The 57671-nt window shown below is 61.2% G+C and carries 46 protein-coding genes (2 of these 46 cut by a window edge); 31 read left to right on the top strand and 15 right to left on the bottom strand.

Annotated features, from left to right (window positions below; translation table 11 throughout):
- Together ACSSNI_RS01670 and fni are read right to left on the bottom strand one after the other, a co-directional pair.
- Positions 1–35, bottom strand: the 5' portion of a protein-coding gene (locus ACSSNI_RS01670) for a glycosyltransferase (RefSeq protein ID WP_448258904.1). Its footprint begins 1255 nt before the window's first position; the window shows 35 of its 1290 coding nt (coding positions 1–35); it begins with the start codon at positions 33–35; its stop codon lies beyond the left edge, outside the window.
- Positions 36–81: 46 nt separating this feature from the next.
- The gene (gene fni / locus ACSSNI_RS01665; RefSeq protein WP_448258902.1) at positions 82–1131 is read right to left on the bottom strand and encodes a type 2 isopentenyl-diphosphate Delta-isomerase; all 1050 of its coding nucleotides are present in this window, start codon (positions 1129–1131) and stop codon (positions 82–84) included.
- A 118-nt stretch (positions 1132–1249) separates the two neighbouring features.
- Between fni and ACSSNI_RS01660 the strand changes: the two genes are divergently transcribed.
- The 10 genes from ACSSNI_RS01660 to ACSSNI_RS01615 all read left to right on the top strand — a co-directional run bounded on the left by ACSSNI_RS01660 (position 1250) and on the right by ACSSNI_RS01615 (position 19858).
- Positions 1250–2155, top strand: coding sequence for a polyprenyl synthetase family protein (locus ACSSNI_RS01660; protein WP_448258900.1), 906 nt, complete (start codon positions 1250–1252; stop codon positions 2153–2155).
- Between the two features lie 119 nt (positions 2156–2274).
- Entirely contained in the window at positions 2275–4077 is a 1803-nt protein-coding gene (locus ACSSNI_RS01655; protein ID WP_448258898.1) for an acyl-CoA dehydrogenase, read from the top strand.
- 194 nt (positions 4078–4271) lie between these two features.
- A complete protein-coding gene (locus ACSSNI_RS01650) occupies positions 4272–6017 on the top strand; it encodes a potassium/proton antiporter (RefSeq protein ID WP_148925389.1) in 1746 nt (581 codons plus the stop codon).
- Between the two features lie 108 nt (positions 6018–6125).
- Positions 6126–9428 (top strand): mechanosensitive channel MscK, encoded by a 3303-nt coding sequence (mscK, locus tag ACSSNI_RS01645; RefSeq protein ID WP_448258896.1) that lies wholly within the window; start codon positions 6126–6128, stop codon positions 9426–9428.
- A gap of 81 nt (positions 9429–9509) precedes the next feature.
- A complete protein-coding gene (gene selO, locus ACSSNI_RS01640; protein WP_448258894.1) occupies positions 9510–10970 on the top strand; it encodes a protein adenylyltransferase SelO in 1461 nt (486 codons plus the stop codon).
- A gap of 280 nt (positions 10971–11250) precedes the next feature.
- The gene (locus tag ACSSNI_RS01635; RefSeq protein WP_159966966.1) at positions 11251–11769 is read left to right on the top strand and encodes an Hcp family type VI secretion system effector; all 519 of its coding nucleotides are present in this window, start codon (positions 11251–11253) and stop codon (positions 11767–11769) included.
- 256 nt (positions 11770–12025) lie between these two features.
- Positions 12026–14209 (top strand): type VI secretion system Vgr family protein, encoded by a 2184-nt coding sequence (locus ACSSNI_RS01630; RefSeq protein ID WP_448258891.1) that lies wholly within the window; start codon positions 12026–12028, stop codon positions 14207–14209.
- Positions 14210–14212: 3 nt separating this feature from the next.
- Positions 14213–15034: a DUF4123 domain-containing protein gene (locus tag ACSSNI_RS01625; protein WP_448258889.1), complete on the top strand. Its 822-nt coding sequence runs from the start codon at positions 14213–14215 to the stop codon at positions 15032–15034.
- Complete coding sequence (locus ACSSNI_RS01620; protein WP_448258888.1) at positions 15031–18804, top strand: hypothetical protein; 3774 nt, start codon at positions 15031–15033, stop codon at positions 18802–18804. Before ACSSNI_RS01625 ends, ACSSNI_RS01620 begins: the two co-directional genes overlap by 4 nt.
- A 10-nt stretch (positions 18805–18814) precedes the next feature.
- Positions 18815–19858, top strand: a complete 1044-nt coding sequence (locus ACSSNI_RS01615) for a hypothetical protein (RefSeq protein WP_448258886.1) — start codon at positions 18815–18817, stop codon at positions 19856–19858.
- On the opposite strand, the gene ACSSNI_RS01610 is transcribed toward ACSSNI_RS01615, so the two are convergent.
- Positions 19846–20610 (bottom strand): UTRA domain-containing protein, encoded by a 765-nt coding sequence (locus tag ACSSNI_RS01610; protein WP_448258884.1) that lies wholly within the window; start codon positions 20608–20610, stop codon positions 19846–19848. The genes ACSSNI_RS01615 and ACSSNI_RS01610 overlap by 13 nt on opposite strands.
- A gap of 353 nt (positions 20611–20963) precedes the next feature.
- Between ACSSNI_RS01610 and ACSSNI_RS01605 the strand changes: the two genes are divergently transcribed.
- From ACSSNI_RS01605 to ACSSNI_RS01580, 6 genes are all read left to right on the top strand, one after another.
- Entirely contained in the window at positions 20964–22022 is a 1059-nt protein-coding gene (locus tag ACSSNI_RS01605) for an ABC transporter substrate-binding protein (RefSeq protein WP_448258882.1), read from the top strand.
- 70 nt (positions 22023–22092) lie between these two features.
- Positions 22093–22896 (top strand): alkaline phosphatase family protein, encoded by an 804-nt coding sequence (locus tag ACSSNI_RS01600; protein ID WP_448258880.1) that lies wholly within the window; start codon positions 22093–22095, stop codon positions 22894–22896.
- Positions 22893–23804, top strand: coding sequence for an ABC transporter permease (locus ACSSNI_RS01595; protein WP_448258878.1), 912 nt, complete (start codon positions 22893–22895; stop codon positions 23802–23804). Before ACSSNI_RS01600 ends, ACSSNI_RS01595 begins: the two co-directional genes overlap by 4 nt.
- On the top strand, positions 23791–24591 hold the full coding sequence (locus ACSSNI_RS01590) for an ABC transporter permease (protein ID WP_448258876.1): 801 nt from the start codon (positions 23791–23793) through the stop codon (positions 24589–24591). Before ACSSNI_RS01595 ends, ACSSNI_RS01590 begins: the two co-directional genes overlap by 14 nt.
- 186 nt (positions 24592–24777) lie before the next feature.
- Positions 24778–25779: an ABC transporter ATP-binding protein gene (locus tag ACSSNI_RS01585; protein WP_448258874.1), complete on the top strand. Its 1002-nt coding sequence runs from the start codon at positions 24778–24780 to the stop codon at positions 25777–25779.
- Complete coding sequence (locus ACSSNI_RS01580; protein ID WP_448258872.1) at positions 25779–26432, top strand: HAD family hydrolase; 654 nt, start codon at positions 25779–25781, stop codon at positions 26430–26432. Before ACSSNI_RS01585 ends, ACSSNI_RS01580 begins: the two co-directional genes overlap by 1 nt.
- 16 nt (positions 26433–26448) lie before the next feature.
- On the opposite strand, the gene ACSSNI_RS01575 is transcribed toward ACSSNI_RS01580, so the two are convergent.
- The 6 genes from ACSSNI_RS01575 to ACSSNI_RS01550 all read right to left on the bottom strand — a co-directional run bounded on the left by ACSSNI_RS01575 (position 26449) and on the right by ACSSNI_RS01550 (position 33548).
- Positions 26449–27645 (bottom strand): hybrid sensor histidine kinase/response regulator, encoded by a 1197-nt coding sequence (locus ACSSNI_RS01575; RefSeq protein ID WP_448258870.1) that lies wholly within the window; start codon positions 27643–27645, stop codon positions 26449–26451.
- A 3-nt stretch (positions 27646–27648) separates the two neighbouring features.
- On the bottom strand, positions 27649–28248 hold the full coding sequence (locus ACSSNI_RS01570) for a chemotaxis protein CheB (RefSeq protein WP_448258868.1): 600 nt from the start codon (positions 28246–28248) through the stop codon (positions 27649–27651).
- The gene (locus ACSSNI_RS01565; protein ID WP_148925402.1) at positions 28245–29063 is read right to left on the bottom strand and encodes a CheR family methyltransferase; all 819 of its coding nucleotides are present in this window, start codon (positions 29061–29063) and stop codon (positions 28245–28247) included. The genes ACSSNI_RS01570 and ACSSNI_RS01565 overlap by 4 nt, the downstream gene beginning before the upstream one ends.
- 1 nt (position 29064) lies before the next feature.
- Entirely contained in the window at positions 29065–32568 is a 3504-nt protein-coding gene (locus ACSSNI_RS01560; RefSeq protein ID WP_448258866.1) for a response regulator, read from the bottom strand.
- Between the two features lie 217 nt (positions 32569–32785).
- Positions 32786–32944, bottom strand: coding sequence for a YqaE/Pmp3 family membrane protein (locus tag ACSSNI_RS01555; RefSeq protein ID WP_045423855.1), 159 nt, complete (start codon positions 32942–32944; stop codon positions 32786–32788).
- Positions 32945–33332: 388 nt separating this feature from the next.
- Positions 33333–33548, bottom strand: coding sequence for a hypothetical protein (locus tag ACSSNI_RS01550; protein ID WP_448258865.1), 216 nt, complete (start codon positions 33546–33548; stop codon positions 33333–33335).
- Between the two features lie 438 nt (positions 33549–33986).
- On the opposite strand from ACSSNI_RS01550, the gene ACSSNI_RS01545 reads away from it, so the two are divergent.
- The 3 genes from ACSSNI_RS01545 to ACSSNI_RS01535 are packed head-to-tail and all read left to right on the top strand — an operon-like array spanning position 33987 to position 36626.
- Complete coding sequence (locus tag ACSSNI_RS01545; protein WP_448258864.1) at positions 33987–35366, top strand: NfeD family protein; 1380 nt, start codon at positions 33987–33989, stop codon at positions 35364–35366.
- Complete coding sequence (locus ACSSNI_RS01540) at positions 35356–36117, top strand: slipin family protein (protein WP_159966953.1); 762 nt, start codon at positions 35356–35358, stop codon at positions 36115–36117. Before ACSSNI_RS01545 ends, ACSSNI_RS01540 begins: the two co-directional genes overlap by 11 nt.
- Before the next feature lie 8 nt (positions 36118–36125).
- On the top strand, positions 36126–36626 hold the full coding sequence (locus ACSSNI_RS01535; RefSeq protein WP_448258863.1) for an LEA/WHy family protein: 501 nt from the start codon (positions 36126–36128) through the stop codon (positions 36624–36626).
- A gap of 184 nt (positions 36627–36810) precedes the next feature.
- Here ACSSNI_RS01535 and treF read toward each other — a convergent pair whose 3' ends face one another.
- On the bottom strand, positions 36811–38427 hold the full coding sequence (gene treF / locus ACSSNI_RS01530) for an alpha,alpha-trehalase TreF (protein ID WP_448258861.1): 1617 nt from the start codon (positions 38425–38427) through the stop codon (positions 36811–36813).
- Complete coding sequence (locus ACSSNI_RS01525) at positions 38406–39173, bottom strand: SDR family oxidoreductase (RefSeq protein ID WP_448258860.1); 768 nt, start codon at positions 39171–39173, stop codon at positions 38406–38408. The genes treF and ACSSNI_RS01525 overlap by 22 nt, the downstream gene beginning before the upstream one ends.
- Positions 39174–39359: 186 nt before the next feature.
- Between ACSSNI_RS01525 and rarD the strand changes: the two genes are divergently transcribed.
- Positions 39360–40253: an EamA family transporter RarD gene (gene rarD / locus ACSSNI_RS01520; protein ID WP_448258859.1), complete on the top strand. Its 894-nt coding sequence runs from the start codon at positions 39360–39362 to the stop codon at positions 40251–40253.
- Between the two features lie 7 nt (positions 40254–40260).
- Here the strand turns inward: rarD and ACSSNI_RS01515 are convergent, their stop codons facing one another.
- Positions 40261–40779, bottom strand: coding sequence for a glycine cleavage system transcriptional repressor (locus tag ACSSNI_RS01515; RefSeq protein ID WP_102836736.1), 519 nt, complete (start codon positions 40777–40779; stop codon positions 40261–40263).
- Between the two features lie 295 nt (positions 40780–41074).
- Here ACSSNI_RS01515 and ACSSNI_RS01510 point away from each other — a divergent pair, with 295 nt between their 5' ends.
- The 11 genes from ACSSNI_RS01510 (at position 41075) to ACSSNI_RS01460 (ending at position 54990) form a co-directional block, all read left to right on the top strand.
- Entirely contained in the window at positions 41075–43255 is a 2181-nt protein-coding gene (locus ACSSNI_RS01510; RefSeq protein ID WP_448258858.1) for a malate synthase G, read from the top strand.
- Positions 43256–43455: 200 nt separating this feature from the next.
- Complete coding sequence (locus tag ACSSNI_RS01505; RefSeq protein WP_319297122.1) at positions 43456–45078, top strand: methyl-accepting chemotaxis protein; 1623 nt, start codon at positions 43456–43458, stop codon at positions 45076–45078.
- A gap of 20 nt (positions 45079–45098) precedes the next feature.
- On the top strand, positions 45099–46262 hold the full coding sequence (locus ACSSNI_RS01500; RefSeq protein WP_319297123.1) for a hypothetical protein: 1164 nt from the start codon (positions 45099–45101) through the stop codon (positions 46260–46262).
- An 11-nt stretch (positions 46263–46273) separates the two neighbouring features.
- The gene (locus tag ACSSNI_RS01495; RefSeq protein ID WP_319297124.1) at positions 46274–46678 is read left to right on the top strand and encodes a type 2 periplasmic-binding domain-containing protein; all 405 of its coding nucleotides are present in this window, start codon (positions 46274–46276) and stop codon (positions 46676–46678) included.
- Positions 46679–46875: 197 nt separating this feature from the next.
- Positions 46876–48810, top strand: coding sequence for a putative nucleotidyltransferase substrate binding domain-containing protein (locus ACSSNI_RS01490; protein WP_448258857.1), 1935 nt, complete (start codon positions 46876–46878; stop codon positions 48808–48810).
- Positions 48807–49511 (top strand): 3'-5' exonuclease, encoded by a 705-nt coding sequence (locus ACSSNI_RS01485; RefSeq protein WP_319297126.1) that lies wholly within the window; start codon positions 48807–48809, stop codon positions 49509–49511. Before ACSSNI_RS01490 ends, ACSSNI_RS01485 begins: the two co-directional genes overlap by 4 nt.
- Before the next feature lie 121 nt (positions 49512–49632).
- Entirely contained in the window at positions 49633–50148 is a 516-nt protein-coding gene (locus ACSSNI_RS01480) for an RNA polymerase sigma factor (protein WP_319297127.1), read from the top strand.
- Positions 50145–51128, top strand: coding sequence for a FecR domain-containing protein (locus ACSSNI_RS01475; protein WP_448258855.1), 984 nt, complete (start codon positions 50145–50147; stop codon positions 51126–51128). The genes ACSSNI_RS01480 and ACSSNI_RS01475 overlap by 4 nt, the downstream gene beginning before the upstream one ends.
- A gap of 114 nt (positions 51129–51242) precedes the next feature.
- A complete protein-coding gene (locus tag ACSSNI_RS01470; protein WP_319297129.1) occupies positions 51243–53660 on the top strand; it encodes a TonB-dependent receptor in 2418 nt (805 codons plus the stop codon).
- Complete coding sequence (locus ACSSNI_RS01465) at positions 53660–54784, top strand: PepSY-associated TM helix domain-containing protein (RefSeq protein ID WP_319297130.1); 1125 nt, start codon at positions 53660–53662, stop codon at positions 54782–54784. Before ACSSNI_RS01470 ends, ACSSNI_RS01465 begins: the two co-directional genes overlap by 1 nt.
- A complete protein-coding gene (locus ACSSNI_RS01460; protein ID WP_319297131.1) occupies positions 54781–54990 on the top strand; it encodes an NfeD family protein in 210 nt (69 codons plus the stop codon). The genes ACSSNI_RS01465 and ACSSNI_RS01460 overlap by 4 nt, the downstream gene beginning before the upstream one ends.
- A 104-nt stretch (positions 54991–55094) precedes the next feature.
- On the opposite strand, the gene ACSSNI_RS01455 is transcribed toward ACSSNI_RS01460, so the two are convergent.
- From ACSSNI_RS01455 to ACSSNI_RS01445, 3 genes are all read right to left on the bottom strand, one after another.
- On the bottom strand, positions 55095–55616 hold the full coding sequence (locus ACSSNI_RS01455) for a hypothetical protein (RefSeq protein ID WP_319297132.1): 522 nt from the start codon (positions 55614–55616) through the stop codon (positions 55095–55097).
- A 97-nt stretch (positions 55617–55713) separates the two neighbouring features.
- Positions 55714–57483: a sodium:solute symporter family protein gene (locus ACSSNI_RS01450; RefSeq protein WP_159966939.1), complete on the bottom strand. Its 1770-nt coding sequence runs from the start codon at positions 57481–57483 to the stop codon at positions 55714–55716.
- A gap of 5 nt (positions 57484–57488) precedes the next feature.
- Positions 57489–57671, bottom strand: partial view of a DUF4212 domain-containing protein gene (locus ACSSNI_RS01445; protein WP_102836722.1) — the 3' portion only. The gene runs 81 nt beyond the window's last position; only the last 183 of its 264 coding nucleotides appear in the window; its start codon lies beyond the right edge, outside the window; it ends in the stop codon at positions 57489–57491.

The following is a 57671-nucleotide window of genomic DNA, read 5'->3' as shown; positions in this document are numbered from 1 at the left end:
TGAAACGCCGGCCCGATTACGGCGAAATGAGTCATTGAAGCGAACCTCGTCGGTCAGCTGGTTGGCAGTCGTGCCGCTGCATCACAGCTTCGAGGGATCGAAGGGTGCCAGCAGCGGCGCCTTGGCCAGCGCCGCCAGACTGGCCGAACCGGTGCAGAAGCAGGCGATGCGCAGCTGCTCGATCAACACATGGAAATGTGCGACCACAGCGTCCGGACCGATCAGCGCCGCGTCCAGCACACCGGCGGCCTGGCCCACCAGGTTGGCGCCGAGGCGAATTGCCTTGGCGGCGTCAATACCGTTACGAATGCCGCCTGACGCGATGAGCTGCGCGTCCGGGCAGGCGCGGCGAACGTTCGAGATCGCCTGCGCGCTGGGTATGCCCCAGCCGGTAAATGCCTTGGCGATGGCGCGCTGTTGCGGGTCCAGGGTGCGTTCAGCCTCCACCGCTGCCCAGCTGGTGCCCCCGGCACCAGCAACGTCGATCACCGACACACCCGCATCGAGCAGTCGCTGCGCCACGCTCGGCGAGATACCCGCACCGACCTCCTTTGCCACCAACGGCACCGGCAAGCGCGAGGCCAACGCTTCGAGCGCTGCGTACACACCTTGCCAGTTGCGATCGCCGCCGACCTGCACCGCTTCCTGCAGCGGGTTGAGGTGAATGATCAGCGCATCGGCCTCAATCATGTCGACGGCTCGCTGCGCCTCGTCCAACCCGTAACCGGCGACCAGCTGGGCGGCTCCGAGATTGCCGAGCAATGGGATCGAGGGCGCGAGTTCGCGTAGCTGCCGTGTCAGCCCCTGATCCGCATCAGTTTCCAGCGCGATTCGTTGTGAGCCAACCGCCAGCGCAATGCCAAGCACCTGCGCCGCCTCTGCCAGGTTTCGATTGATCTGCGTGGCCCGTGCCGCGCCGCCCGTCATCGAGCTGATCAGCAATGGGGCCGAAAGGGTCCGGCCAAACAACGAGGCGCGAATATCGATGTCATCCAGACGCAACTCCGGAACCGCGCAGTGCTCGAAGGTCAAGGCGGCGTAGCCCGGATCTACCGCGGAACAGGCGCGATGCGGGTCGAGAACGATGTCCAGATGGTCATTCTTACGTTCCGCAATAGTTTCTTTAGTCATGCAGCGCCTCGTTTGATGACCTTATGTGGACGGTAGTGGTCATTAAAAGTGCCAAGACTTATACACTCTGTACAGGTATTGTCACGATATCTAACGAAAAACGATACAGGAGGTCGTCATGGCCATCGCTTTGCCAGACACGCAACACGACTTCGAAGCGACAGTCAGTACGCTGCGTGCACAGGTGGACGAGCGGCTAGGCCAATGGCTACCGCTAGCCCCCCCGCTGGACGCAATCGCCACGGCCATGCGCGAAGGCACCCTCGCGCCGGGCAAACGAGTCCGCCCATTGCTGCTGCTGTTGACCCTCAAGGATCTGCAGCAGGAAACGACGGCGTCCGATGCCGGACTAGACCTGGCTTGCGCCCTGGAAATGGTGCATGCCGCGTCACTGTTTCTTGATGACATGCCGTGCATGGACAACGCCGAGCTGCGCCGCGGCCGGCCGACCATCCACCGCCAGTTCGGCGAGGATGTCGCGGTCCTTGGGTCGGTCGCACTGCTCAGCCAAGCCTTCAGCATAGCGGCCTCGACGGCCGGCATCGACGCGTCGACACGTAATCAACTGGTGCGCCTGCTGTCGCAAGCCACCGGTGCGCAGGGCCTGGTTCGCGGCCAGTTTCACGACCTGCGCGAGGGACAGCGCGCCCGCCCACTGGAAGCCATCGCCCACACCAATCGCCTGAAGACCTGCCCGCTATTCACGGCAGCAGTGGAGTCCGCTGCGTTACTGGCCGGCGCCAGCGCCAGCCAGATGCGCCATCTAACCGGTTTTGCCACCGAGCTTGGGTTGGCCTTCCAGCTGCTGGATGACCTGTCCGACGGGCTCAGCCCGCAACAGATCGGCAAGGACTCCGGCAAAGACGCCGGCAAAAGCACTGTGGTTGCCCTGCTCGGTCCCGAGGCGGCTCGCCAGCATGTCGAAGAGCACCTGGCACGGGCCGAGCAGCACCTGATCGACGCAGACATCGGTAATGGTCACCTCGCCCAGTTACTCGAATATTTCTGCGCAAGGCCACACTGAGCCCGCTGGGGCAAGCCCTAGAAGAGGCTGCTGTGTCGACCCATCACTCGAATGTATGGTGCTAGGCAGCCGTCTCGTCGCCTCCTTAGACTCGATTGCATGTAAACGGAGGATTTTCCATGCCCGAGACTCTGCTCTGCCCGCGTAACCTTGCGTTCGAACTCTACGAAGTACTGGACGCAGAAGGCCTGACCCAGCGCGAACGCTTTGCCGACCACAGCCGCGAAACCTTCGACGCGGCCATCGACACCGCCCGCAGCATCGCCGAGAACCTCTTCGCCCCGCACAACCGCAAGGCCGACGAGAACGAACCGATCTACAAGGACGGCGAAGCCGTACTGATCCCGGAAGTGAAGCCTGCCGTCGATGCGTTCATCGAGGCCGGTTTCCACAACGCCTCGCGCAGCTTCGACGATGGCGGCATGCAGTTGCCGAACCTCCTGTCACGTGCCTGCTTTGCCCACTTCCAGTCGGCCAACATCGGCACCTCTTCCTACCCGATGCTGACCATGGGCGCCTCGCACCTGATCGAAGTGTTCGGCAGTGACGAGCAGAAGCAGCGCTTCCTCCAGCCGATGCTCGAAGGCCGTTTCTTCGGCACAATGGCGCTGACCGAGCCGCACGCCGGCTCTTCCCTGTCCGACCTGCGCACCCGCGCCGAGCCGGCCGGTGACGGCAGCTATCGCTTGAAAGGCAACAAGATCTTCATTTCCGGCGGCGACCATCCGCTGTCAGAAAACATCGTGCATATGGTGCTGGCCAAGCTGCCGGACGCTCCGCCCGGCGTAAAAGGCATCAGCCTGTTCATCGTGCCCAAGTTCCTGGTCAATGACGACGGCAGCCTCGGCAAGCGTAACGACGTGATCCTCGCCGGGCTGTTCCACAAGATGGGCTGGCGCGGCACCACTTCTACCGCGCTGAACTTCGGCGACAACGGCGAGTGCGTCGGCTATCTGGTGGGCGAGCCGCACAAGGGCTTGTCGTACATGTTCCAGATGATGAACGACGCGCGCATCGGCGTCGGCATGGGCGCGATCATGCTCGGCTACGCCGGCTACCTGTACTCGCTCAACTACGCCCGTGAGCGTCCGCAAGGCCGTCTGCCGGATGGCAAGAATCCAGCGTCGGCACAGGTGCCGATCATTCAGCACACTGACATCAAGCGCATGTTGCTGATGCAGAAAGCCTATGTCGAAGGATCCTTTGATCTTGGCCTCTATGCCGCGCGCATCGTCGACGAAGAGCAGACTGCGGCAACCGAGGAAGAGCGCAAGAATGCCCACGAACTGCTGGACCTGCTGACGCCCATCGTCAAATCCTGGCCATCGGAGTTCTGCCTCAAGGCAAACGAGATGGCGATCCAGATTCTCGGCGGCCACGGTTACACCCGTGAATACCCGGTCGAACAGTACTACCGCGACAACCGCCTCAACCCGATTCACGAAGGCACCCACGGCATCCAGTCGCTCGATCTGCTGGCACGCAAGCTGACGCAGAACGGTGGCGCAGGGCTGCGTCAGTTGCTCGGCCTGATCCAAGGCACCTGCAAGCGCGCCGGCGAGTTCAGGTCGCTGGATGCGCTGCGTCAGCCGCTGGAGCAACTCCTGGCGCGCCTGACCGAGGTCACCCAGGCCCTGCTCGGCGACCTGATGGCGGGCAAGATTAACCAGGCGCTGGCCAACTCTGCGCTGTATCTCAAGGTCTTCGGTCACGCCGTGATCGGCTGGCGCTGGCTGGAACAGGCGATCCGCGCCGAACAAGGCCTGGCGAAAGGCAACGAGGCGGACGTCGATTTCTACCGGGGCAAACTCCAGGCAGCTCGTTATTTCCTGACCTGGGAAGTGCCCAGCTGCCATCACGACCTGGATCTGCTGGCCAATCGTGACGACACCTGCCTGACCATGCAGGAAGACTGGTTCTAACCGGGCACCCGGCACGCGCTGCGGTGGCGCGTGCCGGCCTCTCACCACTCGCCTGCCGCCTAGCAGCGGCACTGCGCCCTCTTCGAAACGCCCGTCGCTCTGCCGGGCTTTTTTGACAGCACGTCAAAACCGCGGGTTAGAATCGCTGGCATGCAGCCTGCATGCTTGCCAGCACTGACCTTCGGAGAGCGCGTTTGGATATCGGCCATATCAACCAACTGTTCTTTGTCGGTGCCCTGTTGGTTGCGGCGAGCATCCTGATGAGCTCTCTGTCGACGCGACTTGGCGTGCCCATCCTTGTCATCTTTCTCGCGGTCGGCATGCTCGCAGGCGTCGACGGTATCGGCGGCATCGTCTTCGACGACTACTCACTGGCCTTTCTGATCAGCAATCTGGCGCTCGCGATCATCCTGCTCGACGGCGGTATGCGCACCCGCGCCGCCACCTTCCGCGTCGCGCTCTGGCCAGCCTTTTCGCTGGCGACTGCAGGTGTCGTGGTGACTTCCGGCCTGACCGGCCTGGCCGCGGCCTGGCTGTTCGATCTGCCGCTGATGCAGGGGCTGTTGATCGGTGCCATCGTGGGCTCCACCGACGCTGCTGTGGTGTTCAACCTGCTCAACGGCCGGGGGCTCAACGAACGGGTCGGTTCGACACTGGAAATCGAGTCGGGCAGCAACGATCCGATGGCCATGTTTCTGACCGTCGCGCTGATCGACATGCTCGCATCCGGTCAGACCGGGTTCGGCTGGGGCTTCTTCCTCAGCCTCTTGCAACAATTCGGCATCGGCACCCTCCTCGGGCTGTCCGGCGGCTGGCTGTTGCTGCACCTGATCAACCGTCTCTCGGTGGCGGACGGTCTTTATCCGCTGCTGGCGGTGGCCGGCGGCATCATGATCTACGCGCTGTCCGGCGCCATCGGCGGCAGCGGCATTCTCGCCGTCTATGTCTGCGGCCTGCTGTTGGGCAACCGGCCGATCCGCAACCGCCACGGCATTCTGCACATGTTCGACGGCCTCGCCTGGCTCAGCCAGATCGGCATGTTCCTTGTGCTCGGCCTGCTACTCACACCCAGCGAGCTGCTGCCCATCGCCCTGCCGGCACTGGGCTTGTCGCTGTGGATGATCCTGTTTGCCCGCCCATTGGCCGTGTTCATCGGCCTGGCACCGTTTCGCAGCTTCCACTTGCGCGAGCGCCTGTTCATTTCATGGATCGGCCTGCGCGGCGCAGTGCCGGTGATCCTCGCGGTCTTTCCGCTGATGGCCGGGTTGGAAAACGCTCAACTGTTCTTCAACGTGGCGTTCTTCATCGTGCTGGTTTCGCTGCTGCTTCAAGGCACCACGCTGACCTGGGCGGCGAAGAAGGCCAAGGTCGAGGTGCCGCCCTCGCCACTGCCGATCTCCCGCGCCGGGTTGCAGATTCACACCACCAGCCAGTGGGAAATGTTCATCTATCGCCTGACCGCCAAGAAGTGGTGCATCGGCGCCGCACTGCGTGAGTTGAAGATGCCCACCGGTACACGCATCGCCGCGCTGTTCCGCGGCAAGGCCCTGCTGCACCCCTCCGGCAGCACCCGCTTGCAGGTGGACGACATTCTCTGTGTCATCGGCCACGAAGAAGACCTGCCGGCGCTCGGCAAACTGTTCAGCGAGGCGCCACAGCGCGGGCGAGACATGCGCTTCTTTGGTGACTTCATCCTCGAAAGCGAGGCCGAAATGAGCGCCCTTGCGGCGCTGTACGGTTTGAAACTCGGGGATGTCGCCGGCGACCAGACGATCGGGGAATTCATGGCCGAGCGCGTCGGTGGCAAGCCGGTCACCGGCGATCAGATCGAATGGAATGGCCTGACCTGGACCATCGCGACCATGGAGCACGGCCGGGTGCGCAAGGTCGGCTTGAAGTTTCCCGAGGGCAACAAACCAGGTCCCTCGCTGCATTTCTGATCGCTGAACGAGCGCAAAGCCCCGCGCCAGAGCGTTCCGATCTATGGGCTCGCCTCGGCCTCCTGCAGCCCTTAGACTCCGCACTCTTTTCTTCACTCGATAACGTTCATGGCACCCTTGCGTACCCTGTTGCTCGCGACCTTGCTCGCCTTCGCTCCCGCTTCGACCTTCGCCCAGTCCATCCCCGGGCTGACCGGCAGCAAGCCGGCTGCCGAGGAGGCGAAACCCGCACAGCCGAGCGCGGACGAGCGCGCCCAACGCCTTGCCGAGCAGGCCGCTACCGCACAACAACGGTTGACCGAACTGAAGGCCGAACTGGCCAGTGCGCCGAAGGAAATTGTCGAGTCCCAGCGGGCGCTGAGCAAACTCAAAGGCATCGACACCAGCGACCTGGCCGACAGGCTGGCCAAGCTGAAGGTCCCGGCCCTGGAGCAGCGCCTGGCCGAACGCGTCGAGGAGCTATCGACTTGGCAAACGGCTCTGACCGCCGCCAACAGCATGATCATCAGCGCGCAAACCCGCCCCGAGCGCGCCCAGGCCGACATCAGCAAATCGCAGACACGGATCGACGAGATCAACAATCTGCTCAAGACCGGCCGTGAAGGCGGCAAGCCGCTGAGTGATGAACGCCGCGAACTGCTTGCCGCGGAGAAGTCCGCGCTCAACGCCCAGATCGACCTGCGCCGCAACGAGCTGGCCGGCAACAGCCTGCTGCAGGACCTGGGCATCGCCCGCCGCGACCTGCTGTCCGAACGCATCACCCGCGCCGAGCGCGAAACCATGGCGCTGCAGGCGGCCATCAACGACAAGCGTCGCGAGGAATCCGAACAAACGGTTGCCGAGTTTTCACTGAAAGCCGAGAAGGCCGGCTCCGACAAGCTGCTGCCAGCCGAAAGCGCCGAGAACAAGCGCCTGTCTGGCTACCTGCTACGCGCCACCGAGCGGCTCAATGACCTGACCCAGCTAAACCTGCAGACCCGACAGCAGCTCGACACGCTCAACCAGGCCGATCAGGCGCTGGAAGAGCAGATCGCCGTGCTTGAGGGCAGCCTGCTGCTGTCGAAGATTCTTTATCAACAGAAGCAGGCCCTGCCGCAGCTGACGCTGGACAAGGACCTCGCCGATGAAATCGCTGACATTCGCCTCTACCAGTTCGAACTGAACCAGCGCCGTGAAACCGCGGGCAACGTCGAGGACTATGTCGAGCAGCAACTCGCCAACCAACCCCCTGGCGAGGTGACGCCTGAGCTGCGCAGTGCGCTGCTGGAGCTGGTTCGCACCCGCAGCGAGCTGCTTGATAGGCTCAACCACTCGCTGAACGCCCTGCTCAGCGAATCGATCACGCTGCAGCTGAATCAGCGCCAGCTACAGAGCAAGGCAGAAGCCTTGCGCAACACACTGGACGAGCAGATGTTCTGGATTCCCAGCAACCGCCCGCTGGACCTGGACTGGTTCAAAAGCGTGCCGACGCTGCTCGATCGCCAGTTACGCGCCATGCCGTGGGGCTCGGCATTCGGTGCGCTGGGCGCCGGTCTGATCGAGCGGCCGTTGTTCTTCGTGCCGCTACTGCTGCTGATCGGAGTGCTGCTCTGGCGCCGCAACGCGATCAACGCCAAGCTCGACTCGTTAAGCGCTGACATCGGTCATTTCCGCCATGACAGCCAGCTACACACGCCCTTGGCACTGCTCTTGAACCTGCTGCTGGCATTGCCGGGGGCCCTCTTCCTCGCCCTGTGCGGCTATCTGCTGCAGATGGACGGACGCGGGCAGAACATCAGCCTGGGTGCCGCGTTCTATCAAATGGCCCAGGCCTGGCTGGTGTTCTACAGCGCCTACCGCATGCTCTCGCCCAATCGCGTCGCCGAGGCGCACTTCGGCTGGTTCCGGCCGCAGGTGGCCTTCCTGCGCAACGAAATCCGGCGGCTGGGCCTGGTGGTCATGGCGCTGGTGGCCGTGGTGGCAATTGCCGAGCATCAGCCGGCCGGCCTGGTCGACGACGTGGTCGGCATCGTTGTGGTGCTGGTCTGTTTTGCGCTGATGAGCTGGCGCCTGATGCGCCTGCTGCGCAAGGGCCCGTCGAGCCAGAACGCGCCGCCGGTGCGGCGTTTCATCGGCCTGCTGTTCAGCGTGTTGCCCCTGGCGCTGATCCTGGTGGTGGGTTTCGGCTATTACTACACGGCCTTGAAACTGACAGGTCGCTTGATCGACACCTTGTATCTGCTGCTGGCCTGGATCGTCATCGAAGCGACGCTGATCCGCGGCCTGACTGTGGCCGCACGACGCCTCGCCTATCAGCGGGCGCTGTCAAAGCGCGAAACCCAGACCGACGAGGCGATGGACAACAGCGAGTCAACCGGCGACACCGCGCTGGATATCGAGCAGGTCAACCAGCAGTCGCTGCGCCTCACACGACTGGCGATGTTCGGCCTGTTCTTTGTGGTGCTCTACTGGGTCTGGGCCGACCTGATCAGTGTCGTCTCGTACCTGGATAATGTGGTGCTCTACGAATTCGTCAGTGGCACGGGCGATGCGGCCACCACCAACGCGATCACGCTGAACAACTTGCTCGGCGCCCTGCTGATCGTCGCCATTACGATAGCGGTGGCACGCAATCTGCCGGGACTTCTGGAAGTGCTGGTGCTGTCGAAAATGCATCTGGCGCAGGGCAGCGCCTATGCCACTACGACCCTGCTGTCGTACCTGCTGGCCGGTATCGGCATCGTATCCACGCTGTCGACCCTTGGCGTCAGCTGGGACAAATTGCAGTGGCTGGTGGCTGCGCTTTCTGTGGGCCTCGGCTTCGGCATGCAGGAGATCTTCGCCAACTTCATTTCCGGCCTGATCATCCTCTTCGAACGCCCGGTACGGATCGGCGACGTGGTGACCATCGGCAACCTGTCGGGTACGGTCAGCCGCATACGTATCCGCGCCACCACCATCACCGACTTCGACCGCAAAGACATCATTGTTCCGAACAAGACCTTCATCACCGGCCAACTGGTGAACTGGTCGCTGAGCGACACCGTTACCCGCGTGACGATCAAGGTCGGCGTGGCCTATGGTTCGGATCTGGATCTGGCCAGGAAACTGCTCTACAAAGCCGCCCAGGAAAACCCGCGAGTACTCAAGGACCCGGAGCCACTGGTCCTGTTCCTCAACTTCGGCGAAAGCACGCTGGATCACGAGTTGCGTATCCACGTACGCGACCTTGGCGACCGCAACCCGGCAACCGACGAGATCAACCGCTATCTCGACCGCGAGTTTTCCAAGGCGGGGATCAATATCGCGTTCCGTCAGGTCGATGTGTTCCTGAAGAACCTTGACGGCAAAGTGCTGCAGCTGGGTACAGCGCCGCGGTTGAATCAACCTGACGACAAGCCAAGCGCGCCGCCAGCCGACAGCCAGTCCTGAGGAACATCAACGGCGGCCTGGCACTCCAAAACCTGAGCGCGCCCGTAACCGGGCGCCGACCCGCACATTGCCGGAGCCGCTGTGAAAACGCTTACCGAGCTGCAGTTCGACAATCGCTTCGCCCGCCTTGGAGACGTGTTCTCCACCGAGGTCACACCCCAGCCGCTGGTAGAGCCGCGACTTGTGGTCGCCAGCGAAGCCGCGATGGGCTTGCTCGATCTCGACCCACCCAGCCGCGACGATCCGCTGTTCACCGAGCTGTTCTCAGGCCACAAGCTCTGGGCCACGGCGCAGCCGCGGGCGATGGTCTATTCCGGCCACCAGTTCGGCAGCTACAACCCGCAGCTGGGTGATGGACGTGGCCTGCTGCTCGGTGAAGTGGTCAACGAGGCCGGTGAACACTGGGATCTGCACCTTAAAGGCGCCGGCATGACGCCCTATTCCCGCATGGGTGATGGCCGTGCTGTGCTGCGTTCATCGATTCGCGAATTCCTGGCCAGTGAGCACCTGCATGCGCTGGGCATTCCCAGTTCCCGCGCGCTCTGCGTGACCGGTTCGGATACGCCGGTCTACCGTGAGCGCCAAGAGCGCGGCGCGATGCTGATGCGCCTCGCGCCCAGCCATGTGCGCTTCGGCCATTTCGAATTCTTCTACTACACCAAGCAGCACGACGAGCTGAAGAAGCTGCTAGATCATGTTGTCGAGAGCCACTTCTCCGAATGCCTGGAGCACCCGGAGCCTTACCACGCCTTCTTCCGTGAAGTGCTGGAGCGCACCGCCGAGATGGTCGCCAGATGGCAGGCGTACGGCTTCTGCCACGGCGTGATGAACACGGACAACATGTCCATCCTCGGCATCACGTTCGACTTCGGGCCCTACGCCTTTCTCGATGACTTCGATGCGCGCTTCATCTGCAATCATTCCGACCACGCCGGTCGGTATTCCTACGAGAATCAGGTGCCGATTGCGCACTGGAATCTCGCCGCGCTGGCGCAGGCACTGACGCCCTTTATCGCCATCGAACAACTGCGCGCAACCATGGATCTGTTCCTGCCGATCTACGAAGCAGCGTGGCTCGATCTGATGCGCAAGCGGCTGGGCTTGCAGACCGCCGAGGACAGCGACAAAGAGTTGATTCAGCGCTTGCTGCAATTGATGCAGAGCAGCGCCATCGACTACACGCGCTTCTTCCGCGAACTCGGCGACAACCCGGCAGAGCTGGCCCTCGCGCGGCTGCGCGAGGATTTCATCGACATCAAAGCATTCGACGATTGGGCCGCTACTTACACCCAACGTAGCGAACGCGAAGGCAACAATCACGAAGCACGCCGGGCGCGCATGCGCGCCGCCAACCCGAAATACATCCTGCGCAACTATCTCGCGCAACAGGCAATCGAGGCCGCCGAGGCAGGTGATTACGGCCCTGTGCAAGAGCTGCATCAGGTGCTAAGCCGCCCCTTCGACGAGCAGCCAGGCATGGAGCGCTACGCTGAGCGTCCTCCGGAGTGGGGCAAGCACCTGGAAATCAGCTGCTCATCCTGAGTCCGGGACTGCGCAATATGCTGCGCATTGTTTAACCGCTGAACCTGGCTACCCCAGCTGCAAGGCGCACAATCGCAGGGCTTGAGCGCACTTGCGCCAAACCTTGCGCAGCGCTCGGCAGAAAGTTGCCCAGCTAAATGTGAGCCGTCCCCCACTCAAGACGAAACCGACCGCAGCCGCACACCTAAGCAGCTGATTTTAATAGATTTCTTAAATATGGCACGCGCCTTGTACTTGTTTTGGAGCCATTCCGGCATTTAACAAGGCAAGGAGAGCGTTCATGCCAACACCCGCGTATCTGTCCCTCGAAGGCACCAAGCAAGGCCTGATCACTGCAGGCACATTCACCGAGGACTCGGTCGGCAATATTTTCCAGGAAGGACACGAAGACCAGATTCTGGTGCAGGCTTTTCAGCACCAGGTCATCATCCCGCGTGACCCGCAGTCTGGCCAACCAACCGGCCAGCGCGTTCACAAGCCGCTGATGATCACCAAAGTATTCGACAAGTCGTCGCCGCTGATCTTTAACTCCCTGACTTCCGGCGAGCGACTGAACAAGTGCCGCCTGGAGTGGTACCGCACGTCTTCGACCGGTACTCAGGAGCACTATTTCACCATCGAACTGGAAGACGCGGTAATCGTTGACGTGCAGTCACGCATGCCCAACTGCCAGGATCCGAACATGTCCCACTTCACCCACCTGGAAGACGTGTACTTCACCTACCGCAAAATCGTCTGGACCCACGAAGTCTCCGGCACTTCCGGCTCCGATGACTGGCGCACCCCGATCTCGGCATAAGCCCTGATCAGGCCTCGCGGCCCGGTTAATTCACTTCGGCCAGGGTTAGCTGGCCGATGCGTTTTCAGCCGACAGATGCAGTAAACAACGTAGTGCTTCACACGACGCTTTCACCAAAGGAGCGAAAATAGCTCCAAGATTTCTGCGGAGCTGGATGCTTTCCAATCCGCTGCACAGCTTGCATGTAATACATGCATTGCCGCCTTGCGAACCGCTATCGGGTCGCTGCCATGGACTGGTTACAAAGGAACAGGGAATGTTCAATCCGGCCAACGAAACGCATTTCAGCCTAATTGTTGAAGGCGTCCAACATGACCTGCAGGTACTCGAATTCAAAGGGCGAGAGGCTATCTCGCAGCCCTTCGCGTTCGATCTCGAACTGGTCAGCGAATGCCCCGATCTCGACCTGGAAAGCCTGCTGCATCAGCGCGCCTTTCTAACCCTGTCGCCTGGCGGCAAGGGCATCCATGGCCTGATCTACAGTGCAGCGCAAGGCAATTCAGGCAAACGTCTGAAGCGCTATCGCGTTACCTTGCGACCACAGCTCGCCTATCTGGCCCACCGCACCAACCAACGAATTTTCCAGCAGCTCTCGGTTCCGCAGATCATTGCGAAGGTGCTTGATGAGCACGGCATCCTTGCTGGCGATCGCCATCGTTTCGACCTTGGACCGGTGCTCTATCCCAAGCGGGACTACTGCGTTCAGTACGACGAAACGGATCTCCAATTCATCCAACGCCTCTGTGAAGAAGAAGGCATTCACTACCACTTTCAGCACAGCGAAACCGGCCACCTGCTGGTATTTGGTGATGACCAGACGGTGTTCCCGACGCTTGCCTCCGTTGCCTATCAGCAGGACAGCGGTATGGTCGCCGATAAGCCGGTCATCAAGCGCTTCGGCGTGCGCGTCGAGACCCGCACCAGCCGTGTCACCCGGCGCGATTACGACTTCGAAAAACCTCGTCTGACGATGGAAGCGGCGGTTAGCCGCAGCACCCAGCCCGACCTCGAGGACTACGACTATCCAGGCCGCTTTGTCGACCGCGAGCGAGGCAAGCATCTGTCCCGGCGCGCACTGGAACGCCATCGCCACGACTTCGAGTTGGCCGAGGGCGTGAGCGACCAACCACTGCTGGCCTCCGGACAGTTTCTGCCCCTAGCCGATCATCCCCGCGCCGACTGGAACCAGCTGTGGCTGCTTACCGCTATTCACCATGAAGGCAAGCAACCGCAAGTCCTCGAAGAGTCAATCACCGAGGCATCGCTCTCGCACGCACCAACCCTCTCTTCCTTTAGGGAAGAGCGTTGGAGCGCCGGGCTTAGAGATGAGGAGCTGGAGGGTATCGCCCAAGGATTCGGAGCCAGCAGTTTCACCCAGGGCTACCGCAACCACTTCACCGCCACACCCTGGGCTGTCCCTTTCCGCCCACCACTCGACCATCCCAAACCCCGCATCCTCGGCAGCCAGAGCGCGGTAGTAACCGGCCCGGCTGGCGAAGAGATCCATTGCGACAAATACGGCCGAGTGAAGGTGCAGTTCTTCTGGGATCGTGAAGGCCAAGCGAATGAACACACCAGCTGCTGGCTGCGCGTCTCGTCCGGCTGGGCCGGCGACCGCTACGGCGGCATTGCCATTCCTCGCGTCGGAATGGAAGTGCTGGTCACCTTTCTCGAGGGCGATCCCGACCAGCCATTGATCACTGGCTGCCTGTATCACAAGGAACACCAGGTCCCCTACGGCTTGCCGGCCAACAAGACCCGCAGCGTGTTCAAGACCCTGAGCAGCCCGGGCGGTGGCGGCTACAACGAGCTGCGCATCGAGGACCGCAAGGGCGCCGAACAGATCTACCTCCACGCCCAGCGCGATTGGGACGAGAACATCGAACAAGACCAGAAAATCCGCGTCGGTCACGAGCGCCACGACACCGTCGAGGCCAACAGCTACAGCGAGTTTAAGGCCGAGGAACACCGCACCACCCACGCAGATCGCAGAACCGAAATCCGCGCCAACGACCACCTGACTGTTGGCGGCAACCAACACGTGAAGATCGGCAGCGGACAGTTCACCGAAGCCGGCAACGAGATCCACCTCTCCAGCGGCCTGAAGGTCGTGCTTGAAGCCGGCAGCGAACTGACCTTCAAGGCTGGTGGCAGCTTTATCAAGCTTGATGCGAGCGGCATTACGATGGTCGGGCCTTTGATCAGGATGAACTCGGGGGGTAGTCCGAGGAAAGGCACGGGCGCGGCACCGGTATTGCCGGGGCAAGTTAGGCCGGCAGATGCGGATGTGCCTGGGGCTGTGCTTGAACATCGACTGATCCAAGCGAGATTCAGCCATACACCGCTAATCGAGTTGTGTCAGAAGCCCCGGGGCGGTACGCCAATGCAATGCCCGCTGGCCAACTGTCCTTGTCGTCATGCCGCCCAGCTAGGGAGCTGATTGATGTCTGTACAGATAATCTCCGGGCTTCCCAACCTTTCTACCCCACTCTACATGTTGCTCGAGTTGGATGAGCCGCTGCTGCAGCGAATCTACCAGCTCGAGCCTGATCCAAGCCCCGAAGCCTTATTTGCCAATACCGAGCTGGATGCTCATATCGAACAAGGCCCTTGGCTGCTACAACTGACGCCCGATAGCCCCTGGTTGGCTGCGTATCGCCAAGCACCGGAGCAGTGGCCTGGCGTGTTATTGAGTTCCGGGCGGCCAGTTGATGAGCTGTTGGCCCATCTGCGCGCAATGCTGGTCGTGCAGTTTGAAGGTGAGTGTAAGGGGATACTGCGCTATTACGACCCACAGGTGGCCAGTTACCTTTTCGCGGCGACCGAGGCCGTTATCACTTGGCTAGGCCCCATCGAGCAGTTGTTCTGGCATGGCGCCACCTGGGCAGACCGCAGCGAGAATATCAGCCATTGGCGCAGCCTACGGAGCGAGTCGACCAATCATGGGGCGCCGCCGAAAGGCTGGCTGATACTCGACAGAATGCAAATCGCTGCTCTCGAACGGCAGCAACTGGAAGCATTTGCCTATGAGCGCTGGCAGGAGCTTTCACAGGCTGAGTTCAACCAGATCTTGGGCTATCTGCAGCAGGGTCTTGCCTCTGGGTTCGACGACGAGAAGAGCCTGGGTGCATACATCGAAGCCCGGCTCACTTATCCCCAGCACCTAAGCCATCCCCAAATCGAATCGGGCCAGGTGCAGTTTCGTCTGCAGCAACTGCAATCCTGGCTGGAAGCCACACCAGTCCCCTCGGAGAGTCAAGGATGAATGCCAACGTAGGGAGTCTGTCCGGCAATCCGGCCTGTGAAGCTGGCAAGCTGATCGTCGAAGTGATTGGCAAGGATCACCCGCCGGAACAACGAGTGGTGTTCTATGACGAAACAGATCATGAGCTGCAGGAGTGGCTGACACAGCAGGCCAAACAAGAGCTTGTAGCCGATTCTCAGCGGAGCAGTACGCTGCATATCTGGGACTGGGAACAGCAACCGAAGCGCCATCTCTGGCTGGAGATCGAAGCAGAGCGCGGCAGCCCCATCCGCGTACCGCTGATGGACGACACACGCATTACTCCGCGCCAGCGTGAGCGGCAGTGGAATTGCATCGTCCCTGTAGTGCCCATGAGCACGATGCTCGGAGTCAGTGTCAACCACCAGCATCGCGAATATCCCGTGCATGTGCGCCCCGGCTTCATCTACCTGTTCTATCGCGGCAAAGTGTGGCGTGAACTGGAGATTCGTCAGGCTGAGGGACAGGCGACTTATCACGACGTACGCCTGAGTGATTTCCGCAATGGCGACTGCTTTCGAGATGGCGCCCGCACGGCCAGCGGTAAAGGACTGAGCGAGATTTGGCTGCCAGCCAAATGGAATAACCGCACGGCCCCGGATATCGAGGTGGCCTTTGCCGAGGTGCAATGGCCTGGCGTTCGCTTGAACGCCATGGAGCGCAATGCTCGCCTGCGTCGCGCCCGCTGCAATCGCTTGGGCTTGGCCGTAGCCGAACGCAGCCTCGGTAACACCACCTACCGGGCTCCAAGCCAGCAGCAAGCCTTCTACATGCAAAATGTCCCCGCCCATCGCCCGCGTGAGCCCGCCCGCGAATGGTTGTTCGATCAACCGCTCAAGTATCTGCACGATCTGAGCGGCCAGTACCCCGTGCAGAGCCTGCAATACGCTCAACAGGTTCATCAACGCCACGAGCGCGGCGACCCCAACCCAGGACCAACGCATCCACAGCAAACGCAAGATGACCTACGCCCGGAGGCAGGCGCCTGGGCCGTCGAACTGGGTGACACGCTGCAGAACCTCCAGCATGTCTGCAGTGCGGTAAACGAACGCGAACTCTGGAAGGCCGATGCGGCTGAAACCGACATGCTGGCCACGGTCAAAAAACGCCAGATCGCCGGTGTATTGGTGGAAGATGGCCTCTACCGCATGCGCCACCTGCTGGCGCGCACCAACCAGGCCCAGGCAGTGCTACAGCTTTGCGCGCAACGGGCCACCTTCCATCCCCATCACGCCTCGGCATTGTTGATTCAGCGGATGATGGTTCCACCCCATATCGGCGGGCAAAGCAACCCGCTGCACCGCTTCATCAGCCAGGTCAGCCAAGAGGGGCGTCAACAGATCGACCTGTGTTCGGGCCAGCATGCTCGCCAGTTGGCCATGACCTGCCTCAAAGCCGCACAGGACAACCTCGCCGCCGGGCTGGAACAGGCAGCCAACCAGCATGCGCTGGGCGACCATTTTTGCCTGGAGGGGCTCGACTACGCCGGCGCCTTCCAGCTTTGCAGTCAGCTATTCGTCTGCCTGGCGCGCACGGCCGATCAACAGGATCCATTCCTGGCGGCAGGCGATGCCCCACGCACAAGCGCGGGCAGGGGACTGCTAGGCAAGATTGCGCAGAGCGCCAGCCAGCCTCTGCACCGGATGTTGTGGCCAGAGGCGGACGACGACACGTTGCTCAAGCCCTATCAAGCGTTGCAAACACCGAACAACGGCGAGGGCCATTATCGTGCCGATGCGTTAAATCAGGTGGCGCAGCTCAATGCACCGCCCAGCGAAGAGCCGGCGACCCTGGAAGGCAACACACTTGCAGGCTTGATGCAACAGCCGGACTTTCTGCTCCTGCCTTCCGCCAAAAGCGGCGCCGCAGCGCTGATAACCGTATGGGAGAACCTGAGCAGCGCCCTGCAAGAGGCACAGAAAAGCCTCGCCAGCACAACGGCCGAGAACAGCCAGACGACCACCGAGAGCCGACGCAGCCGGGTTGAGGTGAACCAGCGCGAAGGCGAGCTAAGCCACGAACAAGAGCAGATTTTCCGGCCTAGAGAAGCGTTGGGTAACGAGGCGTTTCCTGCAAAATACCGGATGTATACCAAGGACCTGCAACTGCTGCGCAGCATGCTGCAACAGGACTTCGGTGACATGGTGTTCATTCGCCGCACGACCGCTAATCAGAAGAACTACTACTTCTTCGGTTTGACTGACCTCCCAGCAGCACCGCAAAACGCGCGTCGGATCTTTGGTGAACTGCTGGATATGGAGGGTCAATTACTGGCCAGCAGCAATGGTCGCACAGCCAATCGGGCCAGCATCGAGCAGCAGGCACAAGAACTCTTGTTACTGGCCATCCCCAAGAACCACCGCACCGCCCGTCTGATCAATGAGCTGAACCGGCAGATGGCCGAAGAGCTGCGTATCCACAACGACCTCCAGCAGGCGCAAGAGCGCCGGGAAGCCGCGCGTGGTCGCATGAGCGAAGCCAACAATGCCCTGAAACAGGCGCAAGAGCGGCTGGCCCAACAAGAACGCGGCTGGCGCCGAAGCGCACGCGGTGTGCTCGGTTCCAAGGCATTCCCGGCTGGCGTGTTGATTCTGGAGGCTTTTAATGTGCGGGCGGAAGCTGAAGCGGCAACCGCCAACATGAGGAATAAAGGTCTTGGCAGGGTGTTCTTTGGGTCGTTGAGCGCAGGCGTTGATTTAGTGTTAGCTGTAGAATTCCTCGCTAATAAGGTCGCGCACAATCAGCCGCTGGTACAACACATACAGACCAAGTATGTCGAGAAGGTGCTCTTCAAACCAGGCCCGCGCCTGCAAAGGTTCTTCGGCGAACGACTGGCGAACGTGACCGGCAAACTGGCCTTCCATACCTTCGCTGGCACGCTCTTCGTCGGTATCAGCATCTACGATGCCCTGCATGAAGCCAGCCTGGGTGACGACGCCGCCTGGGGCTACGGGCTGATGGCCGTGGGTGGCCTGGTGGGGGTGATTGGCGGCTTCTTTACCGCCAGTGGTGCGGCATTCCTGGGTATGGGCCCTATCGCCTGGGCCACTCTGCTTCTGATTCTGGCGGGGGCGGCGCTGGTCTGGTGGCTGGACGACAGCCCCATCGAGGAGTGGCTGGCCAACGGCCCCTTCGGCAGCAACCGCAGCGCCAAGGTGCCCCACCTCTGGGACGACCCGCAGGAGGCCTTCTACCGACTGGTCAGCCTATTTGCCGGCATCCGTGTCAGTATCGGCACCAACCCGGAACAGACTCGCTTCAGCGGCGCCATAGGCCTGCTCGACCCTGCCGAATACCACTCGATGCGCCGCGCCAATACCCGAGTGCGTATCGAAAGCAACCTGCCTGGGCTCGCCGCCACCCTGGGCAGCGCCAATATCCAAGCGGTCAGCCAATTGCGCAGCAGCAGTCATCGCCTCAGCCCTCGTGACATGACGCAGTCCAGCAGCCATAGCCTGAGCCCTATCCAGCCCCTGGCTCAGCGCCTTTTCCCCGACGCTCTGGAACTGTTCTACGAGGTGCCGCTCTCACAGAGCATGCCACGCACGCCCCCGCATCGATGGCAAACTTACGCCCTGACCGTACGCGCACAGATAATCCTGCAAGGTGAAGAGCGTACCTGGGTGTTCCCGGCACCGCCGCCAACCGATGTCTTGCGTTACGACCCTGATCGGCATGATGAACCCAACTTCAGCAAAACCAAGCAGCCCTTCTGGGCCAATGAACAGAGCCACCCGGACAGCCAGCCGTAAGGATGCCTCCATGACTGCCCACTACAGCCCTAGCGCCTACCAGCCAGCGCGCATTCCCGACCAGCCAGCAGCGGTCAAGCGCAGTTGGTTGTTCCGTTTTGGCAGCTCGCGCCTGCCATGGGGCCATACCGAGGACATCGTGCCCCATAGCATGCTGAGCCATACAACTCCCGCCGGCCTACGGGATGTTGAACGCTATGAGCACGCGCTGGCAGCGGGGGAGGAGCAACGGGAGGCATACGAACTATTGGATTACCACCAGATCATCGATCACGAACGCTATCGACATGCGTCACTCTCCAAACGCAGCCTGTTTTGGTTTTATCTATGGGGGGGGGGGCGCTTTGTTTTTTGGGTTATGGCGCTTTTATCTCCAGTTATCTGGGCGTGGCTATCTTGGGTTCTTGATGGCAAGTTCACGGCCAACTTATGGATGTTCGCCAAAGAAACAACATGGTATCTGACGGTACCCCTCGCCTGCTGGGCCATAGGCTCCCTAGTCGTTCACAAGCTGACCAACTGGGTCGTTCGCCCTTCCAAAGGCCCGCAGTGGGAGTTCAACCGCCGCAAAGGGATGGTCACCATCTTCGATTACGACAATATGGGCGAGTACAAACGCAGCGGCACTGTCGGTGAGTTCACCTACCCCTTTCATGAGTTCGATGCCTATATCAGCAGTGCCCCCGATCGCCAGGGGCTGATCTGGCATCAACTGCATCTGGTGCATCGCTCTCACGACCTGGCCATTGACCTCAGGCCCATCGTGCCCAAGGACTCCAGCATGGCGCCGCACTTCGCCGCCTGGGACTTTCTGCAGAACTACATGGACATTGGCCGCCCGCTGCCGGATATCCCACTGTTCGAGAAACACCGAGCGAACGACCCGACCACGGCGGCACATGACCGCCGCACGGGCCGCCCCGAGCGCTACTGGCGTGATATGGACGATGAGAACTGGGAGGCGCAACTCAAGCAGAGCCTGGGCCGCGTCAACGCCTATGACATCACCGGCCGCGTCAACCTGATGGATCGCCATGTGCGTTATGCCGATTGATTGCGAGCCCCAGGACGGCCCGATACGGCCACCGCGCCTACCGGCACCTCCACGCACACATGAATCGCATCATGCCGCCAATACTCCACGTCGCAATCGATCAACCGATCATGCTGGTCGCGGTTGAGGCGGGTGATGCGCAGCGCTGGGCTGCCGGGGGCGATGCGCAGGGTTGACGCGGCTTCGGTATGCAAAGCGGTGGGGACCATATCGAAGCGGACGCGGCCGTAGTGGATGTCATATTCGCTGGCATAGAGCTCAGTAAGCGAGCGGGTCAGGTCGAAGTCGAGGATGCCTGGGAAATAGCTGGGGTTCAGGTAGTGTTCGACGTAGAGCACTAAGCGGCCATCGATGCGCCGGGCACGGCGGATTTGGATGACGCCGGATAACGCCGGCAATCCCAGTCGCGCGCACATGTCTGCCGCAGCGGGCACCAACCGGGCCGACAGGACCTCCGTCGCTGGGGTCCGGCCCTGCTCTTGAACCATGGCGTGGAAGTGGCTCCGCACGAGCGGGTTGCAGGCAATCCGAGGCGGTGAGACGAACCAGCCTCGACGATCCTCGCGGTAGATCAGCCCCTGTGATTCCAGCTGGCCCAGCGCCTCGCGCAGCGTGATACGCGTGGTATCGAACAGCTCGCTGAGCTTGCGCTCAGACGGTAGCTGGCCACTGGGCTGGAGCAACCCGTGGGCGATCTGCTCCTGCAAGGACCGGCAGATTGCCGTAACCGCTCGCGGTGCTTCGTCACGCATCACTTACCCCCCAAGCTGGTCCAGACCAGTGCCAAAGCGGAGCGATTGCTCCCATCATTTTTTGGCTGAAGCCGACTTTCAGGCTAGGCAAGCTAAATGACCGGCGCATGACATCGGTGTGTAAAGCAGCCCATTTGCGTCTGCTCCGGCCCGATCAAGCGTATCGGTGAAACCAGATGAAACCGCGCCAAGCAAGGCGCTCAGCCTGAGCTAGGCTTGCTACGGCACTCCTGTCGCGGTGTCGCTCTAACGGGCGGCGGCGGAGGCAACGACTTCAAAATGTCATTTGCACCCCCTAGATTGGCTCCAGTCTTGCTGACCTAGACCAAACTGACCTGCGAAAGGAGCTTCTGATGAAACGACTGCTGCTGGCATCACTGCTGGGATCGGCGATTGCCTTGACGACATCGGCAAACGCTGCACAAACGGACCTGAAAGGCCTCGAAGAGGCGGCGCGTGCGGAAGGTGAGGTCAACAGCGTCGGCATGCCGGACAGCTGGGCCAACTGGAAGGACACCTGGCAGGACCTGGAGAAGAAGTACGGCCTCAAGCACATGGACACCGACATGAGCTCAGCGCAGGAGATCGCCAAGTTCGCCGCCGAGAAAGACAACGCCACGGCCGACATTGGCGACGTTGGCGCCGCGTTCGGGCCGATTGCTGTCCAGCAGGGCGTGACGCAACCTTACAAGCCGACCACCTGGGAACAGATCCCTGTATGGGCCAAGGACAAGGATGGCCATTGGATGCTGGCCTACACCGGATCGATCGCCTTTATCGTCAACAAGCAACTGGTCGACAAGGCACCGACCTCCTGGGCCGAGCTAAAGGATGGCAAGTACAAGGTCGCCATCGGTGACGTCAGCGCAGCTGCTCAGGCCGTAAACGGAGTACTGGCGGCCGCCATCGCCAACGGTGGTGACGAAACGAATATCCAACCGGGTCTGGATTACTTCGCCGAAATCGCTAAGCAGGGCCGCCTTTCGTTGTCGAACCCGACGATCCAGACGCTGGAGCGTGGCGAAGTGGAAGTCGGTGTGGTCTGGGATTTCAACGGCCTGTCCTACCGCGACCAGATCGATCCGAGCCGCTTCGAAGTGCTAATCCCCTCCGATGGTTCAGTGATTTCCGGCTACACGACCATCATCAACAAATGGGCCAAGCACCCCAATGCCGCCAAGCTGGCACGTGAGTACATCCTGTCCGACGCCGGTCAGATCAACCTCGCGAAGGGCAATGCGCGGCCGATTCGCGCCGAGCACTTGACCCTGCCAGCCGAGGTGCAGGCCAAGCTGCTGTCGAACGAGCAGTACGCCAAGGTCAAGCCCATCGAGAATGCCGAAGCCTGGGAAGCGACCTCCAAGGCGCTGCCGCAGCAGTGGCAGGAAAACGTGATCATCGAGATGGAGTGAGGCATCGACGGGGAGGGCGGGCTGACGCACACCCTCCCCGTCTACTGACTGCCTTCAACAGGAACGCCTCATGCGCAAAGCCATCCTCGTGATCCTCGACGGCCTGAGCTATTCGGTAGCCGAGCATGCCATGGGACACCTGCATGCTTGCTGCATGGCCGGGCGCGGCGCCTTGTATCGGCTGCAGTGCGAGCTGCCCGCGCTGTCCCGGCCGCTGTATGAGTGCATCCTCACCGGTGTGCCGCCCATCGAAAGCGGCATCGTGCACAACGATGTGGTACGGCTGTCCAGGGAGCGTAGCGTTTTCCACTACGCCCGCGACGCGGGGCTGAGCACGGCGGCCGCGGCCTATCACTGGGTCAGCGAGCTCTACAACCGCGCGCCGTTTCACGCCGCGCGTGACCGTCACAGCGAGACGCCCGAGCTGCCGATCCAGCACGGGCATTTCTACTACGAAGACCACTACCCGGATTCACACCTGCTTGCCGATGCGGAAAGCCTGCGACTGCGGCATAAGCCTGACTTCCTGCTAGTGCACCCAATGAATGTCGACGATGCCGGCCACAAGCACGGCCTGGATTCGTCTCAATACCGCAACGCGGCGCGGCGCGCCGACATCCTGCTGGCGGAGTATCTGCAGCGTTGGCTGGATGACGGCTATCAGGTGCTGGTCACCGCCGACCACGGCATGAACAACGATCGCTCCCATAACGGCTTGTTGCCGGAAGAGCGTGAAGTGCCGTTGTTCGTTTTCGGCTCAGCGTTCAGCCTCGACCCGGCCGCCCGCCCGAAACAGACCGAGCTGTGCGGCACGCTGTGCGAGCTGCTCGGCGTAGCCCACGACAAACCGCTGTGCCGGGAGCTGCTGATATGACCGCGCCGCTCCAGAACAACGTCAAGACCGCGGCCATACGCGACCATGCGGCTCCGACCGCCGTCAGCCGCAGGCCAACACGTGGCAAACACCTGGCGCTGCTCTGCCTGCTGCCTTTCGCGCTGTTCTTTTTTGCCTTTCAGATCGCCCCGCTGCTGTGGGTGACGGTCAACAGTCTGAACACGCCCGAAGGCTGGGGCTTGGCCAACTTCCAAAAGATCTTCGGCTCGAAGTTCTACCTGCAAGCCATCAAGCACAGTCTGCAAATCTCTTTCTGGTCGAGCCTGTTCGGCATCGTCATTGCGATCCTTGGCAGCTACTCACTGCGTCAGGTTGATTCCAGACTGCGTGACTTCGTCATGGCGTTCTCCAACATGACCAGCAACTTCGCCGGCGTACCGTTGGCCTTCGCCTTTGTCATCCTGCTCGGCTTCAACGGGGCACTGACGATCCTGCTCAAGCAGGCCGGGATCATCGAGGACTTCAACCTCTACTCCAAGACCGGCCTGATCGTGCTCTACACCTATTTCCAGATCCCGCTGGGTGTATTGCTGCTCTACCCCGCGTTCGACGCGCTGCGCGAGGACTGGCGAGAATCGGCCTCGCTGCTCGGTGCCGGCACCTGGAGCTACTGGCGCTACATCGGCCTGCCGGTGCTGACCCCCGCATTGCTCGGCACCTTCGTCATCCTGCTGGCCAACGCGCTGGGCGCCTATGCCACTGTCTACTACCTCACCACCGGCAACTTCAACGTGTTGCCGATCCGTATCGCGGCGATGATTTCCGGTGACATTTCACTGGACCCGAACATGGCCAGTGCCTTGGCGATGGTGCTGGTGGGGCTGATGGCAGTAATCACCGTGGCGCACCAGCTGCTGCTACGGAGGAGCTACCATGCGGGCCACTGAAGCCAGGCGCGGCCTGCTTTACCACCGTATCGTGGTATGGCTGCTGTTTCTGATCTTGCTGCTGCCTCTGGCGGCAACCTTTCTCTACTCGATCTCCAGCAGTTGGTCGGCGACTATCCTGCCGGATGGGCTGACTTTCGATTGGTATCTGCAGCTGTGGAGTGAAGAGCGCTTCCTGCGTGCCTTTGGCCAGTCCTTGCTGGTCTGCTTCGGCGCCCTGGCGCTGGCGGTGGTGCTGATCCTGCCGCTGCTGTTCGTGGTGCATTACCACTTCCCGAAGCTCGACGGCCTGATGAACATCCTGATCCTGCTGCCCTTCGCGGTGCCGCCGGTGGTGTCCTCGGTCGGGCTTTTACAGCTGTATGGCTCGGGACCGCTGGCGATGGTCGGTACGCCGTGGATCCTGATCGGGGCCTATTTCACCATCGCCCTGCCGTTCATGTATCGCGCGATCAGCAACAATCTGCAGGCGATCAACCTGCGCGACCTGATGGATGCCGCTCACCTGCTCGGCGCCAGCACCTGGAAGGCAGCCTTTCTGGTGGTGCTGCCCAACTTGCGCAAGGGGCTGATGGTGTCGCTGTTTCTGTCTTTCTCCTTTCTGTTCGGCGAATTCGTCTTTGCCAACCTGCTGGTGGGCACGCGCTATGAAACCCTGCAGGTGTACCTGAACAACATGAAAAACAGCAGCGGCCACTTCAACAGCGCGCTGGTGGTCTCCTATTTCTTCTTTGTGCTGGTGTTTACCTGGGCGGCGACTCGGCTGAATCGTGAGCGCACGGCATGAAGGCGCGAGCAGTTTCGTAGGGTGGGTTTTAGTTCCGAGAGGTGGGCGTTAGCCCTCGAGATAGACGGTGGGCTGAAGCCCACCCTACACAGGTATGTAGCTGAGCCCGTCGAGCGTGCCTCGGGAGGCCCAGCTCTTTCAAACTGATCCATGCCACCGCAGCGGCAATTCGAGACAGGAACCCTCATGAGCTACCTTTCCATTCGCGGCCTGCATAAATCATTTGGCGATACCCAGGTCTTCAGCGACATCAATTGCGAAGTCGCCAAGGGTGAGCTGATCACCCTGCTCGGCCCGTCTGGCTGCGGTAAATCCACGCTTCTGCGCTGCATCGCCGGACTGACCGAGGTGGATGGCGGGCAGCTTTTGCTCGATGGCGAGGATCTCGTGCCGCTTGCACCACAGAAGCGGCAGATCGGCATGGTGTTCCAGAGTTATGCGCTGTTCCCCAACATGACCGTGGAGCAGAACGTCGCCTTCGGCCTGCGCATGCAGAGCATCGCCCGAGACGAGAGCACACGGCGGGTGAGCGAGGTACTGGCGATGGTCGAGCTGAATGATTTCGCCCGCCGTTATCCGAGCCAGCTTTCCGGCGGCCAGTGCCAGCGCGTGGCCCTGGCGCGCTCACTGGTGACCCGCCCTCGCCTGCTGCTACTCGACGAGCCCTTGTCAGCGCTGGATGCGCGCATCCGCAAGCATCTGCGTGAGCAGATCCGCGCGATCCAGCAGGAGTTGGGACTGACGACCATTTTCGTCACCCATGATCAGGAGGAAGCCCTGACCTTGTCGGACCGCATCCTGCTGATGAACGCCGGCCGCATCGTCCAGAGCGCCGATGCCGAAACCCTCTACACCGCACCAGTGGATGCCTTCGCCGCCGGCTTTATCGGCAACTACAACCTGCTCGCCCCGGACATCGCCTCGCGATTGCTGCAACGCCCGGTTGATGCGCAGGTGGCGATCCGTCCGGAAGCCATCGCGCTGAGCAACTCGGCCGACGGCGGCAGCAACATTGCCGCCGTGATCAAAAGCCACAGCTTGCTTGGCAACGTGATTCGCTACCGCGTCGAAGCACGCGGAGTTGAACTGCTGGTCGATGTACTGAATCGCTCCGCCGCCGATCTCTTTCCCCGCGGCTGCCAGGTTGGCCTTACCATCGACGCTTCGGCAATTCACGAGGTGGCTTGATGGCCCTGGCAATTTTCGACCTGGACGAAACACTGATAGACGGCGACTGCGCCAGCCTCTGGGCCCATGAAATGGCCAAGATCGGCTGGGTGGATGGAGAATCCTTCCTGCGCAAGGATGCCGAGCTGATGGCTGAATACGCCTTCGGCACGCTGGCGATGGAAGACTACATGGCCTTCAGCCTGACACCCCTGGTAGGCCGCACGGCTGAAGAGGTGGACCATGTCGTCGAACCCTTCGTCGAGGATGTGATCGAGCCGCTGATCTATAACGACGCCATGCGCTGCATCGCCGAGCATCGCAAGGCCGGCGACCGCATCCTGGTGATTTCCGCTTCGGCGGAGTTCCTCGTCGGGGCCGTTGCCGAACGCCTCGGGATCAGAGAAGTGCTGGCCATTCAGCTGGAGGAACAACACGGCTTCTACAGCGGCAACACCCGTGGTGTGCTGACCTACCGTGAAGGCAAGGTGACGCGGTTACGTGAGTGGGCAGAGGCGGCGGGCGAATCGCTGGAGGGCGCGCACTTCTACTCCGACTCGACCAATGACCTGCCGCTGCTCGCGCAAGTGGCGCATCCGCATGTGGTGAACCCCGACCCGCTATTGCGCGAACAAGCCGAAACCCGGGGATGGCCTCAGCTGACCTGGACCTGATGCGCACCCATGCGCCTCAGCAGTTGGCATTCAATGGCAGCAGAACCCTGAACAACGCACCCTTGCCCTCTTCGCTCTCGACTTGAATCTGGCCTTTGTGCGCTTTGACGATCTGTTCTGCGATGAACAACCCAAGACCGAGGCCAGCACTGCATTCGCTGCCTTCGGCGCGCTCGAACTGGCAGAAGATGCGCTCCAGGCTCTTCGGGCTGATACCGATGCCCTGGTCGCGCACTTCGATACAGGCACCGGACTCGCTCGCGCCGACACTCACCTGAACCGGATTACCCGCACCGTAACGCATGGCATTGGTGAGCAAGTTGGCCAGCACCTGTTCGATACGAAACTCGTCCCAGCAACCGATGATCGGTTCGGGGCGCTGGAACAGCAGTGTGCAGCCGCTCACTTCCATTTGCGGGGCGAAATTTTCCACCACGCTGGCTACGAGCTTTCCCAAATCCACCTGCGTCGGCCGAATCGACAGCTTGCCGGTGCGGATACGCGACACATCGAGCATGTCGTCGATCAGGCGAATCAGGCTCTGAACCTGGCGCTCATCCTTGTCGACCATCTGCCGCAGCTTGTCCTCGCTGAACACCGCGGCGCTCTCGCGACCGAGCTGTAACTTACGCAGCTGCACTTCCAGAATGAGCGTATTGAGCGGCGTCTTCAGCTCATGGGAGACGATCGACATGAAGTCGTCGCGCATGCGCACCGCATTCTCTAGTTCGGCCTTGGTGCTGCGCAGCTCGTCGAGCAGCACTTCCTGTTCGCGGCGGCTGCGCTCCAGCTCTTCAAGCTGACGCGCCAGGCGCTTGCGGTTGCGATAAAGGTCGACGAACACACTGACCTTGCTGCGCACCGCATGGGTATCCAGCGGCTTCTGCATGAAGTCGACGGCACCGCTTTCGTAGCCCTTGAACGCATAGTCAAGCTCGCGCCCAGCGGCGCTGACAAAGACGATGGGGATCTGCTTGGTGCGCTCGGTACCGCGCATCAGCTCGGCCAGCTGGAAACCATCCATACCGGGCATCTGGACATCGAGAATGGCCAGTGCGAACTCGTGGCGGAGCAGCAGTTCAAGTGCCTGTTCTGCCGACTCGGCCTGATGCACCCGGATGCCCGGGCCCTGGAGCAGGGCCTCCAGCGCCAGCAGATTTTCCGGCAAATCATCGACGATCAGCAGGTTCGCTTCATCGGTTTGGTTGGGCATCAGTCACTCCAGATCACGCAACAATCGATGAATATCGCGTAAAGGCAAAATGTAATCCGGCGCGAAGCGCTGGAGTGCAGCAAGTGGCATCGTCGGCACCTCGGCTTCGCCGGGCTCCTGAACGATTGTGAGGCCGCCGGCCTGCTTGATCGCCTCAAGCCCGGCGGCGCCGTCCTCGTTGGCACCGGTCAGGAGGATGCCGGCGACGCGGTCGCCCCAGACATCTGCCGCAGACTCGAAGAGCACGTCGATCGAAGGTCTTGAAAAATGCATCGCCTCATCCTGGCTGAGCGACAGCGTCATGTCCGCCTCAACCAGCAGGTGATAGCCCGGCGCTGCGAAGTAGAGCGTGCCGCCGTGCACCGGCTCCTTGTCGCGCGCTTCCTTCACAGCCAGATCGGTCTTGCGCTGGAAGATCTCCACCAGCTGGGTCGGCCCTTTCGGGGGCACATGCTGAACCATCAGCAGCGGCAAGCGAAACGTACGCGGCAACCCCGACACCAGCGCACTGAGCGCGGACAACCCGCCAGCCGACGCGCCGATCACCACGGCATCCACAGGCCGGGCGGGCAGCTTGGTTGAGGCTTCGGCAGGGGCATTCATAGCTTGCGGAAAATCCTTTCCTGCTTGTTGAAGGCTTCGAACCGCCCGGCATAGCCGGAAAACTCGAGGGTTTCCTTGCTACCGAGGCCGAGGAAGCCCCGGTGGCAGAGCGAATCGAGAAACAGGCCAAAGGCCCGATCTTGCAGCGGCTTGTTGAAATAGATCAGCACGTTGCGGCAGGAAATCAACTGCGTTTCGGCAAATACGCTGTCGGTCGCCAAGCTGTGATCGGCGAACGTTACGTTCTCTTTCAAGGACTTATCCATGATTGCCGAGTCGTAGGCGGCCGTATAGTAATCGCTCAAGCTGTGCTTGCCACCGGCACATTGGTAGTTATCGGTGTACTGGCGCATGTTATCGATGTTGAAGATGCCCTGACGCGCACGCTCCAGCGACCTTGGGTTGATGTCGGTCGCGTACAGGATTGTGCGTTCGAGCAGCCCTTCTTCCTTGAGCAGGATCGCCATCGAGTAGACCTCTTCGCCCGTACTGCAACCGGCGATCCAGATCTTCAGTGACGGGTAAGTGCGCAATACCGGGATCACCTGCTCACGCAGCGCCAGGTAGTAGCTGGGGTCACGGAACATCTCGCTCACTGGGATGGTAAGGAACTGCAGCAGCTCCATGAACGCCTGCGAGTCGTAGAGAATCCGGCGCTGCAGCTCCGAAATGCTCTCGCAGCGCATCTGCTTCAGCGCCAGCAGCACGCGGCGCTTGAGCGAAGCGCTGGAATAGTCACGGAAATCGTAGCTGTAGCGCAGGTAGATCGCTTCGATCAGCAGCTTCAGCTCGATGGCCTGGTTGCGGTCCGGCATGTCAGAGCAGCTCCACCTTTGGTAGCCAGACGCGGATCAGCGAGAACAGACGGTCCAGGTCGATGGGCTTGGCCAGGTAATCGTTGGCGCCCGACCGCAGGCAGCGATCCTGATCATCCTTCATCGCTTTGGCCGTCACCGCAATGATCGGCAGCTTGGCGAAGCGGGGGTCCTTGCGGATCTCCTGCATGGCGGTGAAGCCGTCCATCTCCGGCATCATGATGTCCATCAGCACCAAATCGATATCGCCAACGTTCTGCAACTGGGCAATGGCCTCATGGCCGTTGCGCGCGATCTCGATCAGCGCGCCTTTCTGCTCCAAGGCGCTGGTCAGGGCGAAGACGTTACGCACGTCGTCGTCGACCACCAGAATCTTGCGGCCCTCGAAGGCCTTTTCCCGGCTGCGCACGCTTTTGAGCATCTTCTGGCGCTCCGGCGGCATGTCGGACTCCACTTTGTGCAGAAACAGCGTGACCTCATCGAGCAATCGCTCCGGCGAACGCGCGCCCTTGATGATGATCGAGCGCGAGTATTTCATCAGCGCCGCTTCTTCATCACGAGTGAGGTTACGTCCGGTATAGACGATCACCGGCGGGAAGGAGCAGATGTCCTCGCGCGCCATGCGTTCGAGCAGTTCATGGCCATCCATGTCAGGCAGTTTGAGGTCGATGATCATGCAGTCGAACACCGTGGTACGCAGCAGCTCGAGGGCTTGCTGACCAAACTCCACCGCGGTGATCTCGATATCGGTGTCCTCGATCAACCGCGAGACGCTTTCGCGCTGACGGGCGTCGTCTTCGACCAGCAGGATACGTTTGACCTTCTGCGCCAACTTCTCCTCGAAGCGGCCGAACACGGCCTTGAGGTCTTCGCGGGTCGTCGGTTTGGTCGCGTAGCCGATGGCGCCCATCTGCATCGCGGCTTCCTTGCGATCCTCCACCGACACGATGTGCACCGGGATGTGCCGCGTGATGGGGTTTTCCTTGAGCCGTTCAAGCACGGTCAGCCCGGAATGGTCTGGCAAGCGCATGTCCAGCAGGATCGCATCGGGCCGGTACTGCACTGCGGTGTCGAAGCCGTGGTCGGCGTTCTGCGCGATCAGGCAGCTGTATTTCAGTTCGTGGGCCAGGTCGCGAAGAATGCCGGCAAACTGCGGCTCGTCCTCGATTACCAGCACCGAACGCTCGAACGGGAAGCGCTCGCGATCGTCCGTCAGGGACGCCACGCCTTGGGCTTGCTCCAGCACCGGTCGCGGCGTTGCAGCAATAGGCGTCGTCACGGGTGCAAGCGCTGCCTGGATATTGATCGGCGCAGGTAAAGGCTCGTGCTCCTGCTCGGCCACCGGGGCACTGTAGTTCTCAGGGATGATCAACGTGAACACGCTGCCGGCCCCCGGCTCGCTACTGACCTCGATGGTGCCACCGAGCAGCTGGGCCAGCTCGCGGGAGATGGACAAGCCCAGCCCGGTGCCGCCATAACGGCGGTTGGTGGTGCCATCGGCCTGACGGAAGGCTTCGAAGATCACATCCTGCTGATCGGCGGGAATACCGATTCCCGAATCACGCACGGCAAAGGCGATCTGCTGGTCGTCACGGCGCGTGACCCGAAGTTCTACCGAGCCCTTCTCGGTGAACTTGAAGGCATTGGACAGCAGATTCTTGAGAATCTGCTCCAGCCGTTGGCGGTCGGTGAAGAGGCTGGACGGCACGCTTTCGTCGAGCTGAACGTCGAACTGCAAGGTCTTTTCCATCGCTTGGGCAAGAAACAGGCTCTTCAGGCCATCGACCAGTCGCGTGAGGATCAACAGCTCGGGATGGACATCCAGCTTGCCGGCTTCGACCTTCGAGATATCCAGAATGTCGTTGATCAGATTGAGCAGGTCATTGCCCGCCGAATAGATCGAGCGCGCGAACTGCACCTGGTCTTCCTGCAGATTGCCGTGCGGATTGTCGGCCAGCAATTTCGACAGGATCAGCGAGCTGTTCAGCGGCGTGCGCAGCTCGTGGGACATGTTGGCGAGGAATTCCGATTTATAGCGACTGGCGCGCTGCAATTCATCAGCGCGCTCTTCGAGCATCAACTGCACCTCATGCAGGCGATGGTTCTTCAGGTCCATTTCGTCGCGCTGCAGCGCCAGCGCCTGGGCCTGTTCGGCGAGCTGCTCGTTGGTTTGCTCCAGCTCGGCCTGCTGCTCTTCCATGTGCGCCTGTGACTCACGCAGGGCGTTGGACTGCTCTTCGAGCTCCTCGTTGGCCGCGCGCAGCTCTTCCTGTTGCACCTGCAGCTCCTCGTTGAGCTGCTGGGTTTCAGCCAGCATGCGCTGCAGACGCTGACGGTAGCGCGCGGCTTCGATGGCCGAGCCGATGTTCTCGCTGACCCGCTGCAGCAACTCACGGTCTTCATCAAGCAAGGGCCGCAAGAAACCGATCTCAAGCACGGCGTTGACCATGCCGCTGTCCTCGACAGGAAAGATCAGCACCGACGCTGCGTCAGCGCTGCCCAGCGCCGAGCTGACGTTCAGGTAACCCTGCGGCACATTGTCGAGCCGCATCACGCGGCGCTCCAGGGCCACCTGGCCCACCAGCCCCTCGCCAAGCTCCAACGCGCGACCGGATTGCAGACGTTCCCGGTCCCAGCCGAACTCCGCGACGCGCTGCAGCTTGCCATCCTGCGTGACGTAGAGCGCGCCAACACTCATGCCCAGGTAGCGCGCGAGGAAGCCAAGCACGTTCTGGCCCAAGGTCGGCAAGGCCTGTTCGCCAATCATTGATTCACTGAGCTGGGTCTGGCCTGTTCGATACCAGGCCTGCTTTTCCAGAGCGGCGGCGTGCGCCTGTTGCTGTTCGAGCGACTCCGAGTAGCTGTCCGACAAACTGATCAGATCACGCCGCCCGAAATAGACCAGCAGGCCGCTGAAGATCAGGCTGAACAGCAGAAAACCGCCAATCAGCGCGGTGGTGATCGCTTCGGTCGTGTCGGTACGCTCGGCTCGGACCTGGCGTTCGTGGGCGATGAACTCATTGAGCAGCCGACGCTGTTCTTCCTTCAGTTCAAGCCCTCTGTGGCTGCGGACATAGTCGATGACAGGCTGGTTCTGATCCCTGCGCTCGATCGCCTCCCCGGCGAAAGCGATCCATTGCTCATGCAGCCGGCCGATGCGCTCGACTCTATTCAGCTGTACCGGATCGTCGGCGGCGAACGTGGTCATCTGTTCGAACAGGCTTTCGTACACCGGCAGCTCATTACGGTAGGGTTCGAGAAACACCTCTTCCCCCGCAATAAGGTAGCCACGCATCGAGGCCTCCAGATCGCCCATCACCTTGAGCATGTCGTGGGCATAGCCGACGCCCACCACCGAGCGCTCGACCCAGTGGCCGACGTTGAGCAGGAAGTAAACAATGGCACTGAAGAAAAACGCGCTGAGGAAACCGAAACCCAGAGGCACCGCCACGTTGCGGTTGAGGATTCGCTTGAAGTGATTCTGATCGATGAAAGAGTCGCCCATCTGGTTCCTTCCAAGCCACTGTGCCCATGACAGTGGCCCACGGCCACGCCGGCAGATGCATCCGCGCGAGGCGAACGTCTCCGATCCCGACAAGTTCTTGGTGATTCGCGTGAGATGCCACAAGCCACGCAGTCGATCGGGGACTTTACACCGCCTCGCTTGCAAGCACAAAAAAGCCCGGCCGAATGGCCGGGCCCGATTGCTCGCGGGTCAACCCTTAGCGACGGGCAATGATCCAGACCGCATGAATGATCCCCGGGATATAGCCCAACAAGGTCAGCAGGATGTTAAGCCAGAAGGCGCCCCCCAGGCCTACCTGCAGGAACACCCCCAGCGGCGGCAGCAATATCGCGATGATGATGCGGATCAGGTCCATTGTGGTTCCCCTTAAGTCTGGTTTAGCCAATCGGTCTACTGTGAATCGACCGGTTAGCCGGAAAGGGGTTCCTTTGACTACAGCAATCGGCGCGCCTACAGATAACGCGTCGGGACGTTTCGATGGAGCAACCGCAGCCGAAAAAGGCAGCGATTTCAAAATCCGGTAGCGACCGTTTGAGTCGCCTGGGGCACCCGAAGGGCGCAAGAAGGAGAGAACGCGGCTGGCCTTGGAATGCAGTCAGCTGAATGCGTCGATGCCGTCTGCCTTGTGAGCCACGTGCAACGCCAAGCAACAGCGCTAGGCCAGCCGACTATCGCCGATAATCCAAGCCCGTCGCCATAAGCGAATAGTCGAACATGACACCCAACATTCCGATTTTTTGCTGCTAAAGACGAGCAGGCGGTTCGGGCCTGTTGCGCTTACGTCGGATGTTGATCCATGACAACACGGCCAACGCCAGCATCAGCCCGGTCATGTTGTAGTTTCCGGTCGCCGCGTAGCCCAACGCTGCGAGCGAACAGGCTACGAAACCGATCCACCTGACGTAACCCATCGCTGTTCGCACCGCGCCGCCAACGCGGTCATCGTCTTGCTGTCCCATTCCACCTCCCCGCAGGCGTTCCAGCGCCTTGGCTAACGTGGCTGCTGCTGAGCAGCGCCTCGCCACTTTTATTCAGCGCTCACGCTGCGTCCGTTTCACGCTGCCACATGGCGCGGCAAGGGGCAATGCTCATGGCAGTCAAACAGCGTGCCGCCAGCGAGCCACATCCGCCACGTTTGAGGCGATTAATGCAAAAAAAAACCGGAGTAGCGGAGCATCACGCAACGGCACGCACCTTGCGCCGTAGACCGCCCCTTTGGTTCGGTCCTGCACGAGATGTGAGGCTCGTTGATCACCCGGCCACCAGGGGCGCTGCCCCTTGCCGATGACCTGGGTCAAGGTACCGCACAGCGAAGAGGAACCTGCGGCCGACTGGACTATCCTCAGAGAACCGCCTCATCAATCATCGGCCTGCCGCCGACCGGGAGGTTACAGCTGATGCATTGTCGTCTGGTAAACCGGTTCGCCTGGCTGCTTGGCCTGATGCTGGCCTTCGCCAGTGCGGCACAGGCGGCCGGGCCGGTGATGGTGCTGCGGGTCGACGGTGTTATCGGCCCGGCCAGCGCCGATTACGTTATCCGCGGCATCCAGCGGGCGCAGGAGGCCGATGCGCAGCTGCTGGTGCTGGAGCTGGACACGCCTGGCGGGTTGGATATTTCGATGCGCGCGATGATCAAGGAGATCCTCGCCAGCCCATTGCCGATCGCCACGTACGTCACGCCCAGCGGTTCGCGGGCGGCCAGCGCCGGCACTTACCTGCTCTACGCCAGCCACGTCGCCGCGCTGACCCCCGGCACCAACCTCGGCGCCGCAACCCCGGTGCAGATCGGTGGCAGCGGCGGCGGCCCACCGGCGCCTTCACCGGAGGCCGATAAAGAAAACGAAAAGAGCGGCGACGCCATGAGCCGCAAACAGGTGAACGACGCAGCCGCTTATATCCGCGGCCTGGCGCAACTGCGCGAGCGAAATGCCGAATGGGCCGAGCGGGCCGTGCGTGAGGCTGTCAGTCTGTCGGCAACCGAGGCCTTGGAGCTGAACGTAGTCGACTACCTGGCTGACGACCTCGATGACCTGCTGAACCAGCTCGACGGGCAAACCATCCAGACCACCGCCGGCCCGCAGACATTGAGGACAGCTGGCGCCACTGTCGAGCGCCATGAACCGGACTGGCGAGTCCGCCTGCTGGCCGTGATTACCAACCCCAGCGTTGCTCTGATCCTGATGATGATCGGCATCTACGGACTGGTCTTCGAGTTCTCCAACCCAGGCACCGGCGCCGGAGGGGTCATTGGCGGGATCTGTCTGCTGCTGGCGTTGTTTTCGTTGCAATTGCTGCCAATCAACTATGCCGGGGTCGCCCTGATTCTCCTGGGCCTTGCGTTCATGGTCGCCGAAGCCTTCGTGCCCAGCTTCGGCGTGCTAGGCCTTGGCGGCGTTGCCGCCTTTGTCACCGGTTCAGTGATCCTGATCGACACGGAGGTGCCAGGCTTCGGCATTCCATTGGCCCTGATCGGCACCCTTGGCGTCATCAGCGCGCTGCTGGTCTTTGCCATCGTCAGCATGGCGCTCAAAGCCCGGCGGCAGCCCGTGGTCACCGGTGATGGCGAGCTGATCGGGACGCTTACCCGAATCACCGGTGTCGAGGCCGATAGTCCCGGCAATGGCTGGGTGCAGCTGCACGGCGAGCACTGGAAAGTGCGGGGAACGGCGCCGCTGCAGGTGGGCCAGCAGGTTCGCGTGGTAGCACGGCATGGCTTGCAACTGGATGTGACCGCGGCCGACGGGCCCTCAATCGAAGAGGTGAAGCATGGGTTTTGAAATGAGTTTTGTCGCCGTCGCAGTGCTGGTGATTGCGCTGCTGGCATCCACCTTCCGCATCCTGCGCGAATACGAGCGCGGCGTGGTGTTTCAGCTGGGCCGTTTCTGGAAGGTCAAGGGGCCGGGGCTGATTCTGATCATTCCCGGCATCCAACAGATGGTGCGGGTCGACCTGCGCACCCTGGTGCTCGATGTGCCGACTCAGGACGTGATCTCGCGTGACAACGTCTCGGTCAAGGTCAACGCGGTGGTGTACTACCGGGTGCTGGATGCCGAGAAGGCGATCATCCAGGTCGAGGACTATCACTCGGCGACCAGCCAGCTGGCGCAGACGACACTGCGCGCGGTGCTTGGCAAACATGATCTGGACGACATGCTGGCCGAGCGTGAACAGCTCAATAATGACATCCAGCAGGTGCTTGACGCACAGACCGACGCCTGGGGCATCAAGGTCGCCAATGTCGAGATCAAGCATGTCGACCTGGATGAATCGATGATTCGTGCCATCGCCCGGCAGGCAGAAGCGGAACGCGAGCGTCGCGCCAAGGTCATTCATGCAGAAGGCGAGCTGCAGGCCTCGGAAAAACTCATGCAGGCCGCCGAAATGCTCGGGCGCCAACCCGGCGCCATGCAACTGCGCTACATGCAGACGCTGAGCAACATCGCTGGCGACAAGAACTCGACCATCGTCTTCCCGCTGCCCATGGAGCTGCTGCAGGGCATGGGCAATCTCACCAAGAAAACCGAGTAAAGACTTCTATGCCCTTGCGATCCGCCGTACCCATTGTTCGCCTGCTGTCGGTCTGCCTGTTGATGCTGACCCTCGCTGGCTGCGCGGCTTTCTTCAAGCACGACCCGCTCAACGTACAGGTGGCCGGCATCCAACCGCTGCCCGGGGAAGGGCTGGAGCTGCGCATGGCGGTGAAACTGCGGGTGCAGAACCCCAACGATCGGCCACTGGATTACGACGGCATCGCGCTGGAGCTGGAAATCAACGGGCGCAACCTGGCCAGCGGCGTCAGCGACGCAAGCGGCACCATCCCACGCTTCGGCGAGACGGTATTGAGCGTGCCGATGACCATCTCGGCATTCTCTGCCGCGCGGCAAGCGCTGGGCTTGGCTGAACATATCGGCATGAATGAAGTGCCCTATGTGCTGCGAGGCAAGCTGGCGGGCGGCAGGACGTTCGGCACGCAGCGGTTCGTGGAGAAGGGCACGCTTGATCTGAACGGCGCGTTGCCTAGCCCGTATCGCCGGTAGCCCTCTAGGGCTCACAGCCGGCAGACGCGCTCTGGCAAGCGGGTAACTTAGCTGCCGGCATCTCCCAACGCTTTGCGAGCAAGCTCGCTCCTACAAAAAGCATCCTGTCTCGTTGAGTAGGAACGCTCGCTCGCAAGTGGCAGGGCTGCCGAGCCGCCACAGTCGCGGCAGCTGTCCGCCCTGCTCACTCCACCCGGCAGCGGCCGGCTCGGCAACGGTGAGCTTCATGAGACGGGTCGGCCTGCATCAGCTTGCGAGTCACGCCATTGGTCCAGCCGAAGCCGTCCTGCAACGGGTATTCACCACCGCCGGCGTGCTCGGTGCAGGGCCGCAGCACATACTTCTCCACCAGCTTGCTCTCGCTTTCAAATAGCAGTGAAACGATCTTCAGCCAGCGCTCTTCGATCTGCAGTGCCAGCGCATCGTGACCGTAGTGCTGCAGTCCACGGATGCCCATCCATTGCAGCGGCGCCCAGCCGTTCGGGCGGTCCCACTGCTCACCGCTGCCACTGACTTCGGTGGTGGAAAGTCCGCCGGGGGCCAGCAGCCGCTCACGAACAACCTCAGCTACCCGTTCCGCCTGCTCGGCGCTGGCGTGCTTGACGAACAGCGGCGTCAGAGTCGCGGCGGTTAGGTTGTCCCGCGGCTGCGCCAGACACCAGTCGTAGTCGAAATAGGCGCCTTGCTGCTCGCTCCACAAGTAATGATCGATCGCAGCCAGACGCTTTTCGGCACGCTGACGGAACGCCTCGGCACAGTCATGCTGGCCCTTGGCGTGACTGAGACGGGCGATCTGCCGCTCAAGGTTGTAGAGAAAGCTGTTCAGGTCTACCGGAATGATCTGTGTGGTGCGAATGCTCGATAGCCGCTGAGGATCGCCCAGCCAGCGCGAACTGAAATCCCACCCGGACTCGGCCCCGGCGCGCAGGTCGCGATAAACCTCATGGGCAGGCCGGCTGGAGGAGCGCGCCGTTTCGACGTCTTCAATGTAAGACTCCTCGCGCGGCGTGTCCCGCTCATCCCAATAGCGGTTGAGCACGCTGCCATCGGCCAGACAGACGCAGCGCCGATGGGACTCGCCAGGGCGCAGTTGATCGTCGCCGTCGGTCCAGAACGCATGCTCCTTGCGCAGCTGCGGCAGGTAATCGCTGGCGCGGTGCACGCCGGATTCCTCGAACAGATCGGTCATCAACGCGAAAACCGGCGGCTGCGAGCGGCTCAGGTAGTAGGAACGGTTGCCGTTGGGCACATGACCGTAGGTGTCGATCAGGTAGGCGAAATTGTCCGCCATTGACCGCAGCAGCTCGCAATGGCCACTTTCGTCCAGACCGAGCATGGTGAAGTAGGAGTCCCAGTAGTACAGCTCGGTAAAGCGACCGCCCGGTACCACGTAGTCGTGGGGCAGCGGCAACAGCGAGGAAAACTCCGGGTGCTGCCGCGGCTTTCGGGTCAGCACCGGCCAGAGCCGATCAATGTGCTCCGTCAGGGTATTGTCGGGGTCGGCGACAAACTCGATTGGCTTTCGCTGGTAGACCTCGAAATGCTCAAGGACAAAGTTGCGCAGATCGAAACCTGGCTGGCTGTTCTGTGCCCGGTAGGCTTCCAGGATGCGCTCTGGATGCTGCCGAGGGGCGCAGTCGACGAAGGTCTTGCTGTCGGGAAACACGCGCTGCATCTGCACCGCCACGAAGAGCTCCTGGTAACGGTCCGCCGGGCTCAGCGTATCTGCGGCCGACACCGCGCGGGTGTCGTAATCGAAGGCGTTCGAAGAGGTATCGGTCATTGCTCGCTGTAATTCCATAGCAGTCCACCATCTATCACCAGTGTAGTGCCGGTGACGTAGTCGGCATCGTCCGAGGCGAGAAAGGCCACCGCTCCCGCCACGTCGTGAGGTTGCCCGAGACGCTTGGCCGGAATGTTCTCAAGCAGCCCGGCAAGCTTCTCCGGCTCGTTCATCAGGGTCTGATTGATAGGCGTCTCAATCGCGCCAGGGGCAACATTGTTGACCGTGATCCCCAGCGGGGCCAACTCGATCGCGAGATTGCGCGTCAGCATCTTGAGTCCGCCTTTGCTGGAGCAGTAAGCACTGAAGTTGGGGAACGGCAGTTCCTCATGAACCGAACTGTTGTTGATGATCCGCCCGCCGCGTCCAGTGTCGCGCAGGTGACGAGCAAAGGCCTGTGACAGGAAGAACGGGCCACGCAGATTGACGTTCAGAACCTGGTCGTAATCCGCCTCGCTCACATCGAGAAAGGCTGCGTGCTTCTGCACTCCGGCGTTATTGACCAGAATATCCAGCCGGCCCATCTGCTCGACCGCCTGTTCGATCAGCTGGTAGCAGTTGGCGGGCTCTGCAACGTCAGCGGCGATGAAGCAGGCCCGATGGCCCTGAGCTTGCACCAGCTCGAGTGTTTCACGCGCCTGCTCGTCATCGTGCCGCCCGTTGATCACCAGATCGGCGCCTTCTTTGGCCAGGCGTATGGCGATGCCGCGACCGATGCCCTGGGAGCTGCCGGTAACCAGGGCGACCTTGTTCTGCAGTTTCATCGAACACCTCATGTGGCTGTCGAGTCGCAGCGGCGACCCCTGAGTCGTGCAATGTCTGACGGGCTGCAGCCGGGCACGTTCAATGGCGGGTGTTTGCGAATGCTTCCGAGAGCGCCCAAGGCAGACAAATACCTTTACCTAAGCGCAAAATGACCGGCTCTCCGCCGCCCCGTTATCAGGACATCCATGGCCACCGCTGATCTGCGCAAGGGTTACCTACTGGGTCTGATGACCTTTTCCATCTGGGGCCTGTTCCCGCTCTACTTCAAGTCCATCGAGCAGTACGCGGCGCTTGAAATCGTCACTCAGCGAGCCATCTGGTCGGCGCTGTTCGGTACGCTGGTGCTGAGCCTCTGGCACCACCCCGGCTGGTGGCAGGAATTGCTGGCCCATCCGCGGCGGATCGGCGTACTGATGATTTCCAGCGTACTGATCGCCAGCAACTGGCTGATCTACGTCTGGGCGGTGAACCACAACCACATGCTCGAAGCGAGCCTGGGCTATTACATCAACCCGCTGGTCAACGTGCTGCTGGGGCTGATTGTCTTGCGCGAGCGCCTTCGCCCGCTGCAATGGCTGGCGGTGGCGATGGCAGCCATCGGCGTGCTGCTGCAGCTGGTTACCCTGGGCGACTTCCCCTGGGTGTCGATCGCTCTGGCATTGAGCTTCGGCAGCTACGGACTGCTGCGCAAGCAAGCACCTGTCGCCGCACTGCCGGGGCTGGTAGTGGAAACCTGGCTGTTGCTGCCGATCGCGCTGGGCTGGCTGTTCTTCTTTGGCAGCGGCCCGAGCACCGAATGGTCTTTCTGGTCCCAACCCGAAGCACTGTGGCTGGTGGCCGCCGGGCCCGTCACGCTGTTGCCGCTGCTGTGCTTCAACGCAGCGGCCCGGCATTTGCCCTATTCGACCCTTGGCTTCCTGCAGTACATCACGCCGACGTTGCTGCTGCTGCTCGCGGTGTGGGTGTTCGACGAGCCCTTCCCGGCCGATCGTCAGCTCGCCTTTGTCTGCATATGGGCCGGCCTCGCCGTCTACAGTTACGACGCCTGGCGACTGATGCGTAAAGCCAGCGTGCGCTGACGGCAGCTCAGTCGGCAGGCTGCAGTTTGAGCTCCACCATCAGGTCATCGGCAAGCGTTTCCAGGTGTTCCTGCAGGTCGTCCAGGGACAATTCGGTCGGCACGGCCAACCGTGCATCGGCCCGGAACAGCAACTCGTTAGTCATTGGTGCAGGCAACACGTCGGTGTCCAGGCTTTCCAGGTTCACGCCGTGCCGGGCCAGTAATTGGGTGATGTCACGGACGATACCGGCGCGGTCGTTGCCTACCAGCTGCAGCTGGATCATCCGCCAACTCCGCTCCGGCTCGGCGCCGCTTTGAGCAAAGAGCACACGGATGCCCTGCTGCTCAAGCTGCTGCAAGGCCTCGCTGAGATCGGCGTGGGCCTGAGCGGGCACAGCCACCCGCAGGATGCCGGCAAACTGACCAGCCATCCGCGACATGCGGCTCTCCAGCCAATTGCCGCCATGCTCGGCGATGCATTTGGCCAGGCATTCGACCAGCCCCGGCTGGTCTTCGGCAATCACGGTAAGTACGAGATGATCCATCTGTGGCTCCTTCAATAGGGAAATACGGCAACCGGCGCTGGCCGTGCGGCTGTAGAGAGTAATGGACCGCTCCCGTGGCATGCGACTCCATAGGTATAGAACAAACACCGTCGACGCCGCGGCAAAGTGTCGATTCCAAGGCCCTCTGGCTGCCCTATGAACAGACAATTGCGGGCCCTGGGCCTACGCCGAGTGGCGGACTGATTTTCCGAACGGCTTCATGTAGTATCCGTCGACCCGGACTACAAGAAGAAACAGTCCGACAGATTTGAAGAAGAACCAAGTGAGGCGAGTAATGACTGAGCGCGTTCAAGTCGGTGGCCTGCAGGTCGCCAAAGTCCTGTACGACTTCGTGAACAACGAAGCGATTCCTGGTACCGGCGTTGATGCCGATGCCTTCTGGGCCGGCGCTTCCAGCGTCATCCACGACCTGGCGCCGAAGAACCGCGCGCTGCTGGCCAAGCGTGACGAGCTGCAGGCGCAGATCGATGCCTGGCATCAGGCGCGTACCGGTCAGGCCCACGACGCAGCGGCGTACAAGAGCTTCCTGCAGGAAATCGGTTACCTGCTGCCGGAAGCCGAAGACTTCCAGGCCACTACTCAGAACGTCGACGAAGAAATCGCCAGCATGGCCGGCCCGCAGCTGGTGGTGCCGATCATGAACGCGCGTTTCGCGCTGAACGCCGCCAATGCGCGCTGGGGCTCGTTGTACGACGCGCTTTACGGCACCGATGCCATCTCCGAAGAAGACGGTGCCACTAAGGGACCGGGCTACAACGAGATCCGCGGCAACAAGGTTATTACCTATGCACGCGCCTTCCTCGACGAAGCCGCTCCGTTGGAAACTGGCTCGCATGCCGACTCCACTGGCTACCGCATCGAGTCCGGCAAGCTGGTCGTCTCGCTCAAGGATGGCAGCACAACAGGCCTGCAGAACCCAGCGCAACTACTCGGCTTCCAGGGCGATGCCAACGCACCAATCGCCGTGCTGCTCAAGCACAACGGCATCCACTTCGAGATTCAGATCGACCCGGCCAGCCCCATCGGCCAGACCGACGCAGCCGGCGTCAAAGACGTGCTGATGGAATCGGCACTGACCACTATCATGGACTGCGAAGACTCCATCGCCGCCGTCGATGCCGATGACAAGACCATCGTCTACCGCAACTGGCTCGGCCTTATGAAGGGCGACCTGGCCGAGGAGTTGGACAAAGGCGGCAAGCGCATCACCCGTGCCATGAACCCTGACCGCGTCTACACCCAGGCCGACGGCAACGGTGAGCTCACCCTGCACGGCCGTTCCCTGCTGTTCATCCGTAACGTCGGTCACCTGATGACCAACGATGCCATTCTCGACAAGGACGGCAACGAAGTCCCGGAAGGCATCATGGACGGCCTGTTCACCAGCCTCGCCGCGATCCACAACCTCAAGGGCAACACCAGCCGCAAGAACACCCGCACCGGCTCGATGTACATCGTCAAGCCGAAGATGCACGGCCCGGAAGAAGTGGCTTTCGCCACCGAACTGTTCGGTCGCGTCGAAGACGTCCTCGGTTTGCCGCGCAACACTCTGAAAGTCGGCATCATGGACGAGGAGCGTCGCACCACGATCAACCTCAAGGCCTGCATCAAGGAAGCGCGCGAGCGCGTGGTGTTCATTAACACCGGCTTCCTCGACCGCACCGGCGACGAGATCCACACTTCCATGGAAGCCGGCCCGGTGGTACGCAAGGCTGCGATGAAGTCCGAGAAGTGGATCAGTGCCTACGAAAACAACAACGTCGACGTGGGCCTGGCTTGCGGTCTGCAAGGCAAAGCGCAGATCGGCAAGGGCATGTGGGCCATGCCTGACCTGATGGCCGCGATGCTCGAGCAGAAGCTCGGCCACCCCATGGCCGGTGCCAACACCGCCTGGGTACCGTCGCCGACCGCCGCCACCCTGCACGCCATGCACTACCACAAGGTTGACGTGCAGGCGCGTCAAGTCGAACTGGCCAAGCGTGAAAAAGCGTCCATCGACGACATCCTCACCATCCCGCTGGCGCAAGACACCAACTGGACCGAGGAAGAGAAGCGCAACGAGCTGGACAACAACTCGCAGGGCATCCTCGGCTACATGGTTCGCTGGGTCGAACAGGGCGTCGGCTGCTCCAAGGTGCCGGATATCAACGACATCGCGCTGATGGAAGACCGCGCCACCCTGCGCATCTCCAGCCAGCACGTAGCCAACTGGATGCGTCACGGTGTGGTAACCAAGGATCAGGTGGTCGAAAGCCTCAAGCGCATGGCGCCTGTGGTCGATCGTCAGAACCAAGGCGACCCGGTATACCGCCCGATGGCGCCGGACTTCGACAACAGCGTGGCCTTCCAGGCTGCCCTGGAGCTGGTCCTTGAAGGCACCAAGCAGCCCAACGGCTACACCGAGCCGGTCCTGCACCGTCGTCGTCGCGAGTTCAAGGCCAAGAACGGCCTGTAACCCGCAACGCTGCGGCACAAAGAACCGCCCTTCGGGGCGGTTTTTTTATGGGTGTTTGCCGCCCAATGGCGCTCAAGTTCCGCCTGCGACATCCGATAACGTGACCGGATTTCCAAAATAAGTCACAATTTATCCGACAGATGGCAATGCGCCTCTAGTGGCCATTACGTAGTATCCGCCACCCACTGTGGAGTCGATGCATGTTCAAGAATTTCTCGCTTACTGCGAAGCTGTCGCTGGTCCCCGCCGTCGCCCTGCTCGGGCTGATTCTGTATGTCGGCTATACCTCGCTGCAGCTGTCTGCGACGGATTCGCGCCTGGTCAGCATCGAAACACAAAGCTATCCCACGCTGGAAAAGGCTGACGCGGTGATCTTTCAGTTCTCCCGTATTCCCGGCCTGTTGAACAATGCCGTGGCCGCCGGAGAGTCGGGCATTCTCGGCGAAGCGCGCGAAGGGCTCAGTGAAATCGATGCGCAGCAGCAGGCGCTCGCCACGCTTCTGAACACCCAGCCGCAAAGGCTTCAGGCGCTCAACGACTGGCGCAAGGCGGTCAAGGCGTACGCCGACAACGCGCTCGACGCTTCCGCCAAGCTGATCGACGGCAGTGCCTCGTTCGATGATCTACGCCCGAGCCTGGATCGTATGGCCAGTGACCTTGCCCAAGCGCAGAAACTGGCCACTGACTTCCGCACCGGCGCGTACCAGGATTTCCAACAGACCCTGGCCGAAACCCGCGAAGCCAACAAAAACACCACTCGACTGGGAATCATCCTGAGTCTGGTGCTGATCGTGGTTGTGGGCCTCGGCGCCTGGCTGGTGATTCGCAGCGTGATGTCAAACGTACGCGGCGTGATCGCCTCTCTGCAGTCCATCGCACGTGGAGACGGCGACCTGACCCAGCGCGTTAATGTCGAGTCGAACGATGAGATCGGCGCCATGATCGAGCTGTTCAACGGCTTTCTCGACAAGCTGCAGCGCACTATCCGCCAGATTATCGAAGCTGCCAGCCCCCTGGGCCAGGTCTCCAAGGAACTCTACAACCTGACTCAGGGTTCGGAAGAGAACGCCAAGTCGCAGCAGCACCACACCGACTCCATCACCCGCGACATCCTCACCATGACCGGTAGCATCCAGGAGGTCGCGCATCGCTCGCAGCAGGCCTCGGACGAAGCCAACTCGGCCGCGCGCCAGGCCGCCACCGCGCGTGAGCACGTTGGCAGCCTGTCGACCGGTATCAGCGACCTGGGCGACAGTGTGATGGGCGCAGTCAAGGCCATGGAGCAGCTGGAAGAGGAAACCCAGGAAGTCGGCTCGGTGCTCACCGTGATCCGTAGTATTGCCGAACAGACCAACCTGCTCGCATTGAACGCCGCCATCGAAGCCGCCCGCGCCGGCGAACAGGGTCGCGGCTTCGCCGTAGTGGCTGACGAAGTACGCAACCTGGCGCAGAAAACCTCCGCCTCCACTGCAGAGATTCAGCAGATCATCCAGCGACTGCAAAGCAGCGCCAACACCGTGCTCAATGTGATGAACAGCAATGGCGAGAAATCGCGCGCCAGCATCGAACGCTCGGTCGAAGCGACCCAGTTGCTCGAAACCATTGCCCGCACCGTCAACCAGATCGACGAACTCAATGCCGGTATCGCTCAGTTCACTCAGGAGCAGATCGGCCTGTCGAGTTCCATCCAACAAGAAACCCAAGTGTTGCAGCAGGACGCACAAGCAACCGCAAACGGCGCCGAAGCCACTGCCCGACTGGGCGAGCAACTGGTCAGCACGGGCGATCACCTGCGTGCAGCCACGGCCCAATTCCGCGTTTAAATTGCTTTAGGAGCATCCTGATGACCGCAGTACGTGTTATCGGCCTGGCAGCCGTCTGCCTGGCAACCACTCAAGCCTTCGCTCTCGAGCAAGGTGAGCACCGCCTAAACGGTTTTGGCACTGTCGGCGTCACCCACCTGGGTGGCGAAGATGACGGCCGCAGCTATGGTGTCCAAGGCCAGACCAACGATTCCTGGCGCGGCGACCAGCTGTCCAAGTTAGGTGCGCAGTTGAGCTACGGCGTGACCGACACCGTCGGCGTGACCGTTCAGGCCACGGTCAAGGCGCAGCAGGATGAATGGAAAGCCAATCTCGAGTGGGCTTACCTGTCGTGGCAGACCAATGATCAGCTGATGCTCCGTGCCGGTCGCCTGCGTAGCCCTGTGTACATGTACTCCGAGAGCCTTGACGTCGGCTACAGCTACCCTTGGCTGCGCCTGCCCGATGAGGTTTACAGCCAGGTTCAGGTGACCAACTACGAGGGCGTTGACGCGGTCTACACCGTGCCGCTGTCCTACGGCTCGGTGACCTTCCAGGTTGCCGGTGGCCAGTCGAAGAACCGTGACTACTATGCCTACGACGAGCAGTTCGATATCGACTACGGCAAGCTGTTCGGCGCCAGCGTGAGCATGGCGACCAACGATTTCGGCACCCTGCGCATCGGTTACGTGGAAGCCGACATCACCACCGACATCAGCGGCACCGTCACCGTAGCGCCGGGTGTGGTTGCGCCCCTGAGCCTGCTCACACTGGACAAAGAGAAAGGCAAGTTCACCTCGATCGGCTACCAGTACGACAACGGCGTCTGGGTCAGCAGCAACGAGTGGACCTCGCGCATGATCGAGAACGACGACATGGAATCGATCGATTCCTTCTACCTGATGGGCGGCCGTCGCTTCGGCGATTTCCTGCCACACGTAACCTATGCACAGCTGGACGACAACGGCGGTCGTCAGAGCTCCTGGACCCTGGGCCTTAACTACCAGGCCGCCCCGACCGTCGTGGTCAAGGGCGAGTACAAGCGCGTCGACACCAAGAACGGCTATGACGGCGTGTTCACCCGCAACGCCCAGGAAGTCTACGAAAACGCCGTGTACGAGCGTTTCGGTGGCGCACGCGGCGGCGTTCCTGCCCGCAACTACGACGGTGACATCGTTTCCGTCGGCGTCGATTTCGTATTCTGAGGAGCGTCCAGATGAAAGCATCCCTTCGCATCCTCAGCAGTGTTGCACTGCTTGGCATGGCATCCCTGGCTCAGGCCGAGGTCGCCGTTATCGTCAATCCAGGCGCGGCCAAAGCGCCGTCGCAGTCTGAGGTCGCCAACATCTTTCTGGGCAAGGACAAGTCCATGAAAGGCGTCGACCTCAAGGACTGGACGCCGGCCAAAGAGAGCTTCTACTCGGCGGTGACCAACAAGAACGAGTCGCAGCTGAAATCGTATTGGTCCGGTCTGGTGTTCACTGGTAAAGGCCAGCCGATGACCAGCGTGGCCGACGAGGCCGCAATGGTCGCGAAAGTTGCGGCGGAAGCCGACGCCATCGGATACGTCGACAGCGCGGCAGTCAACGATTCGGTAAAGGTGTTGTTCACCCTGCCGTGATCTTGACCTGCAACTGAAAGAACCGTCCCTTGCGTCTGCATCGGGCGGTTTTTTTATGAGCGAAAAACCCTGCAACACCCCGGCCCCATGAGCTGACCCGTGTCAGCCCGATGCGGCGCCCGCGCGACTAGACTTACGTCCAATGTGCCCCGCCGGACCCACAGCCCACCATTGGGCTCAAAAAATGGAACCAAACCATGAGCAAAGCCGATGCTTTCGCCGAGGCAGGCAAGACCGCCGTGCTGCAGAACATTCATGGGACCATGGAGTTTCTGCGCAAATACCCGCCTTTCAACCAGATGGAACCGGGACATCTCGCCTATCTGGTAGAGAACTGCCAGCTGCGCTTCTACAGTGAAGGCGATTGCATCATTTCGCCCGATGACGGTGTCGTCGAACACTTTTACATCATCAAGCAGGGCCGCGTGCATGGCCAGCGCCCACACACCAGCAAGCGCGGCACCGACACCACTTTTGAAGTGATCGTTGGCGAATGCTTCCCGATGGCCGCGCTAATGGGCGAACGGGCCACTCGCACCGGGCACTTCGCCGCCGAAGATACCTTTTGTTATTTGTTGAGCAAGCCCGCCTTCATCAAGTTGGTGTCCAAATCGGCCGCATTTCGTGACTTCGCCATGCGTGGCGTCAGCAGCCTGCTCGACTTGGTCAATCAGCAGGCGCAGATGCGGGCCGTGGAAAGCCTGGGCGAGCAATACTCGCTGGAGACAAGCATCGGCGAGCTCGCTTTGCACCATCCAGTCTCCTGCCTGCCATCGATGCCACTGGCCGATGCGGTAGCACTGATGCACGAGAACAACACCGGCAGCATCGTGATCACCGACCTCGAACTTCACCCGCAGGGCATCTTCACCTTGCGCGATCTGCGCCGGGTGATCGGCACCGGCACGACCGACCTGTCCGTCCCGATTGCCGAGTTCATGACGCAGGACCCCTTCCATCTGCCACCGGATGCAACCGCGTTCGATGCCGCGATTGCCATGACCGAACGTCACATCGCTCACGTCTGTGTCGTCAATAAAGGTCTGCTCAGTGGAGTGATTTCCGAACGCGACCTGTTCTCGCTGCAGCGCGTCGATCTGGTTCACCTGGCGCAGGCGATTTCCCACGCCGACAGCGTCGAGACGCTGGTGATCATCCGCAGCCGCATTCTGCAACTGGTCGACAACATGCTGGCACACGGCGCATCGTCGACACAGATCACCCACATCATCACCCTGCTCAACGACCATACCGTCTGCCGCGTGATTGAACTGGCCATCGAAGTGCTCGGCGACCCCGGCATTCCCTTCACCTGGCTGTGTTTCGGCAGCGAAGGGCGTCGCGAGCAGACCCTGCATACCGATCAGGACAACGGCATACTCTTCGAAGCCGCCGATGCAGCCGAAGCTGCACAGATCCGAGGAAGCCTGCTGCCGCTCGCAGAGCGCATCAACCGCGATCTGGACACCTGCGGTTTCACCCTGTGCAAAGGCAACATCATGGCCAGCAATCCACAGCTGTGCCTGTCACGGCTGGAATGGCAGCGACGCTTCAGTGCCTTCGTTCGCGAGTCGACACCGGAAAATCTGCTGAGCAGCACCATCTATTTCGACCTGCGCGCAATCTGGGGGCCCAGCGAAGGCTGCGAGCAGCTGCGCGCCAACATGCTTGAAGAAGTGGGCGAGAGCCGATTGTTCCAGCGCATGATGGCGGAAAATGCGTTGCGCCATCGCCCGCCTGTGGGGCGGTTTCGCGATTTTGTGGTGACCCGCAAAGGCGACGGCAAGGCGACCCTGGATCTCAAGGTGCAGGGCCTGACGCCCTTCGTCGACGGCGCGCGCCTGCTCGCGCTGGGCCACGGCATCACCGCATGTAACACGTTGGACCGACTGCGCCAGCTGGTCGAAAAGGATGTCATTGACGACAAGGATGGCGCGGCCTACGAAGAGGCCTACCATTTCATCCAGCAGACCCGCATGCAGCAGCATCAGCAGCAGGCGCGCGAAGGACGGCCGTATTCAAACCGACTCGACCCCGACACCCTCAATCATCTGGACCGGCGTATCCTGCGTGAATCCTTTCGCCAGGCGCAGCGCCTGCAGAGCAGCCTGGCGGTTCGCTATCAGCTATGAATATGCCTTGGTTCAGACATCGCGGCCCGACCCTCGAACTGCAACAACTGCAACGGCGCGATCAGCTTGCCGAGCCCGCCGCGCTGGGCCTTTGTCCGCTGCCCACGCAGCGCATGGTAGTGCTCGATCTTGAGACCAGCGGCCTGGACATGCGCCGCGATATCGTCCTGTCGATTGGCGCCGTGGTGATCGATCAAGGCGGCATCCAGCTGGGCGATCAGTTCGAATCGACCTTGTTGCGCCCGGCACAAAAGGTTAGCGAGAGTGTGCTGATCCACGGGATCGCGCCCAGCGAACTCGAAGCGGGCGAGGACCCTGCCGAAGCGCTACTGGAACTCATGGAGTTTGTCGGCGACAGCCCGATCTTGGCGTTTCACGCAGGTTTCGACCAGCGCATGCTGACCCGTGCACTGAAGCAAACGCTCGGTTACAAGCTGCGTCATCCTTTCATCGATGTCGCCGAACTGGCGCCGATGCTCTGCCCAGACAACCGCCCGCGACAGAATGGTCTGGACGACTGGTGCACGCATTTCGGCCTGCATGTGCTGCAGCGCCATCACGCCAGCGCCGATGCACTGGCCACCGCCGAGCTGGCGTTGATTCTGTTCAGCAAGGCGCACCGACAAGGGCTGGACAGCTTGGATGCCATCAACCTGCGCTTGGCTAACTGGCGCAAACGGCAACAGGCTCAATTCATGTAGCGCTCGGCTAAACAGTCACGGATGAATGAGCGCGACATCCGCGTTGCGCCGCTGGCGACAACTTGCGATCATGTGCGAATAGTTCTCGTTACTGGCCATTCGTCGGCCTTGGAGCATTCGCTTGTCGGCTGGGTCAACCCATCAACGGTTCGTCGGCTCGCTGTATCGCGATCATCGCAGCTGGCTGTTGAACTGGCTGCGCCGCCACCAGGCGTGCCCTCATCGCGCCGAAGACTTGAGCCAGGACACTTTCGTCCGGCTGCTCAAGCGTGACGACATAGGCGATTTGCGTGAGCCACGCACCTTGCTGGCGACGATTGCCCGCGGCCTGTTGATAGACCATTTTCGTCGCAGTGCACTGGAGCGTACTTACCTTGATGAACTCGCCCAGCAGCCGGAAGAAACGCAGCCCAGTGCCGAAGAGCAATTGCAGGTACTTCAGGCATTGCGCGAAGTGAACCTGATGCTGGGCGAGCTCTCAGCCAATGCACGTGCAGCCTTCTTCTATAACCGTCTGGACGGTCTGCCCCATGCGGAGATCGCGTCGCGTCTCGGTGTATCCGTCCCGCGTGTGCGCCAGTATCTCGCCCAGGCTCTGCGCCAGTGCTACATCGCAGTTTACGGTGAGCCAAGATGAGTCTGGATCGGCAGCCGGTATCAGCCCAAGTTCTCGACCAGGCCATCGCCTGGCAGCTACGCCTTGGCGACGGGGCGGTAAGCGCTCAGGCCAGAAAAGAACTGCAGCGTTGGCTGAATGAAAGTGCTGAGCACGGCAAGGCCTGGGCGCAGCTAGGCGGTATCGATCAGCAACTCGGGACCATTGACTCCCCAACCGCGCGAAGAGCGCTGCAGCTCAGTGCGAACTCCGGACGGCGAACAGCTGGGCGCGCGCTTCTCAGTCTGGCCCTGCTGGGCACCTTGGGTGTCGGAATGGCCCTGCAGTCGCAGCCGTTACCCGTGTGGTTGGCCGACGAGCGCACCGGCGCGGGTGAACAGCTGAGCGTTACGCTGGCCGACAACAGCCACATACAACTGAACAGCCGCAGCGCTCTGGATGTTCGCTTCGATCAGCAAGAGCGCCGAGTGTTTCTGCACCGCGGTGAGGTGCTTGTTGAAACAGCACCGGCTAACGACTCGAGACCCTTTATCGTCGAAACCGAACAGGGCGATCTGCGTGCGCTCGGCACGCGATTCATCGTTCGCCGAGAGGCTGATGCGACCCGCCTGATCGTGCTCCGATCCGCTGTGGCCGCGCTTCCAAGCGACCTGCAAGCTGGTCGCACTGTGCAGGCAGGCGAGCAAGTACTGATGCACCGCGATCATCTCGACCAGAATGAACAGGCACCGGCCGCGGCAGATGCCTGGAGCCGGGGCATGCTTGTTGTGGAAGATCTGCCATTGGGCGAGCTGCTGGCAAAACTTCGCGAGTATCGCCCTGGCTACCTCGGCCTCGATCCAAGCCTCGAATCCCTGCGTATCAGTGGCAGCTTCCCGTTGCACGATACTGACCGTGCGCTGGCAGCGCTTCCACCCAGCCTACCGGTGCAGATCGAGCGCCACACCGATTGGTGGGTCAAAGTTGCCCCGGCGCAAGCGGCCAGCCATCCGGACAAGTAACAGCAGCGCTTGCGCAGGCCTATAAAAATATTTTCAGCACCCCCTATCACTTTTCATTTCTCGCCCGGCCTGACGAATAACTGAGACATATTCCTATTCGGGAGTTATTCACAAATGCCATCGCTTTCACTGTTCCGCCCCAGCCTCCTGGCCGTTGCCATCGCACTTGCACCGCTGCCGCTGTTAGCCCAAACCGATGCTACAAGCGATGCCATGCGTGACTATTCCCTGCCCGCCGCGCCACTGGCTAGCACACTCAACCGTATCGCCGCCGAAGCGGGACTGGTGCTCAGCATCGATCCGGCATTGAGCCGCGACCGCAAGGCCGAGCCGGTACAAGGCCGCTTCGATGGCCAGGGTGCACTGCAGGAAGCGCTGCGAGGTACGGGGCTCGAACTTCGCCAGGGGCCTTCGGGCAGCTTCAGTTTGCAGCAGGCGGCAACCAATGCGATGGCGCTACCGGATGTGACCGTGATGGCAACCGAGGCGGCGGCAAACGGCGGCGAACAAAGCGGCTACCGCGCCAGTGCCGTGCAGAACGTCGGTGCGCTGGGTGGAATGGCGCTTCAAGATGCGCCCTATTCGGTAACCGTGATTTCCTCGGAGCTGATGGACAATATCCAGGCCACCTCCAGCGACGACATCTTCAAGCTCAGCCCCACCACGCAGTTCACCTCCCCGACCAGCGCCGGCTACGCCAGCGCAGTGGCCATTCGCGGCTTCAGCGGCGTCGGCAACCTGAGTATTGCCAATGACGGCCTGCGCTTCAGCAACAGCTACGATGGCGGCAACTTCATCGAGGAAATGGAACGGCTGGAAATTCTCAGCGGTCTGTCCGGCTTCCTCTATGGTCCGGCCAGCCCCGGCGGACTGGTCAACTACGTGCTCAAGCGCCCCACTGCCGAGCGCTACAACAGCGTGACCTACGGCACCCCCGGCGGCGAGAACCAGTACCTGCATGGCGACTTCGGCGGGCCGATCGACAGCGAAGGTCGCTTTGCCTACCGCGTCAACCTGCTCGCCCAGGACGGTGAAACCGCCATCGACGGACAGGTCGAACGTCGTCACATGGCCAGCGTCGCGCTGGACTGGAACGTCAGCGACGACCTGCTCATCCAGTTCGACGCCTCGCACAAGCAGAGCGAGACGCGGGGCCTCACCAGCTACTGGTACTTCGCCGATCAGGCATTCCGGCCCGATGCTGAAGATCTCGAGAACGACGAGCTCTATAGCCAGCGCTGGGCTTACAACGACAGCCGCCACGACCGCGTCGGCAGCCGCTTCCAGTGGCGCCTGGACGACGTGTTCAGCCTGCGCGGCGCGCTTGGCTACAGCCAATACACCACCGAATACGCCTATACGGGGCCGACCGTGAATTCGGCCGGCGTGTACGTCCAGCCGCTATACGCCTTCGCCCCGGTAGAAACTGAAGAGACCTCGGGCAACCTGTTCCTCGATGCGGTTTTCGACACCGCAGGTGTCGGCCATGCGATGACCTTCGGTTACCAGGGAAACATCGCCCGGGTTCGCTACAACACCGATTACATCCCCTTCCCTGGCCCGCAATATGTGTCGGTCACCCCCGAAGCGCCCTTCAGCGAGCGGCCGCAGGTGGACAAGCCGGCCTACGACCTCGGCGATGGCGACTACCATCTGGCCAGCCGCAGCCAGGCCGACAGCGTGCTGATCGGTGACGTCATCACCTTCAACGAGCAGTGGTCGACGATCCTTGGCGTGACGCACTCGCGTATCAAGACCTTCAACGACAACTTTGTCTGGGTCGACGCGTTCGGCAGCGCGCCGGTGATCGAGGACTACAGCGAAACCGAAACCTCGCCCAACGTCTCGCTCGTCTACAAGCCGGTTGAGTGGCTTACCACCTACGCAACCTACATCGAAGGCCTGCAGACGGGTGGCGTAGCGCCGAGCGGCACAAACAACTCCGGGCAGGCGCTTGCGCCGATAGTCAGCGAACAGTACGAAATCGGTGCGAAAGCCGAGCTTGGCGGTGCCCTGTTCACCGTTGCGCTGTTCGACATCGAGAAGCCCAACACCTACACCAACGCCGCCAATTTCTTTGTTCAGGATGGCATGCAGCACAACAAGGGCCTGGAGTTCGGCATCACCGGCCACGTTACCCCAGCGCTGACACTGGTGGGCGGCGTCACCCTGCTCGATCCGGTCGTGGAAGGCGCGGCGAATGCTGCCAACGACGGCAACCGCCCGGTCGACGTGGCGCGGCACTTGGCCAAGCTTTACGGCGAATACGCGATATTCGGCGTACCCGGGTTGACACTCACTGGTGGCGCCTTCTACACGGGCAAGCAGTACACCGACGAGGCCAACGACAACACCATCCCGTCGTTCACCACGTTCGACCTGGGCGGTCGCTATCGCATGGCCTTGGGGGATGAGCGTGCCCTGACCCTGCGCGCCAACCTGAGCAACCTCACCGACGAGGAATACTGGCTGAGCAGTCATTACCTTGGGGCACCACGCACGCTCAAGCTATCGGCGCAGTTGGAGTTCTAATGCGGGCCGCTACCATCCGCCGCTGGTCCTTCGTCCATACATGGACCAGCCTTATCTGCACGCTGTTTCTACTCTTACTGGCGGTCACCGGACTGCCGTTGATCTTCCATCACGAACTGGAGCACTTGCTTGGCGATGCTCCGGAGCTGCGTGAGATGGCGCCCGGTACGCCGCATCTCGATCTGCAACAGCTCGTGACCGCCGCCGAGCGGCACCGCCAGGATGAGGTCGTGCAGTATTTCGGCTGGGAAGCGGACGAGCCCAACGGCGTCGTGGCGATTACCGCGGCGACGGCCGGCACCGAGCCCAACTCGTCCTACACCTTCATGCTCGATGCACGTACCGGCGAAGCGGTTGAAATGCCGGCGGCCAATGGCGGGCTGATGATGTTTTTCCTGCGCATGCATGTGGACATGTTTGCCGGGCTACCTGGCAAGCTGTTCCTGGCCTCTATGGGCATTCTGTTTATCGTGGCGATCATTTCCGGCGTGGTGCTGTACGCGCCCTTCATGCGGCGGCTGAAGTTCGCTCAGGTGCGTCATGAGCGCTCCAGCCGGACGCACTGGCTCGATTTGCACAACCTGATCGGTATCGTCACGCTCAGCTGGGCACTGGTGGTGGGCATTACTGGCGTGGTCAGCGCCTGCGCCGATCTGCTGATCGAGGCATGGCGCGCTGAGTCACTGGCGACGATGCTCGCGCCCTACCGTGACGCGCCGCCCCTGACGACCCGCGCCCCGACCAACGATCTGCTGCAGATCGCAGCCCAGGCAGCGCCGGGTATGCAGCCGGACTTCATCGCCTTTCCGGGAACGCGCTTTTCCAGCGAGCATCACTACACGGTATTCATGAATGGCAGCAACCATCTGACTTCGCACCTGCTTACCCCGGTGTTGATCGATGCGCAAACGCTGCAGGTCACTGCCGTCGGCGATCGCCCCTGGTACATGGATGCACTGGGTCTGTCTCAACCCCTGCACTTCGGTGATTACGGCGGTCGACCGATGCAGATTCTGTGGGCCGTGCTCGATGTTCTTACAATCATCGTACTCGGCAGCGGGCTTTATCTTTGGTGGGTACGCCGCCGCGGCATACAGACCTCAGCTCGCGAGGTAGCAGCATGAGCTGGCGTGAATCGACCTTCATGCTGCCGGGCCTCATTGCGGGGCTCGGCCTCGTCGGGCTTTTCGCTGCGCTGCTGGGGGATGACTGGTGGGATGTGCTTGCCTGGTTCGGTCTAGGCCTGCCGGCAGCACTTGGAGTATGGCCGCTGCTGCGCAGGAGAATGACAGCACCCACCCAAGCAGGGCAGCCTCGAAACCAGGACTGACATTCCCCAAGGCTTCAGCCTGCCGCCTGGCCTTCCTGACCAGGCGTCGCTGCGAACTGCGTTGCGCTCCATCAGATCGAAACAACGCTTCGATCGCGACAGGCTTAACGCATGTCGGATACGCAGATGCGCTGATATAACGGCGAATCGGCCTCCAGTTCGGTCAAGGTTTCAATCTTGGCCTGACCTGCCTCGTTCAACCTGAACATGGCTTTCTCCGCGCAAATCATCTGATAGCGCTGACTGACCACAGTGGAAGTCAGATGCTGCTTGTCGAAGCGATACAGAACAAAGCGGGCGATACGGCCCTGATTTGTATCCTGAACCTGTGCGTTGGCTTGATCGAGTACCGTGTAGCTCAACGGCATGGGATACATCATGGTCCAAGGGCGCCACAACATTTCCCCCTCATCGCTCAAAACGACCACGCTGCCCTCCGGCAGGCGTGCCTGTTTGGCTTCGAACCAGGTGTATTCGTAGTGGATGGTGTAACTCAGCATTCCCAGACCCGCACATACAGGAATGATCCACATCGGCAACCGCTTACGCGTCAGTGAGCGCAGCAGCAGTCCAATACCTGCCCCCGCCACACCCGCGACGATTGCCGCGATTAGATGCCAGAACATATACAACTCCCCTAAAAAAATCGGGCTTCCATATGGAAGCCCGACTTCTACCTCAACCTTGTGTCAGAGCATGTCTGACGTTCGGCTGCATTATCAGTTAGTGATCAAGCGCAACGCCAGCACCCTTCGGGGTACGAACGCTCTCGACCAGATCCTGAATCTCCTGCGGCGGAGCCTCGGTAGCCATCGACACGGCGTAGGCTACAGCGAAGTTCAGCATCGCACCTACGGCACCGAAGGCCTGCGGGGAGATGCCCATCCACCACTGATCAGGCGTGTTGGGGATGCTTGCAGTGCCAGGAATGAAGAACCAGCCCAGGTACAGGAAGATGTACACGGCGGTGGAAATCACACCAACCAGCATCCCTGCGACAGCGCCTTTGCTGTTCACACGCTTGGAGAAGATACCCATCATCAGCGCCGGGAACAGGCTCGAGGCTGCAAGACCGAACGCCAGAGCCACCACCTGAGCCGCAAAGCCCGGAGGATTGAGGCCCAACCAGGTCGCCAGCAGAATCGCTGCCGTCATGGCTAGCCGCGCGGCCAGCATTTCGTTCTTTTCGCTGATTTTCGGATTGATCAGTGTCTTGATCAGGTCATGACTGATGGCAGATGAGATCGCCAGCAGCAGACCCGCAGCAGTCGAGAGCGCAGCAGCGATAGCACCCGCAGCGATCAGACCGATGACCCAGCTCGGCAGGTTGGCGATTTCCGGGTTGGCCAGAACAATGATGTCGTTGTTCACGGTCAGCTCGTTGCCATTCCAGCCACGCTCAGTAGCGGTCGGAGCGAAGGTAGCGTTGGTGTCGTTGTACATCTGCACACGACCGTCGGCGTTCTTGTCTTCCCACTTGATCAGACCAGTAGTTTCCCAGGTCTGGATCCACTCTGGACGATCTTCGTAACGGATCGCTTCAGCCTGTGGGCCTTCCGGATAGATGGTCTGGACCAGGTTCAGGCGTGCCATGGAGGCAACAGCCGGTGCTGTGAGGTACAACAGAGCGATGAAGATCAGTGTCCAGCCAGCGGACCAACGAGCGTCAGCCACCTTCGGTACGGTGAAGAAGCGAATGATGACGTGCGGCAGACCGGCGGTACCGATCATCAGCGACATGGTGAACAGGAACATGTTCAGCTTGTTGTCGACGTCCGCGGTGTAAGCGGCGAAGCCAAGGTCGGTGACCACCTGGTTCAGTTTGTCGAGCAGCGGCATACCGGATTCGGTGTGAGTGCTGAACATGCCGAACATCGGGATCGGGTTGCCAGTCAGCTGCATCGCAATGAACACGGCCGGAATGGTGTAGGCAATGATCAGAACCACGTACTGCGCCACCTGGGTGTAGGTGATGCCCTTCATGCCGCCAAATACCGCATAGGCGAACACGATCACGGCTGCGATCCAGATACCGGTGGAGTTGCTCACTTCAAGGAAGCGAGAGAACGCCACGCCCGCACCTGCCATCTGGCCGATTACGTAGGTCACGGAGATCAGGATCAGGCAGACCACCGCTACCAGGCGCGCGCCACGGCTGTAGAAACGGTCGCCGATGAAATCCGGAACCGTGAACTTGCCGAACTTGCGCAGGTACGGCGCCAGCAGCATCGCCAGCAGCACGTAGCCACCGGTCCAGCCCATCAGGTAAGCCGAGGTGGCATAACCGCCAGAGGCGATCAGACCGGCCATGGAAATGAAGGAAGCTGCAGACATCCAGTCTGCCGCCGTTGCCATGCCGTTGGTTACGGGGTGAACACCACCACCGGCGACATAGAACTCTTTAGTTGACCCTGCGCGAGCCCAGACCGCGATTCCTATATAGAGCAGGAACGAGGCGCCCACGAACATCATGTTGATCCAATATTGGCTCATTGTGGTTACTCCTCAACCCCGAATTCCTTGTCCAGTTTGTTCAGCCGCCACGCGTAGTGGAAGATGATCAAAATGAACGTGATGATGGAACCCTGTTGAGCGAACCAGAACCCCAGATCAGTACCCCCAACCGGGATACCGGCGAGTAAAGGGCGCAATAGGATGGCGAAACCATATGAGACAAGAGC

Source organism: Stutzerimonas tianxiuensis (genome assembly GCF_053470365.1).
Note: the sequence above shows the minus strand (reverse complement) of the source record. Positions and strands in the feature narration are given on the sequence as shown.

Bases quoted from the DNA above. Each gene is read 5' to 3' on its own strand.
- ACSSNI_RS01460 (WP_319297131.1), top strand. From the start codon at position 54,781: ATGAGCTGGCGTGAATCGACCTTCATGCTGCCGGGCCTCATTGCGGGG.
- ACSSNI_RS01605 (WP_448258882.1), top strand. From the start codon at position 20,964: ATGAAACGACTGCTGCTGGCATCACTGCTGGGATCGGCGATTGCCTTG.
- ACSSNI_RS01550 (WP_448258865.1), bottom strand. From the start codon at position 33,548: ATGGGACAGCAAGACGATGACCGCGTTGGCGGCGCGGTGCGAACAGCG.
- ACSSNI_RS01475 (WP_448258855.1), top strand. From the start codon at position 50,145: ATGAGTCTGGATCGGCAGCCGGTATCAGCCCAAGTTCTCGACCAGGCC.
- ACSSNI_RS01465 (WP_319297130.1), top strand. From the start codon at position 53,660: ATGCGGGCCGCTACCATCCGCCGCTGGTCCTTCGTCCATACATGGACC.
- ACSSNI_RS01590 (WP_448258876.1), top strand. From the start codon at position 23,791: ATGCGGGCCACTGAAGCCAGGCGCGGCCTGCTTTACCACCGTATCGTG.
- ACSSNI_RS01625 (WP_448258889.1), top strand. From the start codon at position 14,213: ATGTCTGTACAGATAATCTCCGGGCTTCCCAACCTTTCTACCCCACTC.
- ACSSNI_RS01580 (WP_448258872.1), top strand. From the start codon at position 25,779: ATGGCCCTGGCAATTTTCGACCTGGACGAAACACTGATAGACGGCGAC.
- ACSSNI_RS01620 (WP_448258888.1), top strand. From the start codon at position 15,031: ATGAATGCCAACGTAGGGAGTCTGTCCGGCAATCCGGCCTGTGAAGCT.
- ACSSNI_RS01555 (WP_045423855.1), bottom strand. From the start codon at position 32,944: ATGGACCTGATCCGCATCATCATCGCGATATTGCTGCCGCCGCTGGGG.
- ACSSNI_RS01490 (WP_448258857.1), top strand. From the start codon at position 46,876: ATGAGCAAAGCCGATGCTTTCGCCGAGGCAGGCAAGACCGCCGTGCTG.
- ACSSNI_RS01575 (WP_448258870.1), bottom strand. From the start codon at position 27,645: ATGCCCAACCAAACCGATGAAGCGAACCTGCTGATCGTCGATGATTTG.
- ACSSNI_RS01600 (WP_448258880.1), top strand. From the start codon at position 22,093: ATGCGCAAAGCCATCCTCGTGATCCTCGACGGCCTGAGCTATTCGGTA.
- ACSSNI_RS01455 (WP_319297132.1), bottom strand. From the start codon at position 55,616: ATGTTCTGGCATCTAATCGCGGCAATCGTCGCGGGTGTGGCGGGGGCA.
- rarD (WP_448258859.1), top strand. From the start codon at position 39,360: ATGGCCACCGCTGATCTGCGCAAGGGTTACCTACTGGGTCTGATGACC.
- ACSSNI_RS01540 (WP_159966953.1), top strand. From the start codon at position 35,356: ATGGGTTTTGAAATGAGTTTTGTCGCCGTCGCAGTGCTGGTGATTGCG.
- ACSSNI_RS01515 (WP_102836736.1), bottom strand. From the start codon at position 40,779: ATGGATCATCTCGTACTTACCGTGATTGCCGAAGACCAGCCGGGGCTG.
- ACSSNI_RS01635 (WP_159966966.1), top strand. From the start codon at position 11,251: ATGCCAACACCCGCGTATCTGTCCCTCGAAGGCACCAAGCAAGGCCTG.
- fni (WP_448258902.1), bottom strand. From the start codon at position 1,131: ATGACTAAAGAAACTATTGCGGAACGTAAGAATGACCATCTGGACATC.
- mscK (WP_448258896.1), top strand. From the start codon at position 6,126: ATGGCACCCTTGCGTACCCTGTTGCTCGCGACCTTGCTCGCCTTCGCT.
- ACSSNI_RS01495 (WP_319297124.1), top strand. From the start codon at position 46,274: ATGAAAGCATCCCTTCGCATCCTCAGCAGTGTTGCACTGCTTGGCATG.
- ACSSNI_RS01570 (WP_448258868.1), bottom strand. From the start codon at position 28,248: ATGAATGCCCCTGCCGAAGCCTCAACCAAGCTGCCCGCCCGGCCTGTG.
- ACSSNI_RS01655 (WP_448258898.1), top strand. From the start codon at position 2,275: ATGCCCGAGACTCTGCTCTGCCCGCGTAACCTTGCGTTCGAACTCTAC.
- ACSSNI_RS01500 (WP_319297123.1), top strand. From the start codon at position 45,099: ATGACCGCAGTACGTGTTATCGGCCTGGCAGCCGTCTGCCTGGCAACC.
- ACSSNI_RS01510 (WP_448258858.1), top strand. From the start codon at position 41,075: ATGACTGAGCGCGTTCAAGTCGGTGGCCTGCAGGTCGCCAAAGTCCTG.
- ACSSNI_RS01545 (WP_448258864.1), top strand. From the start codon at position 33,987: ATGCATTGTCGTCTGGTAAACCGGTTCGCCTGGCTGCTTGGCCTGATG.
- ACSSNI_RS01660 (WP_448258900.1), top strand. From the start codon at position 1,250: ATGGCCATCGCTTTGCCAGACACGCAACACGACTTCGAAGCGACAGTC.
- ACSSNI_RS01505 (WP_319297122.1), top strand. From the start codon at position 43,456: ATGTTCAAGAATTTCTCGCTTACTGCGAAGCTGTCGCTGGTCCCCGCC.
- ACSSNI_RS01485 (WP_319297126.1), top strand. From the start codon at position 48,807: ATGAATATGCCTTGGTTCAGACATCGCGGCCCGACCCTCGAACTGCAA.
- ACSSNI_RS01610 (WP_448258884.1), bottom strand. From the start codon at position 20,610: ATGCGTGACGAAGCACCGCGAGCGGTTACGGCAATCTGCCGGTCCTTG.
- ACSSNI_RS01560 (WP_448258866.1), bottom strand. From the start codon at position 32,568: ATGGGCGACTCTTTCATCGATCAGAATCACTTCAAGCGAATCCTCAAC.
- ACSSNI_RS01585 (WP_448258874.1), top strand. From the start codon at position 24,778: ATGAGCTACCTTTCCATTCGCGGCCTGCATAAATCATTTGGCGATACC.
- ACSSNI_RS01630 (WP_448258891.1), top strand. From the start codon at position 12,026: ATGTTCAATCCGGCCAACGAAACGCATTTCAGCCTAATTGTTGAAGGC.
- ACSSNI_RS01525 (WP_448258860.1), bottom strand. From the start codon at position 39,173: ATGAAACTGCAGAACAAGGTCGCCCTGGTTACCGGCAGCTCCCAGGGC.
- ACSSNI_RS01535 (WP_448258863.1), top strand. From the start codon at position 36,126: ATGCCCTTGCGATCCGCCGTACCCATTGTTCGCCTGCTGTCGGTCTGC.
- ACSSNI_RS01565 (WP_148925402.1), bottom strand. From the start codon at position 29,063: ATGCCGGACCGCAACCAGGCCATCGAGCTGAAGCTGCTGATCGAAGCG.
- ACSSNI_RS01595 (WP_448258878.1), top strand. From the start codon at position 22,893: ATGACCGCGCCGCTCCAGAACAACGTCAAGACCGCGGCCATACGCGAC.
- ACSSNI_RS01450 (WP_159966939.1), bottom strand. From the start codon at position 57,483: ATGAGCCAATATTGGATCAACATGATGTTCGTGGGCGCCTCGTTCCTG.
- ACSSNI_RS01470 (WP_319297129.1), top strand. From the start codon at position 51,243: ATGCCATCGCTTTCACTGTTCCGCCCCAGCCTCCTGGCCGTTGCCATC.
- ACSSNI_RS01615 (WP_448258886.1), top strand. From the start codon at position 18,815: ATGACTGCCCACTACAGCCCTAGCGCCTACCAGCCAGCGCGCATTCCC.
- treF (WP_448258861.1), bottom strand. From the start codon at position 38,427: ATGGAATTACAGCGAGCAATGACCGATACCTCTTCGAACGCCTTCGAT.